Origin of the sequence: Rhodobacter flavimaris (assembly GCF_021378075.1) — a bacterium.
Lineage (GTDB): Bacteria > Pseudomonadota > Alphaproteobacteria > Rhodobacterales > Rhodobacteraceae > Rhodobacter > Rhodobacter flavimaris.
This window is the reverse complement of sequence record NZ_JAJUOS010000016.1, coordinates 1-55,184: the sequence shown is the minus strand read 5'-3', so window position 1 is coordinate 55,184 and position 55,184 is coordinate 1. Positions and strand designations below refer to the sequence as shown.

Annotated in this window: 53 protein-coding genes, 1 pseudogene and 2 riboswitches (1 of these 56 running past the window's edge); of the genes and pseudogenes, 33 read left to right on the top strand and 21 right to left on the bottom strand. The window is 67.0% G+C overall.

The features are described from left to right. From LZA78_RS16380 to LZA78_RS16355, 6 genes and pseudogenes are all read left to right on the top strand, one after another. Nucleotides 1–201, top strand: the 3' portion of a protein-coding gene (locus LZA78_RS16380) for an ABC transporter substrate-binding protein (protein ID WP_233677991.1). Its footprint begins 981 nt before the window's first position; the window shows 201 of its 1,182 coding nt (coding positions 982–1,182); the start codon falls outside the window, past its left edge; its stop codon occupies nt 199–201. 265 nt (nt 202–466) lie between these two features. After that, nucleotides 467–1,831 (top strand): CmpA/NrtA family ABC transporter substrate-binding protein, encoded by a 1,365-nt coding sequence (locus LZA78_RS16375; protein ID WP_233677990.1) that lies wholly within the window; start codon nt 467–469, stop codon nt 1,829–1,831. Between the two features lie 60 nt (nt 1,832–1,891). Then, a complete protein-coding gene (locus tag LZA78_RS16370; protein WP_233677989.1) occupies nt 1,892–2,983 on the top strand; it encodes an ABC transporter permease in 1,092 nt (363 codons plus the stop codon). Nucleotides 2,984–2,992: 9 nt separating this feature from the next. Then, nucleotides 2,993–4,660 carry an ABC transporter ATP-binding protein gene (locus tag LZA78_RS16365; RefSeq protein ID WP_233677988.1) on the top strand — a complete coding sequence of 556 codons (1,668 nt, stop codon included), beginning with the start codon at nt 2,993–2,995 and terminating at the stop codon, nt 4,658–4,660. After that, nucleotides 4,660–5,964, top strand: a pseudogene (locus LZA78_RS16360) (NAD(P)/FAD-dependent oxidoreductase); the annotation flags it as partial. The gene LZA78_RS16365 and the pseudogene LZA78_RS16360, both read left to right, overlap by 1 nt. A gap of 83 nt (nt 5,965–6,047) precedes the next feature. After that, nucleotides 6,048–8,666, top strand: a complete 2,619-nt coding sequence (locus LZA78_RS16355) for a nitrate reductase (protein WP_233677987.1) — start codon at nt 6,048–6,050, stop codon at nt 8,664–8,666. 4 nt (nt 8,667–8,670) lie between these two features. Here LZA78_RS16355 and fliP read toward each other — a convergent pair whose 3' ends face one another. From fliP to fliF, 4 genes are read right to left on the bottom strand one after another with little or no spacing between them, the layout of a single operon-like run. Beyond that, a complete protein-coding gene (gene fliP, locus LZA78_RS16350; RefSeq protein ID WP_233677986.1) occupies nt 8,671–9,381 on the bottom strand; it encodes a flagellar type III secretion system pore protein FliP in 711 nt (236 codons plus the stop codon). Nucleotides 9,382–9,383: 2 nt separating this feature from the next. Then, nucleotides 9,384–9,656 (bottom strand): FliM/FliN family flagellar motor switch protein, encoded by a 273-nt coding sequence (locus LZA78_RS16345; RefSeq protein WP_233677985.1) that lies wholly within the window; start codon nt 9,654–9,656, stop codon nt 9,384–9,386. Continuing rightward, complete coding sequence (locus tag LZA78_RS16340) at nt 9,649–10,245, bottom strand: FliH/SctL family protein (protein ID WP_233677984.1); 597 nt, start codon at nt 10,243–10,245, stop codon at nt 9,649–9,651. Before LZA78_RS16340 ends, LZA78_RS16345 begins: the two co-directional genes overlap by 8 nt. After that, nucleotides 10,242–11,891 (bottom strand): flagellar basal-body MS-ring/collar protein FliF, encoded by a 1,650-nt coding sequence (gene fliF, locus LZA78_RS16335; protein ID WP_233677983.1) that lies wholly within the window; start codon nt 11,889–11,891, stop codon nt 10,242–10,244. The genes LZA78_RS16340 and fliF overlap by 4 nt, the downstream gene beginning before the upstream one ends. 76 nt (nt 11,892–11,967) lie before the next feature. Between fliF and LZA78_RS16330 the strand changes: the two genes are divergently transcribed. The 6 genes from LZA78_RS16330 to LZA78_RS16305 all read left to right on the top strand — a co-directional run bounded on the left by LZA78_RS16330 (nt 11,968) and on the right by LZA78_RS16305 (nt 18,812). Continuing rightward, nucleotides 11,968–12,447: a flagellar basal body-associated FliL family protein gene (locus LZA78_RS16330; protein WP_233677982.1), complete on the top strand. Its 480-nt coding sequence runs from the start codon at nt 11,968–11,970 to the stop codon at nt 12,445–12,447. 10 nt (nt 12,448–12,457) lie between these two features. Next, nucleotides 12,458–12,814 carry a hypothetical protein gene (locus LZA78_RS16325; RefSeq protein ID WP_233677981.1) on the top strand — a complete coding sequence of 119 codons (357 nt, stop codon included), beginning with the start codon at nt 12,458–12,460 and terminating at the stop codon, nt 12,812–12,814. Next, the gene (locus LZA78_RS16320) at nt 12,811–13,371 is read left to right on the top strand and encodes a MotE family protein (RefSeq protein ID WP_233677980.1); all 561 of its coding nucleotides are present in this window, start codon (nt 12,811–12,813) and stop codon (nt 13,369–13,371) included. The genes LZA78_RS16325 and LZA78_RS16320 overlap by 4 nt, the downstream gene beginning before the upstream one ends. A gap of 60 nt (nt 13,372–13,431) precedes the next feature. Beyond that, nucleotides 13,432–14,301: a flagellar motor stator protein MotA gene (gene motA / locus LZA78_RS16315; RefSeq protein ID WP_233677979.1), complete on the top strand. Its 870-nt coding sequence runs from the start codon at nt 13,432–13,434 to the stop codon at nt 14,299–14,301. Then, nucleotides 14,298–16,433 (top strand): hypothetical protein, encoded by a 2,136-nt coding sequence (locus LZA78_RS16310; protein ID WP_233677978.1) that lies wholly within the window; start codon nt 14,298–14,300, stop codon nt 16,431–16,433. Before motA ends, LZA78_RS16310 begins: the two co-directional genes overlap by 4 nt. Nucleotides 16,434–16,499: 66 nt before the next feature. After that, complete coding sequence (locus LZA78_RS16305; RefSeq protein WP_233677977.1) at nt 16,500–18,812, top strand: Tex family protein; 2,313 nt, start codon at nt 16,500–16,502, stop codon at nt 18,810–18,812. On the opposite strand, the gene cobS is transcribed toward LZA78_RS16305, so the two are convergent. From cobS to cobU, 3 genes are read right to left on the bottom strand one after another with little or no spacing between them, the layout of a single operon-like run. Then, a complete protein-coding gene (gene cobS / locus LZA78_RS16300) occupies nt 18,809–19,552 on the bottom strand; it encodes an adenosylcobinamide-GDP ribazoletransferase (RefSeq protein ID WP_233677976.1) in 744 nt (247 codons plus the stop codon). The two genes, LZA78_RS16305 and cobS, sit on opposite strands and share 4 nt — an antisense overlap. Beyond that, nucleotides 19,549–20,553, bottom strand: coding sequence for a nicotinate-nucleotide--dimethylbenzimidazole phosphoribosyltransferase (gene cobT / locus LZA78_RS16295; protein ID WP_233677975.1), 1,005 nt, complete (start codon nt 20,551–20,553; stop codon nt 19,549–19,551). Before cobT ends, cobS begins: the two co-directional genes overlap by 4 nt. Next, the gene (gene cobU / locus LZA78_RS16290) at nt 20,553–21,056 is read right to left on the bottom strand and encodes a bifunctional adenosylcobinamide kinase/adenosylcobinamide-phosphate guanylyltransferase (RefSeq protein WP_233677974.1); all 504 of its coding nucleotides are present in this window, start codon (nt 21,054–21,056) and stop codon (nt 20,553–20,555) included. Before cobU ends, cobT begins: the two co-directional genes overlap by 1 nt. A gap of 67 nt (nt 21,057–21,123) precedes the next feature. Between cobU and LZA78_RS16285 the strand changes: the two genes are divergently transcribed. From LZA78_RS16285 to cobD, 4 genes are read left to right on the top strand one after another with little or no spacing between them, the layout of a single operon-like run. After that, the gene (locus tag LZA78_RS16285; RefSeq protein WP_233677973.1) at nt 21,124–21,702 is read left to right on the top strand and encodes a histidine phosphatase family protein; all 579 of its coding nucleotides are present in this window, start codon (nt 21,124–21,126) and stop codon (nt 21,700–21,702) included. Then, on the top strand, nt 21,699–22,487 hold the full coding sequence (locus LZA78_RS16280; protein WP_233677972.1) for a propanediol utilization protein: 789 nt from the start codon (nt 21,699–21,701) through the stop codon (nt 22,485–22,487). The genes LZA78_RS16285 and LZA78_RS16280 overlap by 4 nt, the downstream gene beginning before the upstream one ends. After that, a complete protein-coding gene (gene cbiB, locus LZA78_RS16275; RefSeq protein ID WP_233677971.1) occupies nt 22,484–23,422 on the top strand; it encodes an adenosylcobinamide-phosphate synthase CbiB in 939 nt (312 codons plus the stop codon). The genes LZA78_RS16280 and cbiB overlap by 4 nt, the downstream gene beginning before the upstream one ends. Continuing rightward, nucleotides 23,422–24,372, top strand: a complete 951-nt coding sequence (gene cobD / locus LZA78_RS16270; protein WP_233677970.1) for a threonine-phosphate decarboxylase CobD — start codon at nt 23,422–23,424, stop codon at nt 24,370–24,372. Before cbiB ends, cobD begins: the two co-directional genes overlap by 1 nt. Here cobD and LZA78_RS16265 read toward each other — a convergent pair. Further along, entirely contained in the window at nt 24,369–25,814 is a 1,446-nt protein-coding gene (locus LZA78_RS16265; protein WP_233677969.1) for a cobyric acid synthase, read from the bottom strand. The two genes, cobD and LZA78_RS16265, sit on opposite strands and share 4 nt — an antisense overlap. A 263-nt stretch (nt 25,815–26,077) precedes the next feature. Beyond that, a complete protein-coding gene (gene cobO, locus LZA78_RS16260; protein ID WP_233677968.1) occupies nt 26,078–26,704 on the bottom strand; it encodes a cob(I)yrinic acid a,c-diamide adenosyltransferase in 627 nt (208 codons plus the stop codon). 39 nt (nt 26,705–26,743) lie between these two features. Next, a riboswitch (cobalamin riboswitch) is annotated at nt 26,744–26,973 on the top strand. Between the two features lie 88 nt (nt 26,974–27,061). Between cobO and LZA78_RS16255 the strand changes: the two genes are divergently transcribed. From LZA78_RS16255 to cobJ, 7 genes are read left to right on the top strand one after another with little or no spacing between them, the layout of a single operon-like run. After that, a complete protein-coding gene (locus tag LZA78_RS16255) occupies nt 27,062–27,475 on the top strand; it encodes a DUF1636 family protein (RefSeq protein WP_233677967.1) in 414 nt (137 codons plus the stop codon). Nucleotides 27,476–27,478: 3 nt separating this feature from the next. Continuing rightward, entirely contained in the window at nt 27,479–28,525 is a 1,047-nt protein-coding gene (gene cobW / locus LZA78_RS16250) for a cobalamin biosynthesis protein CobW (RefSeq protein ID WP_233677966.1), read from the top strand. Continuing rightward, the gene (gene cobN / locus LZA78_RS16245; protein WP_233677965.1) at nt 28,525–31,755 is read left to right on the top strand and encodes a cobaltochelatase subunit CobN; all 3,231 of its coding nucleotides are present in this window, start codon (nt 28,525–28,527) and stop codon (nt 31,753–31,755) included. The genes cobW and cobN overlap by 1 nt, the downstream gene beginning before the upstream one ends. Continuing rightward, nucleotides 31,752–32,879 (top strand): precorrin-3B synthase, encoded by a 1,128-nt coding sequence (cobG, locus tag LZA78_RS16240; RefSeq protein WP_233677964.1) that lies wholly within the window; start codon nt 31,752–31,754, stop codon nt 32,877–32,879. Before cobN ends, cobG begins: the two co-directional genes overlap by 4 nt. Continuing rightward, nucleotides 32,879–33,508 (top strand): precorrin-8X methylmutase, encoded by a 630-nt coding sequence (locus tag LZA78_RS16235; RefSeq protein ID WP_233677963.1) that lies wholly within the window; start codon nt 32,879–32,881, stop codon nt 33,506–33,508. Before cobG ends, LZA78_RS16235 begins: the two co-directional genes overlap by 1 nt. A gap of 3 nt (nt 33,509–33,511) precedes the next feature. Next, a complete protein-coding gene (locus LZA78_RS16230) occupies nt 33,512–34,252 on the top strand; it encodes a precorrin-2 C(20)-methyltransferase (RefSeq protein WP_233677962.1) in 741 nt (246 codons plus the stop codon). Next, a complete protein-coding gene (gene cobJ, locus LZA78_RS16225; protein ID WP_233677961.1) occupies nt 34,249–34,989 on the top strand; it encodes a precorrin-3B C(17)-methyltransferase in 741 nt (246 codons plus the stop codon). Before LZA78_RS16230 ends, cobJ begins: the two co-directional genes overlap by 4 nt. Here cobJ and LZA78_RS16220 read toward each other — a convergent pair. Continuing rightward, nucleotides 34,959–35,717, bottom strand: coding sequence for a cobalt-precorrin-6A reductase (locus LZA78_RS16220; RefSeq protein ID WP_233677960.1), 759 nt, complete (start codon nt 35,715–35,717; stop codon nt 34,959–34,961). The two genes, cobJ and LZA78_RS16220, sit on opposite strands and share 31 nt — an antisense overlap. Between LZA78_RS16220 and cbiE the strand changes: the two genes are divergently transcribed. The 9 genes from cbiE to cobF all read left to right on the top strand — a co-directional run bounded on the left by cbiE (nt 35,716) and on the right by cobF (nt 42,412). After that, on the top strand, nt 35,716–36,906 hold the full coding sequence (cbiE, locus tag LZA78_RS16215; RefSeq protein ID WP_233677959.1) for a precorrin-6y C5,15-methyltransferase (decarboxylating) subunit CbiE: 1,191 nt from the start codon (nt 35,716–35,718) through the stop codon (nt 36,904–36,906). The two genes, LZA78_RS16220 and cbiE, sit on opposite strands and share 2 nt — an antisense overlap. Beyond that, a complete protein-coding gene (locus tag LZA78_RS16210) occupies nt 36,888–37,253 on the top strand; it encodes a cobalamin biosynthesis protein (protein ID WP_233677958.1) in 366 nt (121 codons plus the stop codon). Before cbiE ends, LZA78_RS16210 begins: the two co-directional genes overlap by 19 nt. After that, nucleotides 37,250–38,038: a precorrin-4 C(11)-methyltransferase gene (gene cobM, locus LZA78_RS16205; RefSeq protein ID WP_233677957.1), complete on the top strand. Its 789-nt coding sequence runs from the start codon at nt 37,250–37,252 to the stop codon at nt 38,036–38,038. The genes LZA78_RS16210 and cobM overlap by 4 nt, the downstream gene beginning before the upstream one ends. Further along, entirely contained in the window at nt 38,035–39,360 is a 1,326-nt protein-coding gene (locus tag LZA78_RS16200) for a cobyrinic acid a,c-diamide synthase CobB (protein ID WP_233677956.1), read from the top strand. Before cobM ends, LZA78_RS16200 begins: the two co-directional genes overlap by 4 nt. Beyond that, on the top strand, nt 39,357–40,082 hold the full coding sequence (cobA, locus tag LZA78_RS16195) for a uroporphyrinogen-III C-methyltransferase (protein WP_233677955.1): 726 nt from the start codon (nt 39,357–39,359) through the stop codon (nt 40,080–40,082). Before LZA78_RS16200 ends, cobA begins: the two co-directional genes overlap by 4 nt. Further along, complete coding sequence (locus LZA78_RS16190) at nt 40,079–40,396, top strand: DUF1636 family protein (protein ID WP_233677954.1); 318 nt, start codon at nt 40,079–40,081, stop codon at nt 40,394–40,396. Before cobA ends, LZA78_RS16190 begins: the two co-directional genes overlap by 4 nt. Before the next feature lie 56 nt (nt 40,397–40,452). Further along, nucleotides 40,453–40,670, top strand: a riboswitch (cobalamin riboswitch). Between the two features lie 33 nt (nt 40,671–40,703). After that, a complete protein-coding gene (locus tag LZA78_RS16185; protein WP_233677953.1) occupies nt 40,704–40,868 on the top strand; it encodes a CbtB domain-containing protein in 165 nt (54 codons plus the stop codon). 10 nt (nt 40,869–40,878) lie between these two features. Continuing rightward, on the top strand, nt 40,879–41,607 hold the full coding sequence (locus tag LZA78_RS16180; RefSeq protein WP_233677952.1) for a CbtA family protein: 729 nt from the start codon (nt 40,879–40,881) through the stop codon (nt 41,605–41,607). A 52-nt stretch (nt 41,608–41,659) separates the two neighbouring features. After that, complete coding sequence (gene cobF / locus LZA78_RS16175) at nt 41,660–42,412, top strand: precorrin-6A synthase (deacetylating) (protein WP_233677951.1); 753 nt, start codon at nt 41,660–41,662, stop codon at nt 42,410–42,412. On the opposite strand, the gene LZA78_RS16170 is transcribed toward cobF, so the two are convergent. The 9 genes from LZA78_RS16170 to LZA78_RS16130 all read right to left on the bottom strand — a co-directional run bounded on the left by LZA78_RS16170 (nt 42,396) and on the right by LZA78_RS16130 (nt 52,474). Next, nucleotides 42,396–43,004 (bottom strand): GNAT family N-acetyltransferase, encoded by a 609-nt coding sequence (locus LZA78_RS16170; protein ID WP_233677950.1) that lies wholly within the window; start codon nt 43,002–43,004, stop codon nt 42,396–42,398. The two genes, cobF and LZA78_RS16170, sit on opposite strands and share 17 nt — an antisense overlap. 137 nt (nt 43,005–43,141) lie before the next feature. Next, a complete protein-coding gene (locus LZA78_RS16165) occupies nt 43,142–44,182 on the bottom strand; it encodes a heme-dependent oxidative N-demethylase family protein (protein WP_233677949.1) in 1,041 nt (346 codons plus the stop codon). A gap of 9 nt (nt 44,183–44,191) precedes the next feature. Next, complete coding sequence (locus LZA78_RS16160; protein ID WP_233677948.1) at nt 44,192–45,139, bottom strand: PDR/VanB family oxidoreductase; 948 nt, start codon at nt 45,137–45,139, stop codon at nt 44,192–44,194. Further along, the gene (locus LZA78_RS16155) at nt 45,136–45,738 is read right to left on the bottom strand and encodes a dimethylamine monooxygenase subunit DmmA family protein (protein ID WP_233677947.1); all 603 of its coding nucleotides are present in this window, start codon (nt 45,736–45,738) and stop codon (nt 45,136–45,138) included. Before LZA78_RS16155 ends, LZA78_RS16160 begins: the two co-directional genes overlap by 4 nt. Nucleotides 45,739–45,801: 63 nt before the next feature. Next, nucleotides 45,802–46,938, bottom strand: a complete 1,137-nt coding sequence (locus LZA78_RS16150) for an aminomethyl transferase family protein (RefSeq protein WP_233677946.1) — start codon at nt 46,936–46,938, stop codon at nt 45,802–45,804. Nucleotides 46,939–46,997: 59 nt separating this feature from the next. After that, a complete protein-coding gene (locus LZA78_RS16145; protein ID WP_233677945.1) occupies nt 46,998–47,177 on the bottom strand; it encodes a hypothetical protein in 180 nt (59 codons plus the stop codon). A gap of 26 nt (nt 47,178–47,203) precedes the next feature. After that, nucleotides 47,204–48,583, bottom strand: a complete 1,380-nt coding sequence (locus LZA78_RS16140; protein ID WP_233677944.1) for an ammonium transporter — start codon at nt 48,581–48,583, stop codon at nt 47,204–47,206. 113 nt (nt 48,584–48,696) lie between these two features. Further along, nucleotides 48,697–51,069: a trimethylamine N-oxide demethylase gene (locus LZA78_RS16135; protein ID WP_233677943.1), complete on the bottom strand. Its 2,373-nt coding sequence runs from the start codon at nt 51,067–51,069 to the stop codon at nt 48,697–48,699. A gap of 61 nt (nt 51,070–51,130) precedes the next feature. Further along, a complete protein-coding gene (locus LZA78_RS16130) occupies nt 51,131–52,474 on the bottom strand; it encodes a trimethylamine monooxygenase (protein ID WP_233677942.1) in 1,344 nt (447 codons plus the stop codon). Nucleotides 52,475–52,645: 171 nt separating this feature from the next. On the opposite strand from LZA78_RS16130, the gene LZA78_RS16125 reads away from it, so the two are divergent. Beyond that, nucleotides 52,646–53,932: an ABC transporter substrate-binding protein gene (locus LZA78_RS16125; RefSeq protein WP_233677941.1), complete on the top strand. Its 1,287-nt coding sequence runs from the start codon at nt 52,646–52,648 to the stop codon at nt 53,930–53,932. On the opposite strand, the gene LZA78_RS16120 is transcribed toward LZA78_RS16125, so the two are convergent. Next, complete coding sequence (locus LZA78_RS16120; RefSeq protein WP_233677940.1) at nt 53,916–54,641, bottom strand: FadR/GntR family transcriptional regulator; 726 nt, start codon at nt 54,639–54,641, stop codon at nt 53,916–53,918. The two genes, LZA78_RS16125 and LZA78_RS16120, sit on opposite strands and share 17 nt — an antisense overlap. 169 nt (nt 54,642–54,810) lie before the next feature. Then, nucleotides 54,811–55,184 (bottom strand): formyltransferase family protein (locus tag LZA78_RS16115; RefSeq protein WP_306798987.1); only part of this gene is annotated, 374 nt, incomplete at its 5' end.

Here is a 55,184-nt window from a genome sequence, read left to right as displayed (position 1 = left end):
GCCGCGGGCGAGGTGTTCCGCGCCGATCTCTACCGCCAGCACCTGCGCGATGCGGGTGCCGATCTGCCCGGCGCTTCGGAAAAGCTGGAGGGCGCGCTGGCCATGCCAACGCCCGTCGCCTCGGAGCGCGGCAGCATGATTCTGCCCGCCGATCGCTTCTTCGACCGCCGCGTTTTTGACCCCTCGGAGCTAGCACGATGAAAAATTCAGCAGTTTCGTGCGGTGTGTCGAGAAAGTTTTGCTGCGAGGCAGCATGGCTTTGATCCGACGTTGACGCTGCGCTGCGGCAGGCGGATAGTTAGATCAAAGCAGCGGGGCAACGATGTCCCAAAGCGAACAGATCCCCGACGCCGGGGATGCCGAACAAAGCCGTTCGATCAGGTCTTCCCCTCTCCTCCCGAGAAGACCGATTGAGCGGCTTTTTTCTTTTTCACCCACGACGGGCAAACAACACGACAGGGATGACATGAAACGTTTTGCTTCGCTCTTGCTGACCACCACCCTTCTCTCGACGCCCGCATGGGCCTTCGATGTCGAGAAGGACGAACTGACGCTTGGCTTCATCAAGCTGACCGATATGGCCCCGCTGGCGATCGCCAAGGAAAAGGGCTTCTTCGAGGATGAGGGCCTATACGTGACCCTCGAGGCCCAGTCGAACTGGAAGGTTCTGCTGGACCGCGTGATCTCGGGCGAGCTTGACGGCGCGCATATGCTGGCCGGCCAGCCGATCGCCGCGACCATCGGCTACGGCACCCAGGGCGACGTGATCACCCCCTTCTCGATGGACCTCAACGGCAACGGCATCACCGTCTCGAACGAGATCTGGGAGATGATGAAGCCCTATGTCGAGATGGGCGCTGACGGCAAGCCGGTGCACCCGATCTCGGCCGCCGCGCTCAAGCCGGTGATCGAGAAGTTCCGCGCCGAGGGCAAGCCCTTCAACATGGGCATGGTGTTCCCGGTCTCGACCCATAACTACGAGCTGCGCTACTGGCTGGCCGCGGGCGGCATCAACCCCGGCCTTTACAGCCCCGAGGATGTCTCGGGCCAGATCGGCGCGCATGCCCTGCTGTCCGTCACGCCGCCGCCGCAGATGCCCGCCACGCTCGAGGCTGGCACGATCTATGGCTATAGCGTGGGCGAGCCGTGGAACCAGGCCGCCGTGTTCAAGGGCATCGGCGTGCCGGTCGTGACCGACTACGAGATCTGGAAAAACAACCCCGAGAAGGTTTTCGGCATCACCGCCAAGTTCAACGACGAGAACCCCGAGACGGTGAAGGCGCTGACCCGCGCGCTGATCCGTGCTGCCGAGTGGCTGGATGCGGGCGGCAACGCCAACCGCACCGAGGCGGTCGAGATCCTCTCGCGTCCCGAATATGTCGGCGCCGACGCCGAGGTGATCGCGAACTCGATGACCGGCACCTTCGAGTATGAAAAGGGCGACAAGCGAGACGTTCCGGATTTCAACGTGTTCTTCCGCTACAACGCGACCTTCCCCTATTACTCGGACGCGGTCTGGTATCTGACCCAGATGCGTCGCTGGGGCCAGATCGCCGAGGCCAAGCCCGACGCGTGGTATGACGAAGCCGCCAAGAAGGTCTATCGCCCGGATATCTACCAGGAAGCCGCGCAGTCGCTGATCGATGACGGCATCATTCCGGCCGACCAGTTCGACTTCGATGAAGATGGCTACCGCGAGCCGACCCCGGCCGCCGACATCATCGACGGCGTCGCCTATGACGGTAAAGCACCCAATGCCTATCTCGACAGCCTCACGATCGGCCTGAAAGGCGCCGAGACCGTCGAAGGCGGCGAGGTCGTCTCCAACTAACTCAGGCGGGTGCCCTCCGGGGCGCCCCTCCCCAGAACTTCTCTCAGTCAGGACATGAAAATGACCGCCATTGACCCCATTGCCACCAACGCCGCCGAAGAGAAAGCGCGCGAAGTCCGCCGGGCCAAACGGTTTGCCCGGATCACCAAGCTTGACGGCTGGTTCAAGGTTCTGGGCCTGCCCTGGCTGACCCCGATCCTGCGCCTGGTCGCGGGCGACAACCCGCGCAACCAAGTCAAGGATGTCTGGCGCCTTCTGGGTGTGCCGGTCGTGGCCATCGTGGCCTTCCTTGCCGCCTGGTCGGCGCTGGCGCCGATGGTGCAGACCTCGTTGGGCGCCATTCCCGGCCCCTTGCAGGTCTGGGAGCAGGTCGGCGTCCTGCATCAGGATGCCATAGCAGAAAAACAAAAAGAGGCAGATTTCTACGCCCGTCAGGACGAACGCAACGCCCAACTGGTGGCCGATGGCAAGGCCGACAAGGTCAAGGTGCGCGCCTATACCGGCAAGCCCACCTATTACCAGCAGATCTGGACCTCGATCCAGACGGTGTTCTTCGGCTTCCTGATCGGCACCGCCGTGGCCGTTCCGCTGGGGATCGTCGCGGGTCTTTCGCCCACCGCCAATGCCGCGATCAACCCGCTGGTGCAGGTGTTCAAGCCGGTCTCGCCGCTGGCGTGGCTGCCGATCGTGACCATGGTCGTCTCGGCGGTCTATGTCGGCGGTGATGGCGCCTTCTCGAAAAGCTTCATCATCTCGGCCGTTACCGTGACGCTCTGCTCGCTCTGGCCGACGCTGATCAACACCTCTCTGGGTGTGGCCTCGATCGACAAGGATCTGGTGAACGTCTCGAAGGTGCTCAAGCTCAGCGCCTGGAAGAAGATCACCCGCCTCGTGCTGCCCTCGGCCCTGCCGCTGATCTTCACCGGTCTGCGTCTGTCGCTGGGCGTGGGTTGGATGGTGCTGATCGCCGCCGAGATGCTGGCGCAGAACCCGGGCCTTGGCAAATTCGTCTGGGACGAATTCCAGAACGGCTCCTCGCAGTCGCTGGCGCGGATCATGGTTGCTGTGTTCACCATCGGCATCATCGGCTTCCTGCTCGACCGCGTGATGTATGCGCTGCAGTCGCTCTTCACCTTCACGAACAACCGCTGAGGTGGCGCCATGTCCTTCCTCGAACTGAAGAACGTCTCGAAAAGCTACGGCGAGGGCGACAACGCCACCCATGTTCTCAAGAACATCTCGCTGAGCGTCGAAGAGGGTGAGTTCCTGGTGGTGCTCGGCTTCTCGGGCACCGGCAAGACCACGCTGATCAACCTGATCGCCGGGCTGGAACTGCCCAACCGCGGTGAAGTCATCTTCAAGGGCGCCCCGGTCACCGGCCCGGGCCCTGAGCGGGGGCTGGTGTTCCAGTCCTACGCGCTGATGCCCTGGCTGACGGTTGAAGGGAACATCGCGCTGGCCGTCGAGGCGGTGCATGGCAAGAAGACCAAGGAAGAGCGCGCCGTGATCGTGGCGAACTGCATCAAGATGGTGGGGCTGAGCCACGCCGTCGATCGCCGCCCGGCGGAACTGTCGGGCGGGATGCGCCAGCGGGTCGCCGTGGCCCGTGCGCTGGCGATGCAGCCCGAGGTTCTCCTGATGGACGAGCCGCTCTCGGCGCTCGACGCACTGACCCGCGCCAATGTCGCCGCCGAGATCGAGCAGATCTGGGAAGCCGACCGCCGCACCGCGATCCTGATCACCAACGACGTGGACGAGGCGCTGGTTCTGGCCGACCGCATCGTCTGCCTCAACCCCGATGGCACCCTGGGCGAGGTGTTCAAGGTCGATCTGCCGCGTCCGCGCGACCGCTCGGCGATGAACGAAGACCCGACCTTCATGCATCTGCGCGCCGCCGTCACCAGCTACCTGATGGACGTGGGCATCCAGGGCAAGACCGAGGAAACCCGCCGCCTGCCGAACGTCACGCCGCGCCATGCGATGGTGCCCAAGGCCTATGAGGAGGCCTCGGCCGCGCAAAGCTTTGCCGAAGAGCGCTACCTGCAATACTCGCAGCTGCACAAGATCTACGCGACGCCGAAAGGCCCGCTGACCGTGGTCGAGGACTTCAACCTGACCGTCAAGAAGGGCGAGTTCATCAGCCTGATCGGTCACTCGGGCTGCGGCAAATCCACCGTGCTGACGATGACGGCGGGCCTCAACTCGATCTCGAAAGGCGCGATCAAGCTTGACGGTATCCACGTCGAGGGGGCCGACCCCGAGCGTGCCGTTGTGTTCCAGTCGCCCAACCTCTTCCCCTGGCTGACCGCCAAGGAGAACGTGGCGATCGGTGTGGACAAGGTCTATCCCAAGGCCAGTCAGGCCGAGCGTCAGGAGGTTGTCGAATACTATCTCGAGCGCGTCGGTCTGGGCGACAGCATGGACAAGCCCGCCTCGGATATGTCGAACGGGATGCGCCAGCGCGTCGGCATCGCCCGCGCCTTCGCACTCTCGCCCAAACTTCTGCTGCTTGATGAGCCCTTCGGGATGCTCGACAGCCTGACGCGTTGGGAATTGCAGGAAGTGCTGATGGAAGTGTGGTCGCGCACCAACGTCACCGCCGTCTGCGTTACCCATGACGTGGACGAGGCGATCCTGCTGGCCGACCGCGTGGTGATGATGACCAACGGCCCCCGCGCCACCATCGGCAAGATCACCGAGGTCAACCTGCCGCGCCCGCGCACCCGCAAGGCGCTGCTCGATCACCCGGATTACTACCACTACCGCCAGGAAGTGCTCGATTTCCTCGAAGAATACGAACACGGCGCGCATAAGAAGGATGCCGCGTGATGGCGCAGAGGCTTGTCGTCATCGGAGCCGGAATGGCCTCGGGGCGGATGCTCGAACATCTGTTCGACGAAGCCCCGGGCGCCTATGAGGTCACGCTGTTCAACGCCGAGCCGCGCGGCAATTACAACCGCATCATGCTCTCGCCCGTGCTTGCGGGCGAGAAGACCTACGAAGAAATCGTCACCCATGATGACGCCTGGTATGAAGCGCAGGGCGTGACCTGTCGCTTCGGCGAGAAGGTCACCGCGATCGACCGCGCCGCCAAGGTGGTGATGGGCGAAAACGGGCCGGTTTCCTACGACAAGCTGGTGATCGCCACGGGCTCGACCCCGTTCATCATCCCGATGCCGGGGCACGATCTGAAAGGCGTGATCGCCTATCGCGACCTCGAAGACACCAATGCGATGATCGGCGCGGCTGCGCGCGGCGGCAAGGCCGTGGTGATCGGCGGCGGTCTTCTGGGACTTGAGGCGGCAGCCGGCCTGAAGATGCGCGGCATGGATGTGACCGTGGTGCATATTATGGGTCACCTGATGGAACGTCAGCTTGACCCCGCCGCGGGTGCCCTGCTGCGCCACGCGCTGGAGGATCGCGGCATCGAGGTTCTGTGCGAGGCGCAATCCGAGGCCATCCTGGGTGAAGACGGCCATGTGCGCGCGCTGAAGCTGCGCGACGGGCGCGAGCTGCCCTGCGAGATCCTTGTGATGGCGGTGGGCATTCGCCCCAATATCGCACTGGCGCAACAAGCGGGGCTTGCCTGCGGGCGCGGTATCCAGGTGGACGATGCGCTTGTCACCTGCGACCCGGATATCCTCGCGCTTGGGGAATGTATCGAGCATGACGGCCACATCTTCGGCCTCGTCGCTCCGCTTTACGATCAGGCCAAGGTGCTGGCCGCGACCCTGCGCGGCGAGGCGGCCGCCTATGTCACGCGCGAGGTTTCGACCAAGCTCAAGGTCACCGGCTGCGACCTCTTCTCGGCGGGCGATTTTGCCGAAGGGCCGGGGCGCGAGGACATCGTCTTCCGCGATCCGGGCCACGGCATCTACAAGCGGCTGATCCTTGAGGGTGAGCGCCTGATCGGCGCGGTGATGTATGGCGACACCATCGACAGCAACTGGTTCTTCAGCCTGATCAAGGAGCGCGCGGATATCTCGGCCATGCGCGACACGCTGATCTTCGGCCCCGGTTTTCAGGGTGGCGATACAGCGGACCCTCGGGTGGCCGTTGCAGCCTTGCCGCGTAGCGCGGTGGGCGGCGACGGCCTTCCCCAGACACAGATCGCCACAGCCGCGCCCGGCGGCTTTGCCCAAGCGTTCCTTCGGAGTGCCCAAAGATGAATATTCGCCCCGCCCGCGTTCGCCCTGCCCGAATGGATGCCGCGTCGATGACGCGCTCGACCTGCCCCTATTGCGGGGTTGGCTGCGGCGTGCTGATCGGGCGGGACGCAAGCGGGACGGTCGTGGTCAAGGGCGACCCCGAGCATCCGGCGAATTTCGGGCGCCTGTGCTCGAAAGGGACCGCACTGGCCGAGACGATCTCGCTCGATGATCGCCTGCTGGCGCCCCGGATCGACGGGCGCGAGGCGGAATGGGACGAGGCGCTGGATCTTGTGGCCGAGCGTTTCAGCGAGGTTATCGCAGATCACGGGCCAGACGCGGTGGCCTTCTACGTCTCGGGCCAATTGCTGACCGAGGATTACTACGTCGCCAACAAGCTGATGAAAGGCTTCATCGGGTCTGCGAATATCGACACGAATTCAAGGCTTTGCATGGCGTCGTCCGTCGCGGGGCATCGCCGTGCCTTCGGCACCGATACCGTGCCGGGCCTCTATGAGGATCTGGAAGAGGCCGACCTTGTGGTGCTGACGGGTTCGAACCTCGCTTGGTGCCACCCGGTGCTTTACCAGCGGCTGGTCGCGGCCAAGACCGCCCGCCCCGAGATGAAATTCGTCGTCATCGATCCGCGCCGCACCGCGACCTGCGACATTGCCGATCTGCACTTGCCCATCGCCTCGGGCGGGGATGCGGCGCTGTTCAACGCGCTACTGGCCGAGATCGAAACGCGCGGTGCCGTGGACCGCGCCTATCTGAATCACGTGAACGGCTTCGATGAGGCGCTGGCGGCCGCGCGGGCCTCGGACCCCGCGCTGAGCGGGCTGAGCGATGAACAGATCGCGGCCTTCTGCGATCTGTGGATCGGCACCGAAAAGGTCGTCACCGTCTATAGCCAAGGGATCAACCAAAGCTCCTCGGGAAGCGACAAGGTCAATGCGATCCTCAACTGCCATCTGGCGACCGGCCGCATCGGCAAGCCAGGGATGGGGCCGTTCTCGGTGACCGGTCAGCCCAACGCCATGGGCGGGCGCGAGGTTGGCGGGCTGGCCAATATGCTCGCCTGTCACATGGATATCGAGAACCCCGCCCATCGCGCTGCGGTGCAGGGCTTCTGGCAGGCGCCGACCATCGCCGACAAGCCGGGCCTAAAGGCGGTGGACATGTTCCGCGCCGTGGCTGAGGGCAAGATCAAGGCGATCTGGATCATTCACACCAACCCGGTCGTGTCGATGCCCGATGCCGATGCGGTGCGCGCTGCGCTTGAGGGCTGCGATTTCGTCGTGGTCAGCGATGTGACCGACCGGACGGATACCGCGAAGCTGGCGCATGTCCTGCTGCCCGCCACCGCTTGGGCCGAGAAGGAAGGGACCGTCACCAATTCGGATCGCACGATCAGCCGCCAGCGCCGCGTGCTTCCGGCGCCGGGGCAGGCGCGGCACGACTGGCGCACCCTGGCAGATGTGGCGTGCCGCATGGGCTGGGACGCGGAATTCAGCTGGACTCTGACCTCTGAAGTCTTCGCCGAATATGCGGCGCTTTCGGGCGTCGCCGGTGCGCAGGGCGTGGATTTCGATATCTCGGATCACGCTGCGATCACCCCGTCGGAATACGCGGGGCTTGCTCCATTCACCTGGCCGCTGGGGCCTGCAAAGAAGGGCGGCCGGTTCTTCGCGGACGGGCAGTTCCACACCCCCGATGGCAAGGCGCGGATGCTGCCCATCGTTCCGCGTGCGCCGCAAAGCGCGCCATCGGCGGACTACCCTTATCGTCTGAATACCGGCCGCACGCGGGACCAGTGGCACACGATGACGCGCACGTCCAAATCCGCGCGTTTGAACCAGCATCTTGGCGAACCCTATCTTGAGATCCACCCGCTTGACGCCGACGCGCTCGGGCTTGGCCCGGCGGATCTTGTCGAGGTGACCTCGCCCGAGGGACGCGCGGTGCTGCGCGTGCTGCTGTCCGACGCGGTTCGCCCCGGCGAGGTTTTCGCACCCATGCACTGGACGGCCGAGACCGCCTCGGCCGCGCGGATCGACGCGCTGGTCAAGGCAGTGACCGACCCGGTCTCGGGCCAGCCCGAAAGCAAGGCCTCGGTCGTTGCGCTGAAGCGGTTTGCCGCCAGCTGGTATGGCTTTGCCGTCAGCGGTCAGGATGAGCCCGCGCCCGACGCGCCCTATTGGACTCGGCTGCGGTCTTCAAGCGGCTGGCGGATGGAGCTTGCCGGGACCGAGGCGCCCGAGGATTGGGTGGCCTATGCGCGCGCCCTGTTCAACCTGCCGCAGGCCGAGGTCGCGACGGTGCTTGACCCCGCGCGGGGCGGGGCGCGGATCGCCTTCCACGAAGACGGCCGCCTGCTGGCCGCGCTGTTTGTAGGCCGCGAACCGATCGCGCTGGCGCGCACCCATATCGTCGCGCGGGTGGGGACCGAGAACGCGGCCTCCGTTCTCGCTGGCCGCCCAGGTGCCGATGCGCCCGATCCGGGGCCGACGGTCTGCGCCTGCCTGAACGTGGGGCTGAACCAGATCCGCGAAGCGATCGAGACAGGCCGCGCGCTGACCGTTCAGGCATTGGGCGAGGCGCTTGGCGCGGGCACCTCCTGCGGATCGTGCCGCCCCGAGCTGGCGGCCCTGATCACGCGCTTTCGCTTGCCCGAAGCGGCGGAGTAAGGCGTCAAAAATAGCTGCGCACCAGCGCATCCGAGATCAGCACCCAGCCGTTCGCGACGACGAAGAAGGCCAGTTTGAAGGGTAGCGCCACGACAGCGGGCGGCACCATCATCATGCCCATCGACATCAGGATCGCCGAAACCACGAGGTCGATGATCAGGAAGGGCAGGAAGACCAGAAAGCCGATCTCAAAGGCGCGGGTGATTTCCGACAGCATGAAGGCCGGGACCAGCATCGACAGCGGTGCGGCCTGCGCCTCGCCCTCAAAAGGCGCGCCCTCGCGCAGTTGCGCCAGCGAGCCGAGCGTCTCGAGGTCGGTGCGATGCGCCATGAATCCGCGAAACGGCGCGATCCCGCGTTCAAGCGCCGGGCCAAGCTCCAGCGTGCCCGCGATCAGTGGCTCGACCCCCTGGCGCCAGCTTTCCATGAAGACAGGCTCCATGATGAACCAGGTCAGGAACAGTGCGAGACTGACGATCAGCATGTTGGGCGGCGATTGCTGCAATCCCATCGCCTGCCGCAGGATCGACAGGACCGTCACGATGAAGGGAAAGCAGGTCACCATGATCGCCAGCCCCGGCGCGAGGCTAAGCAGCGTGATCGCCGAGATCAACAGGATCGAGCGTTGCGCGAGGCTCTCGCCGCCAAGCGACAGGCTGACTTCCTGCGCCGAGGCGGGGGATGCCAGCACCAGTAGAAGCAGCATCCACCGCATGGTCAGAGCCCGTTTTGCAGGTCGATGACCTCGGTCAGGCGCACGGCAAGCTGACCGCCCTCAGCCTCTGTCAACTCGCCCCGTGCGATCAGCTTGTCGCCCACAAACAGCTCGACCGGGTCTTCGACGCGGCGGTCGAGCGGCAGCACCGTTTCCCGCTTCATCCGCAGAAGGTCGCGGATCAGCGGCCGGGCGCGACCGACCGAGATCGTGATCTCGATCGGGACCTGAGTGAAGGGGTTTCCGGGGGAGTCGGGTGTGGCCGCATTATCCATGGGGGGCGTCCTCATGCTGGGTATTCAGGTAGGTGGCGACGGCTTCGCCAATCAGGGCGATGACGCCGTCGAGGTCGATCCGCGTCTCGGTCTCGCCCATCCGCAATTGCACCTGCCCACCGCTGAGCAGCGGGTCGGGCAGGAAGGTCAGGGGCAGGCCGGCGATGGTGCCGATGGCATCGCGCACATCGGGCAGGGCGTCGGGGTTCGCGTAGATCGTGATGGGCGCGGCCGCCTGCTCGGCCGCCAGCGGCATCAACTGTTCGGCCACGATCGGGGCGAGTGTCTGGCGCACGATCGCGGGCAAGACCTTCGCGGTCATGCCGGTGAGCAGGGGTTGCAGCGCTGCAAGCAGGTGCTGGCGTGCCTCTTGAAAGCCGAAGGCCATGTCTTGAAGGCTTTGCGCGATCTCGCCCAGGAATTTCGCGTGTTCCTTGTCCTGCGCGGCCGAGGCGTCATCCCAGCCCGCGGCATAACCCTTTTCAAAGGCCGAAAGGCGCAGCTCTTCCAGTTCAACCGGGCTCAGGGCGAATTGTTCCGGCGTGTCCTCAACGGGTTCGAAGGACTGAAGTGCGAGGCGCGAGGTCATCCGGTGTGCTCCTTGTCATCCATCCAGTTGCGCAGGATCTCGACCGTCTCGGTCTGCCGCTCTTCGATCAGGCGCTTGAGACGGGCCACCGGGTCTTCGGGCACGGCGTCGGGCGGCTCGCGCGTGATCGCCAGATCACGGCGCGTGACATCCTGCACCGGGCGGGCGTCGGCACCCGAAGTATCCTCATCGGCGATCTCGCCGGTCAGGGCCTGGGGCGCGGCATTACCTGCAAGCGCGGGCGGAACCTGCGCCACGGCCCGGCGCGGCTGCATCAGGATCGGGCGCAGGACGAACATGCCAAGGCCAAGAACCACCACCGCGAGAACCGCCAGCTGAACCGTCTGCATCGTATCCAACCCGCCCGCGAAGATCCCGCTTCCGGCCTCGGTTCCGGCCTCGGTCAGCGGCTCAAACGCCATCGAGCGCAGGGTGAGGACGTCGCCGCGCGCCTCGTCGAACCCCACCGCCGAGGCGACCAGCGCGCGCAGCGCCTCCAGCTCTTCATCGGGGCGGGGTTGCCATTGCGGGGTGCCGTTGCCATCGAGGGTTTCGATGCCATCGACCAGTACCGCCACGCTCAGCCGCCGGATGGCGCCGGGGCTGCGCAGCACCTCGCGCGTGGTTTCGGACACTTCGTAATTCGTGCGCTCGCGCGTCTCGGAGGCGTTGCTTTGCGACCGCCCGCCTGCCGCCGCGTCGCCCTCGGGCAGGTTCGAGGCCACGGTCACCGCGCCGCCCTTGCTGTCATTGGCGCTATTCGCGCGTTCCTCGGTATCGGTCGAGATGGCAACGCGCCCGTCAGGATCGAAGCGGCGCTCGGTGATCGCCTCGCGTTCGGTCACGGTTTCGACCGACAGCTCGACGACCGCATTGCCGTAACCCACGCGCGCTTCAAGCAGGCGCTCGACATTTCGCTTGAGTTCGGCCGCGCGATCCTCGCCGCCCTGCGCGGCGCTGTCTTCCTCTCCCGAGGCGATCAGTCCGCCCGCGCCGTCGATGACCGAGACATCCTCGGGTCGCATCCCGGCCACCGCCGAGGCGACGAGGTAGCGCAAGGCCTTGGCGTGCTGCGCCGACAGACCGCCTGTGGCGGTCTGGATCGTCACCGAAGCGGTCGGATGCAGATCCTTGCGGAAGGATTGCGCCGGGGGCGCTGCGATATGCACGCGGGCGACACGAATCGCGGGGTTCGACACGATGGTGCGGGCAAGCTCCCCTTCCTTCGCGCGCCAGTAGGCGGCGTCGAACATCTGCGAGGTGGTCCCGAAGCCCGAAAGCGAATCGAGCAGCTCATACCCCGCGCCGCCAGTTGCGGGCAGCCCCTCGGCGGCGAGGGTCATGCGCAGCTCGTCGCGCCGCGGTGCCTCGACATAGATCGAATCGCCGCGCACCTCATAGAGCGCGCCGCGTTGCTCAAGCGCGCTGACGATCTCGCCCGCCTGGGCGCCTTCGAGCCCCGCGTACAGCAGCGCCATCGCAGGTTTCGAGGCCATGGCAGACAGGCTTAGCACAGCCACGAAGACAAGGGCTGTAGCGCCGCCCACGATGAGGCGGCGGCGCGTGTCGAGGGCCTGCCAGACGGACAAGAGCTGTTGCAAGACGCACCTCCGCTGAGTGGGCTTCTGCCCGGTCGTCCTGAGCATCCTTCGGCGATTGCCCTTAATAATCGGTTAGTTGCTGCGGGGTTATAGCCGGGGAAGACACGACACGGGGTTTGCCATGGCCGAGACCGAGACCGCCGGGGAGGAAACCCCGAAGAAGAGATCGAAACTGCCGCTTCTGATCGGGCTTGTGCTGATGCTCGGGTTGGGGGGCGGGGCGTTCTACGCGGTCTATTCCGGCCTGATTCTCGGCGCGCCGCACGCGGCCGAGCCGCACGGCGATACGCCCGAGGCCCTGCCCGAGATCGCCTTCGTGCCGCTCGATCCGATGGTGGTGTCGCTCAGCGGAACCGCCGCGCGGCATCTGCGGTTCAGCGCGCAGTTGGAGGTGCCGCTGGCCTACGAGGCGGATGTCGAGCACCTCAAGCCGCGGGTGATGGATGTTCTGAACGGCTATCTGCGCGCGGTCGATGTGGCCGAGCTGGAAGACCCGAGCGCGTTGATCCGGCTGCGCGCGCAGATGCTGCGCCGGGTCCAGATCGTCGTGGGCGAGGGGCGGGTGCGCGACCTGCTCGTCATCGAATTCGTGCTGAACTGAGGAGGCCGTGATGGAAGTGATCTCGGATATGCTGCTGGGGCTCGCGGCGCTTGGGGCGGGGATCTACTGCATCGTCCTGTCGCGGCGGCTGCAACGCTTCAACCGGCTCGAATCGGGGATGGGGGGCGCCATCGCGGTGCTCTCGGCGCAGGTCGATGACATGACGCGGGCGCTGCAAAACGCGCAGGCGACGGCCTCGGCCTCGGCCGAACAGCTTTTGGCCCTGACCCTGCGCGCCGAACAGGGGGCCGAGCGGCTGGAGCTGATGCTGGCCTCGCTGCACGATCTGCCGGGTGCCGAGGGCGAGGGGCGCCGCCACCGCGTCCTGCGCCGTCGCACGCGCGGCGATCTGGAGGGCGCGGAATGACGGCCCGGCGGCGCGGCAGGGCGGCGCGCGGGGGGATGGCCTTCATCGCGCTCCTGTTTCTTGGGTCGGCGCTGATCCGGTTCGGGGTGGGCGTCGGCGCCGCCTTCGCACGCGCCCCCGCCGAGGCTGCGGCAGAGTGCCCGGCGGATGGCGGCACCATTGCGTTGCTGGCGGATTTGCAGGCGCGCGAGCATGGACTGATCGAGCGGGAGGGGCGTCTGGCGGATCGCGAAAAGGCTCAGGAATTGGCGCAGCAGGCGATCGAGGAGCGCCTGACTGATCTGATCGCCGCCGAAGAGAAGCTCGCGCGCACTGTCGCGATCGCCGATGGCGCCGCCGAGGGAGACGTCGCGCGGCTCATCACGCTCTACGAGAACATGAAACCGAAAGAGGCCGCGCCGCTGTTCGCCGAGATGGCGCCGGAATTCGCTGCGGGCTTCTTGGCACGGATGCGCCCCGACGCGGCGGCGGCGGTGCTGGCGGGGCTGGAGCCGAAGGCCGCCTACACGATCAGCGTCGTTCTGGCGGGGCGCAATGCCAATGCGCCGAAAAACTGACCGAGTCAGGCTTTTCTTAATCCTGCCGGGGCAGGATCGCGCAAAAGATGGAGTCCGCGCATGATCGGGATAATCGGCATTGTCATCATCTTTGCCATGGTGTTCGGCGGCTATGTCGCGGCCGGCGGCACGATGGGGATCATCCTCAAATCCCTGCCCTTCGAGATGATCATGATCGGAGGGGCGGCGGCGGGCTCATTCGTGCTGTCGAACGATACCGCCGCGATCAAGCACACGCTGAAATCGGTCGGCAAGGTCTTCAAGGGGCCGAAGTGGAAACCCTCGGACTACCGCGATCTGCTGTGTCTGTTGTTCGAGCTGATCCGGCTGGCGCGGCAAAACCCTGTCGCGGTGGAGGAGCATATCGAGGCGCCCGAGGCCTCGTCGATCTTCGGCCGCTATCCCAAGATCGCGCATGACCACGAGGCGGTCGATCTGATCTGCGACACGCTGCGCTCGGCCTCGATGAATTACGACGATCCGCATCAGGTCGAAGAGGTGCTCGAGAAGCAGCTTGAGGCGAATTACCACCACGCCATGCATTCGAGCCATGCGATGCAGTCGGTGGCCGATGCGATGCCCGCGCTTGGCATCGTCGCGGCGGTGCTGGGGGTGATCAAGACCATGGGCTCGATTGATCAGCCGCCCGAGATCCTGGGCAAGATGATCGGCGGCGCCTTGGTGGGCACCTTCCTAGGCGTGTTTCTGGCCTATGGGTTCATCGCGCCCTTCGCCACAAGGATCAAGGCGGTCATTGATGAGGACAGCCATTTTTACAAGCTGATCCGCGAGGTGCTGGTGGCCAATCTGCACAACCACGCCACCAATATCTGCATCGAGGTTGGACGCCAGAACACACCGCATCACATCCGCCCGAGCTTCTCGGAACTCGAAGATGCGCTGAAGGCCGTGAAGGCGGAGGCGGCATGATCCGCGCTATACTGATCGTGCTCGGGCTGGCTCTGACATCGCCCGCCGTGGCAGAGCCGGTGGCGGTGCGCTCGGGCGAACATGACGGGTTTACCCGGCTGGTGTTTCCCCTGCCGCAGGGCGTGGGCTGGGGCCTCGATCATGCTGACGGCGTCTATACGCTGCGCCCCGATGGACCGGTCGGTGGATATGATCTGAGCGCGGTCTTCCGGTTGATCCCGCGCAATCGCGTTGCCGAAGTGGCCGCGCTTCCCGGTGGGTCGGATGTGGCGATGACCGTGGCCGAAGGTGTGGAGGCCAAGGCTTTCGAGACCACGAGCGGTGCCGTCGTGATCGACTTTCGTGAGGCACCGTTCCCCGAGATCGCGCCCTCCCCGCCCCCGGTTCTGCCGCCCTATTCCGAACGATTTCAAGCTTTTGAAGCCCGCGGCAGGTCCGAATTGCCCGAACCCGTTCTGGCTTTGCCGCAACCAGATCGCCGCATCCGCGCTGCGGAAGAGGATCTGCTGCGCCAGATCGGGCGCGCGGCTGCTCAGGGGCTGATCCATGTCGATCCCGCGGCGATTACCTTGCCCGAGATACCTGTCGCGCCGCCTCAGCCAACGGCGGAGATCAACGACCACCTCGCGGTGCATTCCGAGACCGCATTCGACCGCGAGGGCGTGGGGCCGGTCGATCAGGCCATGGTGGCGGACTATGGCGAGACCTGCCTGCCGGACCGGTTGTTCGACGCCGCTTCCTGGCTGACTGATCGCCCCCCGGCCGAGCAGATCGCCACGGCGCGCAACGGGCTTCTAGGAGAGTTCGACAAGCCGCAGCTCGATCAGGTCGTGGCCCTCGCGCGGGTCTATGTCGCGCTTGGTTTCGGGGCCGAGGCGCGATTGCTTCTGCGCTCGCTTGCCGCGCCGAGCGACACGACGCGCGCGCTCGAATTCATGGCTTCGGTTGTCGAGGATCTGCCGCGCCCGGAGGGAAGCACGATCCTGACGATGGGAAATTGCGACGGTAAGGTCGCGCTTTGGGCACTGCTTGGCGCGCGCGGCACGCCGTCGCGGTGGGATTACGATCTGGGCGCGGTTCTGCGCGCCAATGCCGCTCTGCCCCCGGGTTTGCGCACCGTGATCGCGCAGCCGCTTGCCGACCGGCTGATCGCGCTTGGGGCCGAGGATGCTGCGCAGGCGGTGTGGAAGGCGCTTGAACGCGCCCCGGCTGAAACCGCGGCCTCACTCGGCCTGATCGGTGCACAGCTGGGCGCACTGCCCGAGAGCAAGCTGGCCGAGCTAATGCGCGGCAATCAGGAAAGCGCGGTCGATGCGCTGATCCTGTTTGTCGAGGGGCGCTTCGCGAGGGGAGAGGCGATTGACGACGGCACTATCTCGCAGGCCGAGGCACTGGCGGCCGAGCTGTTGCCCTCCGCCAAGGGCGTTGCGGTGTTGCGCGCGCAGATCCTTGGGCTCGGCTCGGTCGGCCGGTTTGATCCCGCCTTTGCCGCGCTTGCCGAGTGGCCCGAAGCTGCCGAGGAGGGGTTGCGGGCCACGACAAGTGCCGACCTGATCGGACAATTGGCCGATGTGCCCGACGATGCCCTTTTCCTGCGCGCCTTCTATGCGCAGCGCGCCATGATCAAGGCCGGCGAACTGCCGAAGGCCACGCGCTTGCACCTTGCCGAGAGGTTGCTCGATCAGGGGTTTGCCCCAGCGGCGCGGACAACTCTGGGCGCGCTTGGTCAGGGCGAAGAGGGGCGCCTGCTTCTTGCGCGCGCGGCGTTGCTTGAGGGGGATGGTCCGGCGGCGCTGGCGCATCTGGGGGCGCTCGACGGTGCGCAGGCAGCCGCGTTGCGCGCTCAGGCGGCGGCGTTGATGGGGCAATATGCGCTGGCGCGCAACGCTTTCCTTCAGGCGGGCGATACGGATGGTGCGCGCGCGTCCGCCTGGCGCAGCGCCAATTGGGATGCGGTGTCGCAAGAGGGCACCGAGGCGCAGCGAGACCTGCTGGTGCTCTATTCCGCCCCACCGGGCGCCGAGCATGGGCCGCTGGCGGCATCGCGCGCGCTGCTAGAACGCAGCCGTGCCGAGCGCGCGGCCTTCGCCACGCTGATGGACAGTTTCGCGGGTTCACCGGCGCGGCCCTGATCTGCCCCCTTGGCCCGGCTGCCGCCGCCCGCTAAGAAGGCTGCCCAGCCAGCCGGGAGGACAGCCTTGGAAACCGAACAGCGCATTGCCCAGACCATCGCCAAAGACATCGGCGCGCGCCCCGAGCAGGTCCGCGCCGCGACCGCCCTGCTGGACGAAGGCGCGACGGTTCCTTTCGTCGCGCGCTATCGCAAGGAAGCGACCGGCGGCCTCGACGATACGCAACTGCGCCTGCTGGCTGAGCGCCTCGCCTATCTGCGCGAGATGGAGGCGCGGCGCGCGGCGATCCTCAAGTCGATCGCCGAGCAGGACAAGCTGACCGACGATCTCGCGCGCCAGATCCAGCAGGCCGAGACCAAGGCGGCGCTGGAAGATATCTACCTGCCCTACAAGCCCAAGCGCCGCACCAAGGCGATGATTGCGCGGGAAAACGGGCTTGGGCCGCTGGTCGAGGCGATCCTCTCTGACCGCGCGGCGGACCCCGAGGCGCTGGCGGCGGGCTATCTGTCCGAGGCGGTGCCCACGGTCAAGGACGCCCTGACCGGTGCGCGCGATATCGTGGCCGAGGGCCTGACAGAGAACGCCACCCTTCTGGGTAATCTGCGGGCCTTCCTGCAAAAAGAGGCCCTGCTGACGGCCAAGGTCATTGCCGGGCAGGAAGACAAGGGCGCCAAATTCTCGGATTATTTCGATCATCGCGAGCGGTGGGCCGATGTGCCCTCGCACCGTGCGCTGGCGATGTTGCGGGCCTCGAACGAAGGGGTCGTGACGCTGGACATCGCGCCCGACGAAGAGGGCGTCGCGCGGGCCGAGGCGATGGTGGCGGCGGCGCTTGAGGCGCGCGGCGGCGGCAAGGCCGATGTCTGGTTGCGGGCCGCGGCGGGCTGGACCTGGCGGGTCAAGCTGAGCCTGTCGATGATGCTTGATCTTCTGGGCGATCTGCGCGGCCGCGCGCAGGATGAGGCGATCCAGGTCTTCGCCCGCAACCTCAAGGATCTGCTGTTGGCGGCCCCGGCGGGGGCGCGCCCGACGCTTGGCCTAGACCCCGGAATCCGCACGGGCGTCAAGGTCGCCGTGGTCGATGCGACCGGCAAGGTGGTCGAGACGACGACGGTCTATCCGTTCCAGCCCAAGAACGATCTGCGCGGCGCACAGGCGGCGCTGATGACACTGATCGCGCGCCACGGGGTCGAGCTGATCGCCATCGGCAACGGCACAGCCAGCCGCGAGACCGAGCGCATGGTCGCCGATATGATCCGCGCGCTGCCGGCCAGCGTCAAGGCGCCGACCAAGGTGGTGGTGTCCGAGGCCGGGGCCTCGGTCTATTCGGCCTCGGAACTGGCGGCGCGCGAGTTCCCCGATCTGGACGTGAGCCTGCGCGGCGCCGTGTCGATCGCGCGACGCTTGCAAGACCCGCTGGCGGAACTGGTGAAGATCGAGCCGAAGTCGATCGGCGTCGGCCAGTATCAGCATGACGTCGATCAGCACCGGCTGGGCCGCTCGCTTGAGGCCGTGGTCGAGGACGCGGTGAACGCGGTGGGGGTTGACCTCAACACCGCCTCGGCGCCGCTTCTGGCGCATGTCTCGGGCCTTGGACCGGGGCTGGCCGAGGCCATCGTGGCGCATCGCGACGCAAACGGCGCCTTTGCCGCACGGCGCGATCTGCTGAAGGTCGCGCGCCTTGGCCCCCGCGCCTTCGAGCAATGTGCGGGCTTCCTGCGCATCCGCGACGGGGCCGAGCCGCTTGATGCCTCGGCCGTTCACCCCGAGGCCTATGACGTCGCGCGCCGCATCGTGAAGGCCTGCGGGCGCGACATCCGCGCGCTGATGGGTGACAGTGCGACGCTCAAACGCCTGCGCGCCGAGGATTTCGTCGATGCAAGCTTTGGCCTGCCGACCGTGCGTGACATTCTGTCCGAACTGGAAAAACCCGGCCGCGACCCGCGCCCGAGCTTTGTCACCGCGACCTTCACCGATGGCGTCGAAGAGATCACCGATCTCAAGCCGGGCATGGTGCTGGAAGGCACCGTGACGAATGTCGCGGCCTTCGGCGCCTTCGTCGATATCGGCGTGCATCAGGACGGGCTGGTTCATGTCAGCCAGCTGGCCGACCGTTTCATCAAGGACCCGCATGAGGTGGTGAAGGCGGGCGATGTGGTGAAGGTGCGCGTGACCGAGGTGGACGTGCCGCGCAAGCGCATCGGCCTGACCATGCGCAAGGATGGCGGCACCAGCGCCAAGGAGGACCGCGCCGCGCGCGATGCCAACAAGGGCGCGCCCAAGGGCAAGGCTCCGCGCGGGCCGATGCAGGCCGGTCCGAAGGGTGGCGATACCGGCGCGTTTGGCGCGGCGCTGCTCGATGCGTTGAAAAAGCGCTAGGCGCGGGCGGCGAGGGTCAGCAGGGCGCCGATCTCGGCGAGTTGCTGGGCGGTGCCCAGAACGTCTCCTGTCTGCCCGCCGATCTTGCGCCGGGAAAGGACGGCGAGGCCAAGGCTGAGCACGATTTGCACGGCGATGGCCGCGCCCATGCCGGGAACTGCCATCGCGGGTAGCCCCGCGATCACGGCGGCGAGGATCGCCGCGCGACCGGTCACTCCGCTGGCTGCACGGCCAAGCCCGTCACTGCGCGCGGGCGGCATCGCCGCCAACAGCGCAGCAGAGGCCACGCGGCTGGTCATCGCAACAGCGATAATCGCAAGCCAAGGGTGGGCGGTGGATGCCAGCAGGCTCAGCGCCTGCCAGCGCAGCCCGACCGACAAGATCAGGCCGAGCGTGCCATAGGAACCGATACGCGAGTCGCGCATGATCTCCAGCCGTCGGGCGGGGTCATGGCCGCCCCAGAACCCGTCGCAGACATCGGCCAGCCCGTCTTCATGCAGTGCGCCGGTCGCGGCGATCTGCGCCGCCAGCGCAAGGCCAGCGGCCAGAATGGGCGGCAGCCCAAGCGCCATCGCGCCACTTATAACAACCGCAGCAATCGCGCCCACCGCCAGGCCGGCCAGCGGAAAGGCCCAGGCACTGGCGCCCATCAAAGGCGCGGGCTCGGGCAGGCGTCCGGCGGGCAGCCGCGTGAGCAGCATCACCGCCAGTTGCACCTGTCCAAGCGCTGCACGGATCATGCCTCCGAGACCCCCGCCTCGCCGAAGGTGGCCATGCCGTTGTGGCACTCCAGCGCCGCGCGCAGGATGCCGAGCGCCAGCGCCGCGCCCGAGCCCTCGCCAAGGCGCATGTCGAACTCAACGATGGCTTTCTTGTCGATGGCGGCCAGCAGGCGGCGGTGGCCCGGCTCGGCCGAAGCGTGGCCGACCACGCAGTGATCGAGCAGGCGCGGATCGGCGGCATGCAGGGTCGCCGCGGCGGCGGTGCAGATGAAGCCGTCAAGGATCACCGGGATGCGCGCGGCGCGCGCGGCCAGCACCGCACCACAGATCGCCGCCTGCTCGCGCCCGCCAAGGGCGGCCAGCGTCGTCATCGCATCCTGACCGCCATGCAGTGCAAGGCCCTTCTCGATGGCGACGACCTTGCGGCGAAGCCCTTCGGCGTCCGAGCCGGTGCCCGGCCCGACCCATTCGGCAGGCGTTGCATCAAACAGCGCCGAGGACAGCGCCGCCGCGATGGTCGAGTTGCCGATGCCCATCTCGCCCAGGATCAGCACATCGGCGCTGATGTCCACGGCCGCCGCGCCCCGGTTCATCGCGTCGAGCGTCTCGGCCTCGGTCATCGCGGGGCCGGTGGTGAAATCGGCGGTGGGATTGTCCAGATCGAGTGCGACCACGCTCAGATCGGCGCGATTCGCCCGGCAGAGCTGGTTGATCGCCGCGCCGCCATGCTCGAAATTCGCCACCATCTGCGCGGTCACGGCCTGCGGGTAGGGGTTCACGCCCTGCGCGCAGATGCCATGGTTGCCCGCAAAGACCAGCGCCTGCGCCTTGGCGATTACCGGGCGCTCGGTGCCGCGCCATTCGGCCATGAACAGCGCCAGATCTTCCAGTCGGCCAAGCGATCCCGGGGGTTTGGTCAGGCTGTTTTGCCGTGCAAGGGCCGCGGCGCGGGCGGCGGCGTCACCGGCGGGCAGGGTGTTTGCCAGGGCGGGGATCTGGGACAGGGACTCGAAGCGCATCACTTTACTTTCAGTGGCAGGCCCGCGACGGCAAGCGTGACTTCGTCCGCCACTGCCGCGACCCATTGGTTAAGAAGACCCGCGGCATCGCGGAAGTCTCGGGCTAGCTTGTTTTCGGGCACGATCCCGGCGCCGATTTCATTGGTGACCAGAACCACGGGGCTGGCTTGTCGGGGCAGGGCCGCGATCAGTTCGCGCCCCGCCGATTGCCAGTCATGGCCCCCCAGCATCAGGTTTGTCAGCCACAGTGTCAGACAATCGACCAGTCGCGGCTGGCCCTCGGTCATGTTAAGCGCGCCGACAAGATCGAGCGGTTCGGCATGGGTCACCCATTCCGCGCCGCGCCGTTCCTGATGCGTCGCGATGCGTTTTTCCATTTCTGTATCAAAGGCTTGGGCGGTCGCAATATAGCTGGCCGGGCGCCCGAATGCGAGCGTCCGCTCCTCTGCGATACGGCTTTTGCCCGAGCGGGCGCCGCCAGTGACCAGAATGATGCGAGTCATCGTGCCTCTTGTTCCTTGCGCGCTGACAAAGCAGAAACGGCGCTAAGACGAAAGGAGAAATGCGACCATGGCCCGTGAGGAGGCGACCGAACTGCTTTTGATCCGTCATGCGCCGCAGATCAATGGCGGGCGACTGGCGGGGCGCAGGGATGTTCCGGCGGATTGCTCGGATGCGGCGGCCTTTGCCGGGATGCGCGCGGCCCTGGGTGTGCCGCCCGCGCTGGTGGTCAGCCCCGCGCTGCGCTGTCAGCAGACGGCAGGGACGCTCTGGCCCGAGCTGACCGGCCAGACCGATCCGCGTTTCTGGGAGCAGGACTTCGGCGCGTGGGAGGGGCTGCCCTTCGGCGATCTGCCCGATATCGGCGCGCTCTCGACGGCCGAGCTGGCGGTGCACCGACCGCCGCAGGGTGAGAGCTTTGCCGATCTGCACGCGCGCATCGCCCCGGCCCTGCATGATGTCGGTGGACGCGGCGGGCAGGTGGCCATCGTCGCCCATGCAGGGATCGTGCGGGTGGCGCTGGCGCTGGCGACGGGGTCGGTTCCGGGCGGTCTGGCGTTTCAGATCGCGCCATTGTCGCTGACGCGGGTGCAGTTCCATCCGCGCGGCGGCTGGTCGGTGGCCGAGGTTAATCGGGTGTTCGCGTGATCCATGTGCCGGGCCATTTCGGAGAGTTCCTTCAGGGGCGGCTGGGGCCTTCGGGTCCGGTTGCGCTGATCTCGGTGCCGTGCCCGGCGCTTGGGGTGCGCGGGCAATCCGTGCCGCGCGCGGGGCTGAACCTGCATGGTGGGCTTCTGACCCCGGCACTGGCGCGGCAGATGCTGGCGCGGTTGGGGCTGCGCCCGCGCGGGCATTTCGCGCTGCATCCGCTGGCCGAGCCCGGTTGCGGCACCGGCGTCTCGACGGCCAGCCTCGTCGCGCTGGCGCTGCTGGCAGGCTGGCGCGGGAGCCCTCAGGATCTGGCGGCGGCCTGTGTCGGGGTCGAGGGCGCCTCGGACCCGCTGATGTTCGCGCGCCCGGAGCGGATGCTCTGGGCCTCGCGTCAGGGTCGGTGCCTTGAGTCGCTGCCGCCCGTGCCGAAGTTCGAGATGATCGGCGGCCTCTGGGGGGCGCCGCGGCGCACGATTGCCACCGACAGCGACTTTCCCGATGTCGAAGACCTTGTGCAGGCTTGGCGCAGGGCAGACGATCTTGCCGGGTTCGCGGCGCTTGCCTCGGAAAGCGCCGCGCGGACGCTGGCGCTGCGTGGCCCCTCGGGCGATCCGACGGCCGAGCTTGCGCAGCGCGTCGGGGCGCTTGGGTATTGCATCGCCCATACCGGGGCGGCGCGCGGGCTAATCTTTGCGCCGGGATGCGTTCCAAGGGGTGCGGCGCAGATGCTGCGCGACGCGGGCCTGCGCGGCGTGATCCAGTTTCGCGGAGGCTCGGCATGAGTTTCGCCGCGATGATGCTGGTGGCCATCGGCTGCGATCTGGCTTTCGGCTGGCCGAATGCGCTTTACGCGCGGATCGGCCATCCGGTGACATGGATCGGCGCGCTGATCGGCTGGCTTGACCGCAGCTGGAACCGCGAGGGGCCTGCGCGTCGCCTGCGCGGGGTGGCTGCGGCCCTGCTTGTCATCGGGTTGGCCGGGGGGCTTGGCCTTGCCGTGCAATCGGCCCTGCCGCAAGGGTGGCTCGGCATTCTTTTGGGCGGCATTCTGGCCTGGCCGCTGGTGGCACTGCGCTCGATGCATGACCACGTCGTCGCGGTTGCGCGCCCCTTGGTGGCGGGCGATCTGCCCGCCGCGCGCCATGCCGTGTCAATGATCGTCGGCCGCGACCCAAGCCGCCTGGACGAGGCCGGAGTCGCCCGTGCCGCGCTGGAAAGCCTGGCCGAGAACAGCTCGGACGGGATCGTGGCGCCGCTGTTCTGGGGCGTGGTCGCCGGGTTGCCGGGGATCGCCGCCTACAAGGCGATCAATACGCTTGATTCGATGATCGGTCATCGCACCCCGCGCCATGAGGAATTCGGCTGGGCCTCGGCGCGGATCGACGATCTGGTGAACCTGATCCCGGCGCGGTTGAGCGGGCTTTTGTTCGCGCTGGCTTCGGGGGGCGCGGGCGGGGCGCTGGCCTGCATGATGCGTGATGCGCGCCACCACCGCTCGCCCAATGCGGGCTGGCCAGAGGCCGCGATGGCCGGGGCGCTTGGCGTGCGCCTGTCGGGGCCGCGCATCTATGCCGACCGCGTGGCCGAGGAGCCTTGGGTGAACGGCGCCTGCCCCGATCCGGCGGCGGTTGACCTCGACCGGGGACTTGCGCTTTACCGCCGCACGATGTTGGGTCTGACCGCGCTGATCGGGGCGCTGGCGGTGCTGGGGATGTGATGCGCGATCACGGCGGGAATATCGACTGGGCCAAGGCCCATTACGGCGGGGGTGATTGGATCGACCTCTCGACCGGCATCAATCGCGTGCCCTACCCGGTGCCCGCCCTGTCGCCCGAGGCCTGGACCATGCTGCCCACCGCCGAGGCCAAGGCGCGCCTGATGCGCACCGCCGAAGTCGCTTTCGGAACGCAGGCGCCGGGCGTGGCCCTTGCCGGGGCGCAGGCGGCGATCCAGCTGATCCCGCGCCTTATGCCGAAGGGTCAGGCCAGCGTTCTGGCCCCCACCTATAACGAACATGCGGCCTCCCTGCGCGCGGCAGGCTGGACCGTCACCGAGGTTTCTACCCTCGAGAATCTGGCGGGTGCCGATCTGGCCATCGTGGTCAATCCGAACAATCCCGATGGCCGCAGCCATGCGCCTGCGACCCTGCGCGCGCTGGCGCAGCAGGTGGGCCAACTAGTCGTCGATGAGAGCTTCGCCGACCCGACGCCCGCGCTTTCCGTGATCGCCGATCCCGGTCCGATCCTCGCCCTGCGTTCCTTTGGCAAGTTCTGGGGGCTGGCAGGGGTGCGTCTTGGGTTTGCCTTCGGCGCCGAGGGCCTTATCGCCCGCCTCTCGGACATGGCCGGTCCTTGGCCCGTCTCGGGCGCGGCGATCGAGATCGGCTGCGCAGCACTGTCGGATAGTGACTGGCGACGCGACACCATCGCACGGCTTGAAGCCGAGGTCACCCGCATCGACGCCTTGGCAGGTGCGGCGGGCTGGTCGCTTGTCGGCGGCTGCGCGCTTTTCCGCACCTACGCGACGCCTGACGCCGCAGCAGCGCAGGACCACCTTGCGCGCCAGAAAATCTGGAGCCGCATCTTTCCCTATTCGGACCGCTGGATCCGCCTGGGCCTACCGGGCGCCTCCGTCGAGTGGGAACGCCTGCATGCCGCACTGACCTAACGCGCGAGCGACAATATCCCCGTAACGTCGAGATGCGTCTCGACGTGATCGGCCAGCGCGTCCAGCGCCGCCTCGACCCCCGCCGAATGGCTGAGGCCCGAGGCAGCAATACCGAGCTGCCCAAGGAAGGCCGCGCGGAAGGCATCGGCGGCGAAGAGCCCGTGCAGATAGCTGCCGGTCACCCGCCCGCAGGCCGAGATCGCGCCCTCGGGCTGGCCATCGACCTGCGCGAAGGGGCGCGCGCGGTCTGGGCCTTCGGTGCGGCCGATGTGGATCTCATAGCCCTCGACCTCCAGCCCCGAGGCCGCGTGAACCGCCCGCGTGCGCGTCAGCCGCTTGTCAGGCGTCATCTCGGTCTCGACGTCGAGCAACCCGAGGCCCGCCGTTTCCCCCGGAGCGCCCTCGATCCCGCCGGGGTCGCGGACCACGCGGCCGAGCATCTGATAACCGCCACAAATCCCCAGCACATGCCCGCCGCGCCGGTAATGCGCCATGAGGTCAATGTCCCATCCTTGCGCGCGCAGAAACTCCAGATCGCCCCGTGTCGATTTAGAGCCCGGAATGATCACGAGCTGCGCATCACAAGGGATCGTCTCGCCCGCGCGCACCATGACCAGATCGACGCCTGGCTCGGCCTTCAGCGGATCGAGATCGTCAAAATTCGCGATGCGTGAAAGCGCGAGGCAGGCAATCTTTATCCCACCCGAAGACGGCCCGGATCGCAGGTCGAGCGCATCCTCGGCTGGCAGTCTGTGTGCCTGCGAAAACCAGGGCAGCACCCCGAAGCCACGCCAACCCGTGCGCGCCTCGATCAGCCGGTAGCCATCGTCGAACAGGCTCGGGTCGCCACGGAACTTGTTGATCAGGAAGCCCGCGATCATCGCGGCATCCTCGGGGTCGAGCACGGCCTGCGTCCCAACGATTTGCGCGATCACCCCTCCCCGATCAATGTCACCTGCAAGGATCACCGGAACATCTGCTGCGCGCGCAAACCCCATATTCGCGATGTCGCCTGCGCGCAGATTGACCTCGGCGGGCGAGCCGGCACCCTCGACGATCACCAGATCATGCGACGCCTTGAGGCGGTTGAAACTCTCCAGCACCGCACCCATCAGCCGCGGTTTGAGCGCGGCATAGTCGCGCGACTTGACCGTCGCGATGCGCTTGCCTTGAACCACGACCTGCGCCCCCACGTCGGTCTCGGGCTTGAGCAGGATCGGGTTCATGTCGGTGATCGGCTCCAGCCGCGAAGCCAGCGCCTGCAATGCCTGCGCGCGCCCGATCTCGCCGCCATCTGTCGTCACCGCCGCGTTGTTGGACATATTCTGCGGCTTGAACGGCGCAACGCTCAGCCCGCGCCGCACTGCCGCGCGGCACAAGCCAGCCACCAGCATCGACTTGCCGACATTCGAGCCCGCGCCCTGGATCATGATTGCGGTCATCAACCCCTCCCGATGTCGCGAGGTTTGAAGGTGCGGATGCCTCCGGCGGAGGTATTTTCAGCCAAGAAGAAAGGGGGAGGGCATGGGCGCCGCACCTCGGGCCGCCGAGGCGGGGGAGGCGCGGCGCTTTCTCCTTGGGCGGTCATCGGGACCTCTCCCTGTACCGCAAAACCATTCTGGCCGATCACGGTTAAGAAACCCTTTCCATTCTTCTTGGCCGAAATACCTCGGGGGTCCGGGGGCTGGCCCCCGGCCTTAGACGCTTAGAACTCGACGCCGGGTTGGCCCTTTACGCCTGACCGGAACGGATGCTTTACAAGCGTCATCTCCGTCACCAGATCCGCCGCCTCGATCAGGCCCTCGGCGGCGTTGCGGCCGGTCAGGACGACATGGGTCAAGGCGGGTTTCTCGGTGCGCAGGAACTCGAGCACTTCGTTCAGGTCAAGGTAATCGTAGCGCAGCGCAATGTTGATCTCATCGAGCAAGACCATACGGATTTCCGGGTTGCGGATCAGCTCCTTGGCTTTTTCCCAGCCTGCGCGGGCAGCGGCGATGTCACGCTCGCGGTCCTGGGTTTCCCAGGTGAAGCCCTCGCCCATGGCGTGGAACTGGCACAGATCACCGAAATTCTCTGTCAGCAGGCGGCGCTCGCCGGTGTCCCAGGCGCCCTTGATGAACTGAACGACAGCGCAGGGCATCCCGTGCGCGATGCAACGCAGAATCATCCCGAAGCCCGAGGAGGACTTGCCCTTGCCCGCCCCGGTATGGACGATGATCAGGCCTTTCTCGCCTGATTTCGTCGCCATGATCTTGTCCCGCGCGGCCTTCTTCTTTGCCATCTTGGTGGCGTGGCGGTCGGAATCCTTGCGGTCGTCGCTTTCGGTGGTCATTGCGGCGGTCCTCGTTCTTGACAAAGGGGGGCGCCTGTCTCAGGGAAAGGGCGCGCTGGTCCTGTCCTATGACAGGTGAAGAGGGAATGCGACAGGGTTTGCGACCGAGAGGCGTCCAAACCCGAAGCGCAGCCGCCCCCGCGACCGTGACCGGAGAGGTCGGCCCGACCACTGGCAGATGCCGGGAAGGTGGGCCAACCGATGGGCCTACCCACCTCGGGGGCCCGGGATCCGCAAGCCGGGAGACCTGCCCGCGCGAGGAAATGAACGGGCGGACGGGGTGTTCCGCAACCGGCAGGCGGCTCTTATGGGCGCGCCTCTGGACAGCGCCCCGGTCGCCGCAGGAAAGGGGCCTCGATGAGCGCCGTTTTACACGTCTGCACCACCTGCCGCGCCTCGGAGTCGGTTTGCGATGGCTGCCCGAACGACCGGGTTATGAACGGGGGCTGCGCCGGTTGCCCGCTTAACGTCGCGAGTGACGAGCGCGCCGGAACCATGCTTCATCGCGCGCTTGAGCGCCACGGTGCCCCCGAGGGCGTCGAAATCCGCCCTGTCGAATGCCTCTCGGCATGCACAAACGGCTGCTCGGTGGCGCTTAGTTCGCCGGGTAAGTGGACCTATGTCTATGGCCGGATGACCTCGGCCGATGCCGCCGAGATCCTTCAGGGCGCCGCCGCCTATGCCGCCAGCGAAGACGGCCTTGTTCCCTGGCGCGAGCGCCCCGTGATTTTCCGCAAGCAAAGCCTTGCCCGTATTCCCCCGCAGGAGTGAGCGATGACCGACCTGACCAAAATCCCCGTGACCGTGATCACCGGCTTTCTCGGCGCGGGCAAGACCACGCTGATCCGCCACCTGATGGCCAATCCGCAGGGCAAGAAGCTGGCCGTGCTGGTCAACGAATTCGGCACCGTCGGCGTGGACGGCGAGATCCTGCGCCAATGCGCCGATGAGAACTGCCCCGACGAGAACATCGTCGAACTGGCCAACGGCTGCATCTGCTGCACTGTCGCCGATGATTTCATCCCGACCATCGAGGCGCTGATGGCGCGCCCGACCCGCCCCGATCACATCCTGATCGAGACTTCGGGCCTTGCGCTGCCCAAGCCCTTGCTCAAGGCCTTCGACTGGCCCGCGATCCGCTCGCGCATCACGGTCGATGGCGTGATCGCGCTGGCCGATGCCGAGGCCGTGGCCGCGGGCCGTTTCGCCCCCGATGTCGAGGCGGTGAATGCGCAGCGCGAGGCCGACGACTCCATCGACCATGAAACGCCGCTGTCGGAAGTGTTCGAGGACCAGATCGCCTGCGCCGATATCGTGCTGCTGTCCAAGGCCGACCTGGCCGGTGAAGCGGGCCTGAGCGCTGCGCGCTCTGTGATCGAGGCCGAGGCGCCGCGGAAGCTTCCGATCCTGCCGCTGACCGAAGGCGTGATCGATCCCAAGGTGATCCTGGGTCTTGGCGCTGCCGCCGAGGACGATCTGGCCGCGCGCCCCTCGCATCACGATGACCATGGCGATCACGAGCATGACGATTTCGACACGGTCGTGATCGAGCTTCCCGAGGTGGCCGATCCCGCGCGCCTCGTCGCCGCGATTGAACGCCTTGCGCGTGAGCAGAACATCCTGCGCGTCAAGGGCCATGTTGCCGTGTCGGGCAAGCCGATGCGCCTGCTGGTGCAGGCCGTGGGCGAGCGCGTGCGCCACCAGTTCGACCGACCCTGGGGCACTGACACCCGCCGCACCGCGCTGGTGGTCATCGCCGAGCATGACGATGTGAACGAGGACGCGATCCGCGCCGTGCTGATGGAAGGTGTCGCCGCCTGATGCATGTCGTCTTCCGCGAAAGCCACGGGCTCGAGGAAACCGAGACGCCGACCGATCTGGGGCAGACGCCCGCAGAGATGGTCGTGCTGTCCTTCTCGGATTCCGATCTCGGCGCTTTCGCGGCAGGCTGGCATCGCGCCTCGGGCGGGCTGCCGACGCTGCGGCTGGCCAATATCGTGGCGCTCAAGCATCCGATCTCGGTCGATACTTACATTGAGCAGACGCTGGAGGGCACGAAAGCGATCCTGATCCGCCTGATCGGGGGTGAGCCTTACTGGCCCTACGGCATCGCCTCGATTCAGGATCTGGCACGGCGACGCGGGATCGCGCTGGCAGTGCTGCCTGCCGACGGGCGCGAGGATGCGCAGCTCGATGAGGTCTCGACCCTGCCGGTGTCGGTGCTACGGCGGCTCAAGGATCTGTGCGACGCGGGCGGGGCGGTGGCTGCGCAGGCCGCGCTGGCAACGCTTGCCGAGGCCGCCGGGCTGAGCGCCGCGCCGGTCGAGGGCGCGACCGAGGTTCCCGCGATGGGGTTCTACGACCCGCAGGCGGGCGTGATTGCAACGCCGCCCAAGCGAACGCTGGTTCTGGTCAGCTTCTACCGCTCCTATCTGACCGCCGCCGATACCGACCCGGTCGATGCGCTGATCGCGGCGCTACGCCGCGCGGGCTTTGCCGCCTGCGGGGTGTTTGCGGCGTCGCTCAAGGCGCCTGGCTTTGCCGATTGGCTGGCGGGGCAGGGGCTTGCGCCGATTGCCGTGGTCAATGCCACGGCGTTTTCGGCGCAGGGGGCGGACGGGCGCACGCCGTTCGATGCCTTCGGTTGCCCGGTCTTTCAGGTGGCGCTGTCCACCGCCCGCCGCCGCGATTGGGCTGAGGCCGAGCGCGGCCTCTCGCCCGCCGATCTTGCCATGCATGTGGTGCTGCCCGAGGTGGACGGGCGGTTGTTTGCCGGCGTTGTCTCATTCAAGCAGCCCGGTCGCAAGGACGCCGATCTTCAGTATTCCCGCTTTGCCCACCGGGCGGATGCCGAGCGAATCGAGGCCGTGGTGGCCCGCGTCGCGGCGTGGCACCGGCTGGGCCAACTGCCGCCTGCGCAGCGCAAGCTGGCCGTGGTGCTCTCGACCTATCCGGGGCGGGCCTGGCAGATGGCCCATGCGGTGGGCCTCGACGCGCTGGCCTCAACCGAGGGGTTGCTGACCGCGCTGACCGAGGGCGGCCATGACATTGCGCCCCCGGCCGATCTGGGAGCCCTGGCCGAGGCGCGCATTTCCTGGCCGATGGACGATTACCTTGCCGCGCTGGCGACCCTGCCGCAGGCGTTGCGCGACGATCTGACCGCCGCTTGGGGCGCGCCGGGCGATGACCCTTCGGTGGGGGATGGCGCCTTCCACTTCGCGGCCCTGCGCTGCGGCTCGGCCCTCGTCGCGCTGCAACCCGAGCGCGGCGATGCGACCACCCGCGATGACGATTACCACGACCTGACGCGCACCCCGCGCCATGGCTATGTGGCCTTCTACCTGTGGCTGCGCGCGCAGGGGATCGACGCGCTGGTGCATATGGGCGCGCATGGCACGCTGGAGTGGCTGCCGGGCAAAGCCGTGGCGCTTTCGGGCGCTTGCTGGCCCGAGGCGCTGATCGGCGCGACGCCGGTGATCTACCCCTTCATCGTCAACGACCCCGGCGAGGCCGCACAGGCCAAGCGCCGCATCGGCGCGGTCACCGTGGGTCATGTCCCGCCGCCGCAGGTCGCGGCCTCGGTGCCCGAAGGGATGACGCATCTTGAGCGCCTGCTTGATGAATATTCGACCGCCGATGGCCTTGATCCCGCGCGCCGGGATCGCCTGATCGCCGACATTCGTGCCGAGGCCCGCGCCTCTGGGGTTGAGGACGACCTTGGCATTCCCGCGCAGGCCAGCGCCGCCGAGGCGATCACCCGCATCGACCGCTTCGTCTGCGACATCAAGGAAAGCCAGTTCGGCGAGGGGCTGCATGTCTTCGGCACCGGCATTTGCGGCGCACAGGAGAGCGCGGGCGTGATGGATGCGCTGGCCGGGCGTCGCATCGCGCCGGGGCCGTCGGGCTCGCCCTCGCGCGGGCGCTCAGACGTGCTGCCGACGGGGCGGAACCTGTTCTCCGTCGATCCGCGCGCGGTTCCAAGCCGCGCGGCGCATGGTCAGGGTGTCAAGCTGGCCGAGGAACTCCTGCGCCGCCATTTGCAGGATCAGGGTGACTGGCCCAAGGGGCTGGTGATCGACCTCTGGGGTTCGGCCACGATGCGCACGGCGGGCGAGGAGTTCGCCATGGCCCTGCATCTTGCGGGGTTGCAGCCGGTCTGGGATGCCAGCTCGGGCCGCGTGAGCGGGGTCGAGGTGATCCCGCTGGCGCTGCTTGGGCGACCGCGTATCGACGTGACGTTGCGGGTCTCGGGGCTGTTCCGCGATGTCTTCCCGGGCCTTGCGCAGCTCTTCGAGACCGGGGCCGCAGCCTTGGCCGCTCGCGATGAGGCACCCGAGGATAACCCCTATTGGGCCCGCGCCGCCCGCGTCTTCGGCCCCCGCCCCGGCCAGTATGGCCTTGGCATGGGCACCGCGATGGACGCCTTCACCCCCGAGGCCCGCGCCGCGGCGGGCGAGGCCTGGATCGCGGCGTCGTCCTTCGCCATTGGCGCGGATGGGCAAAGCCGCGATGACCGCGCCGGGCTTGAGGCGCGGTTGAAGGGCGCCGACAGTTTCGTTCATGCGCAGGATCTGCCCGAAAGCGACGTGCTGCTGGCGGCCGATTACGCGGCGCATGAGGCGGGCTTTGCCGCGGCGCTCGCGCGGCTTGGCGCCGCCAAACCCGCGCTTTACCACCTTGATGCGACGCAACCCGACCGCCCCCGCGCTCGCACCCTGACCGAAGAGATCGCCCGCGTCGTGCGCGCCCGTGCCGCGAACCCGGCCTGGTCGGATGGCATGACGGCCCATGGCTATCGCGGCGCGGCCGAGATCGCGGCGACGCTCGATCACATGGCAGCCTTCGCGCATCTCGCGCAGGTGGTGCCGCCGCATCTGTTCGACCTTTACCACGAGGCGACGCTTGGCCGCGACGAAATCGTGGATTTCATGGAACAGGCCAACCCCGAGGCGCTGGCCGCCATGCGCGATCTCTTCCAGCGGCTGGCCGAGGCCGGGCTCTGGGCGACGCGCCGCAACTCGATCGCCGCAACGCTGGAGGGCACGCCATGAGCTTCAAGGTGCAAGGCTGGTGCCCCGGTGCGCTGCGCCCGATGGCCTCGGGCGACGGGCTGGTGGTGCGGGTGCGCCCGCGCGGCGGGCGGATCGCGCCCGAGCAAGCGGCGGGGATCGCGACGGCTTCGCGCGCCCACGGAAACGGGCTGATCGACCTGTCGGGCCGCGCCAATGTGCAGCTGCGCGGCGTAAGCGCTGAAACCCATCCCGCGCTGATCGCCGATCTGACCGCGCTTGGCCTGATCGACGCCGACATCGCCGCCGAGACCCGGCGCAATGTCATCGTCACCCCCTTCGCCGATGCGCAGACCGATGCGCTGGCGGCTGAGCTGGTTGCGGCGCTGGCCGATGCGCCGGAACTGCCCGGCAAGTTCGGCTTTGCCCTCGATACCGGGCCTGCTCCGCTGATGGCCGACACGCCCGCCGATATCCGGCTGGAACGCGCGGTAGACGGCAGTCTGGTCCTGCGCGCGGCGGGGATGGACCTGGGCGCGCCTGTCGCGCCCGAGGCTGCCGTACAGGCGGCGGTCGATCTGGCGCGCTGGTTCGTCGATCAGGGCGGGGTCGTGAACGGGCGGGGCCGGATGGCCTCGCTGATCGCGCGCGGCGTGCGTCCCGAGGGCGCGACGCTGGCCCCCGCACCAACCCTTGCGCCACCCGGTCCCGGGCTGGTTGCGCAAGGCGCGCTCGTGGCCTTCGAATTCGGCCAGATGCAGGCCGAGACCTTCTGGGCGCTTGGCCGCCTTGGCCCGCTGCGCATAACGCCCTGGCGCATGGTGCTGATTGAGGGGCTGCGCGCGATGCCCGAACTGCCGGGCCTGATCACCGATGCCGCCGACCCGCTTTTGCGCGTCTATGCCTGCACCGGCGCGCCCGGCTGCCTTCAGGCCGAGGGGCCAACCCGCGATCTGGCACGCGCCCTTGCGCCGCGCGTTCCCAAGGGGCGGATCCTGCATGTCTCGGGCTGCGCCAAGGGGTGCGGCTGGCCCGCGCGCGCCGATCTGACGCTCGTCGCCACCGCGCGCGGCTATGACCTTGTCACCGATGGCACGGCGGCGGATACGCCCCTCCGCGTGGCCCTCGACCCCACCGAAATTCCCGATCTTCCGGAGTTCTCCTGATGCCTTACGAATACGAAAAGGACGGCGCGACGATCTATGTGCAGTCCTTCGCCACCATCCGGGCCGAGGCCGATCTGGCCCGCTTCACCCCCGAGGAGGAGGTCGTGGTGGTCCGCATGATCCATGCGGCGGGCATGGTCGGGCTTGAGGAACACGTCCGCTTCACCCCCGGCATGGCGATCGCCGCCCGCGCGGCGCTTGAGGCTGGTGCGCCGATCCTGTGCGACGCGCGCATGGTCAGCGAGGGCATCACCCGCGCGCGCCTGCCCGCGAACAACGAGATCATCTGCACCCTGCAAGATCCGCGCGTCCCCGAGATGGCGCGCGAGATGGGCAATACCCGCTCGGCCGCCGCGCTGGAGCTGTGGCGCCCGAAGCTTGAAGGTGCGGTGGTGGCCATCGGCAATGCGCCGACGGCGCTGTTTCACCTGCTGAACATGCTTGAAGACCCGGCCTGCCCGCGCCCCGCCGCGATCATCGGCTGCCCCGTCGGTTTCATCGGCGCGGCGGAATCGAAAGCGGCGTTGATGGAGGCGGCCCCCGTGCCCGCGATGGCGGTCGAGGGACGACTGGGTGGCTCGGCAATCACCGTGGCGGCGGTCAACGCGCTCGCCTCTCGGAAGGAGTGAGATATGGGCAGGATCATTTGCGCGGGCCTTGGCCCCGGTGACCCGGAACTGATGTCAGTGCGCTCGGATCGTGCGATCCGGGGCGCGGCCCATGTCGCCTATTTCCGCAAGAAGGGCCGCAAGGGTCAGGCGCGCCAGATCGTCGAGGGGATGCTGGCCGAGGGCGCGCTGGAATACCCGATGGAATATCCGGTCACGACCGAGATCCCCTTCGACAGCCCCGAGTATATCCGCCTGCTGGCCGAGTTCTACGACGACTGGGCGAACCGCCTGGCCGATCTGGCCGCCACGCAAGAGGTCGTCGTGCTGTGCGAGGGCGACCCCTTCTTCTACGGCTCGTTCATGCATCTTTACATCCGGCTCAAGGACCGGGTGCAGGTGGACGTGATCCCCGGCATCACCGGCATGACCGGCTGCTGGAACGTGACCGGCCAGCCGATCACCTGGGGCGACGATGTGCTGACCATCCTGATGGGCACTCTGCCCGAGGATGAGCTGGCCGCCCATGCCGCAGGTTCGGATGCGCTCGTGATCATGAAGACCGGCCGCAACCTGCCGCGCGTCAAACGCGCGCTGGCGCGCGCGGGCCGGTTGGGCGAGGCCTGGCTGGTCGAGCGCGGCACCATGAAGGGGCAGCGCGTCGATCGTCTGGCCGATGTCGAGGATCACGACTGTCCCTATTTCGCCATCGTCCTTGTCCATGGACAGGGCCGCCGCCCCGAAATCGCGGAGGCCGCGGAATGAGCGGCTGGATCGCCGTTGCGGGGCTTGGGCCGGGGGCCGAGGATCTGGTGACGCCCGCGGTCTCGGCGGCGTTGGCCGAGGCCACCGATGTGGTGGGTTACATCCCCTATGTCGCCCGCGTCGCCGCGCGCGAAGGGCTGACGCTGCACCCCTCCGACAACCGGGTGGAGTTAGACCGCGCACGCCACGCGCTCGAGATGGCGGCCGCGGGCAAGCGGGTCGTCGTGGTCTCCTCCGGCGATCCGGGGGTTTTCGCCATGGCCTCTGCGCTCTTCGAGGCGCTGGAAGTGGCGCCTGAGTTCGCGCAGACCGACATCCGCATTCTGCCCGGCATCACCGCCATGCTGGCCGCCGCCGCCCATGCCGGGGCACCGCTTGGGCACGATTTCTGCGCCATCAACCTCAGCGACAACCTCAAGCCTTTCGAGATGGTCGAGCATCGTCTGCGCCATGCCGCGCGGGGTGATTTCGCGATGGCCTTCTACAACCCGCGCTCCAAATCCCGCCCGCATCAGTTCGAGCGGGTGCTGGAGGTGCTGCGCGAAGAATGCGAGCCGGAGCGGCTGATCCTGTTCGCGCGCGCGGTCTCGACCCCGGAAGAGCGGATCGTGACCGTGTCGCTGGCCGAGGCGACGCCCGAGATGGCCGATATGCGCACGGTCGTGATCGTTGGCAATTCGGCGACGCAGCGGGTGGGCAAATGGGTTTACACGCCGCGCTCGGCAGGGGGGCGTTGATGGGCGATCCACGCCAGGGCCTGGTCCACGCTGGCCACCGTTTCGCGCGGCGGCAGGGCGGGGCGGTCGATCAGGATCACTGGCAGGTGCAGGGCGCGCGCGGCGATCAGCTTCGCCTCGGCCCCGGCACCGCCGGCATTCTTGGCGACGATATGGGTGATGGCGTGGGCGCGCAGCAGGGCCTCGTCACCCTCGGGCGAGAAGGGGCCGCGGGCGATCACGGCCTGAGCGTCGGGCAGGGGCAGGGCGCCCTCGGGCGGATCGACGAGGCGCAGCAGGTAATGGTGCTGGGGCTTGGCGGCAAAGGCCGTCAGATTCTGCTTGCCGATGGCGAGAAAGACGCGCGCCGAGGCATCGGGCAGGGATGCGATGGCGCCCGCAATGTCAGGCACATGGGTCCAGCTGTCACCGGGTTGCGCGGCCCATGCCGGGCGTTCCAACGCCAGCAGCGGCGTGCCGCTGGCCGCGCAGGCGGTGATCGCATTTCGGCTCATTTGCGCGGCGAACGGGTGGGTTGCGTCGATCACATGGGTGATCGCCTCGGCGCGGATGTATTCGGCCAGCCCCTCCGGCCCGCCAAAACCGCCGACCCGCGTGGGGATCGGCTGGGCCACGGGCGCCTCGGTCCGGCCGGCATAGGAAAAGACTGCGGGCAGGCCTGCCTCGGCCAGCGCGCGGGCCATGCGGCTGGCCTCGGTGGTGCCGCCCAGAAGAAGGATGCGCGTCATGGCTGATCCGTGGCTGACAATCGTCGGTCTGGGCGAAGATGGCCTTGAAGGGCTGTCGGATGCAAGCCGTGCCGCGATTGCGGGCGCCGAGGCGATCTTTGGCGGCCCGCGTCACCTTGATCTGGTGGCGGCGGACGCGCGCGGGCGTGCCTGGCCTGTTCCCTTCGATATCGCCCCGGTGCTGGAGTGGCGCGGTCGCGCGACCGTGGTGCTGGCCTCGGGCGATCCCTTCTGGTTCGGTGCGGGCAGCTCCCTTGCCCGCCATCTGGAGCCGGGCGAGTGGCGCGCGATCCCGCTGGCGGGGGTGTTCTCGTTGGCCTGCGCGCGGATGGGCTGGAAGATCGAGGAAACGGTCTGCATGGGTCTGCACGCGGCGCATTTCGCGCGGCTGCGCCCGGTTCTGGCGCGGGGTGTGCGCGCGGTGGTAACGCTGCGCGATGGCACCGCCCCGGCGATGCTGGCCGAATGGCTGGTTGCGGCGGGCTTCGGTGCGGCACGGCTGACGGTGCTTGAACGCCTTGGCGGCCCGCAGGAGCGGCTGCGGCAGGCGACCGCCGAAGGTTTCAATGTTACCGAGATTGCGGCGCCCGTGGCGGTGGCCATCGACGGCGCGGACCTGCCCAAAGACGCGGGGCTATCGCGCGCCTCGGGCCTGCAGGATGACGAATTTCAAAGCGACGGCCAGATCACCAAGCGGCCCGTGCGTGCGCTCACTCTCTCGGCGCTCGCACCGCGTCCGGGCGAGTTGCTGTGGGATATCGGCGGCGGGTCGGGCTCGATCTCGGTCGAGTGGTGTCTTGCGGGCGGTCGCGCGATCGCGGTAGAGACCCGCGCGGATCGCGTGACCAACATTCGCGCAAATATCGCTGGCTTCGGTCTGGAAGGCCGGATGGAGGCTGTCGAGGGCCGTGCGCCTGAGGCTCTGGCGGCGCTTCCCCTGCCGGATGCGGTCTTCGTGGGTGGCGGCGGCAATGCGGCGCTTTACGCGGCGTTGTGGCCGATGCTGCCCGCAGGCACGCGGCTTGTGGCCAATGGTGTGACGCTGGAAACCGAGGCGCTTTTGGCGCAGATGCAGGCCGATCATGGCGGCGATCTGCTGCGGATTGACCTTGCGCAGGCCGCACCCCTTGGCGGAATGCGCGGTTGGAGCGCGGCGCGCCCCGTGGTGCAATGGAGCGTGGTGAAATGAGGGTTGCGGGGGTCGGGTTCAACAGCGCCGCTACACCTGAGGGCATCACTGCAGCCCTGCGCGCAGCCGAGGCCATCACGGGGCCGGTTGCCGTGCTCGCGACCATCAGGCACAAGGCGGATCAGTTGGCCCATCTGGCATCGGCACTTGGCCTGCCGGTCAGCGGCCATGATGTGGCGGGGGTGGCGACGCCCTCGCAGTCCGACCGGGTGCAGGCGCTCTTTGGCACCGGCTCGGTCGCCGAGGCGGCGGCACTTGTGGCGGCGGGGCCCGGCGCGCGGTTGATTATGGGGCGCGTGGCCCAAGGCGGTGTGAGCGTGGCAGTAGCGGAAGGAAAGACGCAATGACGGTGCATTTCATCGGGGCGGGTCCGGGGGCGGCCGATCTGATCACCCTGCGCGGGCGCGATCTGATCGCCTCCTGCCCGATCTGCCTTTATGCGGGCAGCCTTGTTCCCGAGGCGCTTCTGGCGCATTGCCCGCCGGGCGCCAAGATCGTTAACACCGCGCCACTGTCGCTTGACCAGATCATTGAAGAGATCGCCGCCGCCCATGCCGAGGGCAAGGACGTCGCGCGGCTGCACTCGGGCGATCTGTCGGTCTGGTCGGCCATGGGCGAGCAGCTGCGCCGTCTGCGCGCGCTCGACATTCCCTATGACGTGACGCCGGGCGTGCCCTCCTTCGCAGCTGCCGCCGCGACGCTGTGCGCCGAGCTTACGCTGCCCGGCGTGGTGCAATCGGTCGTGCTGACGCGGACCTCGGGGCGGGCGACCTCGATGCCCGAGGGTGAAACGCTGGAGAATTTCGCGCGCACCGGCGCGGTGCTGGCCATTCACCTCTCGGTTCATGTGCTGCCGCAGGTGGTCGAGGAGCTGACCCCGCATTACGGTGCCGATTGCCCCGTAGCCGTCGTTTGGCGCGCAAGCTGGCCCGATGAGCGCGTGGTGCGCGCCACGCTCGGCACACTGGAAACCGCGATTGGCGAGGAGATGGAGCGCACGGCACTGATCCTTGTAGGTCGTTCGATCGGCGCCGAGGAATTCGACGAGAGCCGCCTTTACGCGGGCGATTACGACCGCCGCTATCGGCCCGTGGGCACAGAGCCGCGCTTTCCCGGAACGGGGCCTGAATGACGCCCGGGCTGATCATATCGGCACCGGCCTCGGGGTCAGGCAAGACCACGCTGACGCTGGGGGTGCTGGCGGCGCTGCGCGCGCGTGGGCTGGATGTGCAGCCGTTCAAATGCGGGCCGGATTACATCGACCCGGCGTTTCACGCGGCGGCGGCGGGGCGGGCCTCGCTCAACCTTGATGCCTGGGCGATGGGGCGCGGGCAGTTGGAGGCTCTGGCCGCAGTCGATGCCGATCTGATCCTGGCTGAGGGCGCGATGGGCCTGTTCGATGGCGTTGCCACGCCCGGCGAAACCGGAACGGGGGCGAGCGCCGATATCGCCGCGCTGATGGGCTGGCCGGTGGTGCTGGTGCTTGATGTTTCTGGACAGGCGCAATCGGCGGCGGCGGTGGCCAAGGGCTTCGCGTCGCTGCGTCCGGGTGTGCAGGTGGCGGGTGTCGTGCTGAACAAGGTGGCCTCGCCCCGGCACGAGGCATTGGTGCGCGCGGGCATGGACGAGGCCGGGATCGAGGTTCTGGGTGTCTTACCGCGCGCGGCGGGGATCGCCCTGCCCGAGCGGCACCTGGGCCTAGTGCAGGCCGAGGAAACCGATGCGCTGGATCACCTGCTGGCGGAAGCCGGGCGGATCGTGGCCGAGCATTGCGACCTCGATCGGATGATCTCGGTCGCCGCGGGGCGGGGGCGCGGGCCGGTGCCCGGCCCGCGCCCCCACCTGGCCCCCCCCGGTGCGCGGATCGCACTGGCGCGGGACGCGGCATTTTCTTTTGTCTATCCGCATCTGATCGCGGAGTGGCGCGCCGAGGGGGCGACGATCCTGCCTTTCTCGCCGCTGGCCGACGACGCGCCCGACCCGAGCGCCGATGCATGTTGGCTGCCGGGTGGCTACCCGGAACTGCATGCGGGCCGTCTGGCCGCGGCCGAGACCTTCCGCGCGGGCTTGCGTGCTTTCGCGCAGACCCGTCCCGTTCACGGCGAATGCGGCGGCTACATGGCGCTTGGTTCGGGGCTGGTTGCGGCGGATGGCACGCGCCACGCGATGGCAGGGCTTTTGGGCTTGGAGACGTCCTTTGCCAAGCGGCGGATGCATCTGGGCTACCGGCTGGCGCGGCTGGCCGCCCCCGTCGGACCGCTGGCCGCTGGCACCGCGCTGCGGGGCCATGAGTTTCACTATGCGACGATCCTGTCGCAACCCGATGCGCCGCTGGCGCAGGTCGTCGATGCCACCGGTGCCGCCGTCCCCGAGACCGGATCGTTCCGGCAGATGCCGGGCGGCGGCTGCGTCAGCGGCACTTTCTTTCACCTGATAGCTGAGGCCAGTTCATGAGCGGTTTCGTATCCTTCGTTTCCTCGGGGCCGGGCGATCCCGAGCTGATCACGCTCAAGGCAGTGGATCGGCTGGCGCGCGCCGATGTGGTGCTGTTCGACGACCTCGCCTCGGGGCCGGTTCTGGGCCATGCCGGTCCGCAGGCCGAGCTGATCGCGGTGGGCAAGCGGGCGGGCAAGCCCTCGGCCAAGCAGGAATACGTCAATGCGCTGCTGGTTGAGCACGCCTCGGCGGGCAAGCGCGTGGTGCGGCTCAAGTCTGGCGACTCCGGGCTGTTCGGGCGGCTTGAAGAAGAGCTGGTCGCCCTGCGCGATGCCGGAATCGGCAGTGAGATCATCCCCGGCGTGCCCTCGGCCTGTGCTGCTGCTGCGGCGGCGGGCATTCCGCTGACCCGGAGGCTGACCGCGCGGCGGGTGCAATTCGTGACTGGCGCCGATGTGACCGGCGGCCTGCCCGAATCGATCAACTGGGCGGCGCTGGCCGATCCGGGGGCGACGACGGTTGTGTTCATGGGCAAGCGCACTTTCCCGCGCCTGGCCGAGGGGCTGATGGCGCATGGGCTTGCGCCGGAAACCCCCGCGATGCTGGCCGAGGCCGTGGGCCACCCGGAACAGGCGATCCATCGCACGACCGTCGCGGCTCTGGCGCGGCAACTGGGCGATGCGCGCTCGGACCACCCGGCGCTGATCCTTTACGGGCCGCTCGCGGATGTGACCGCGTGAGGATCTCGGTCTGCACCAGCTGCGCGCTTGGCCGCGCGGGCTTCGGCGCAACGCTGGAGGCCGCGCTGCGCGGGGCCGGCATCAGCGGCGAGGTGCAGGGGATCGAGTGCATGTCGGGCTGCACACGCCCTTCGAGTCTGGCCTTCCGCGCAGAGGGCAAGACCGCCTATCTCTTTGGCGATCTGACGCCCGAGGATCTGCCCGACCTGCTCACCTTCGCGCGGCTGTATGCGGCCTCGCCCGACGGGAACTTCGCCGATGCGCGCCCGCTTGGCGCGCTGCGCACCAAGGCGCTGGCGCGAATCCCGGGCTGAGGGTCGCATTCGGCGCCAAAGCGCCGCGATTGTCCTTGACCGCTCAAGGCGCCGCTGAGTAGATGGAAGGGCAAGGTGTCCCATCAGGTGCAAAGCATCGGGACTGAAACGGGAATGGGGAACGGGCGGACCAATCGAGGCGCCCCGAGCCCCAGCCGCCCCCGCGACTGTAAGCGGCGAGCGGTCCTCGGAATGCCACTGCCCGCAAGGGTGGGAAGGCGAGGACCGACTGTGACCCGCGAGCCAGGAGACCGGCCCTGCAAGGTGTAACTTAACGCCGTCGGGTGTGACGGCTGGGAGATATGACATGACGACTCTTTCCTCGGTGAAAACCACCTCGGGTCTGGCTTCGGTTCTGGCGATGGTTGTGATGGGCTTGGCCCTGATGTTCGTGGCTGGCCACGCGCAATCGGCGACCCTGCACGATGCCGCTCACGATATGCGCCACGCGACTGGCTTCCCCTGCCACTGATCCGCTACGCATGTTCCAACGAATGTTGACCGGCGCGTTGTTCGCCGGTTGTGCAGCAGGGCTGATTGCCGCTCTGCTGCACTTCGCTTTCGTGCAGGAGGTTATCCTGCTCGGGGAACGTTACGAAACGGGTGAACTGTCGCATTTCCAGGGCTCGGCGCCGGAGGCTCCGGCCGATCATGCGCATGAGGCCGGGACGGCTAACGATCACGCAAATGGTGCCGAGGCTGCCGATCCGAACGCGCTGACGCGCAACGGTTTGACGGTTCTCTTCACCATCCTGATTTACGTCTCCTATACGGGGCTTCTGGTGGCGGGCTTCGGTCTGGCCGAGACCCTTGGCAAACGGATCGGAGCGGTCGAGGGGATACTGTGGGGCATCGCGGGCTTCGTGAGCTTCCAGCTTGCCCCCGCGCTTGGGCTGCCGCCCGAACTGCCGGGCACGGTGGCCGCCGATCTCGGCGATCGCCAGGTCTGGTGGTGGGGCACGGTGGCGCTGACCGGCACGGCGCTTGCGCTCTTGGCCTATGGGCACCATGCGTGGAAATATCCGCTGGCCGTGGGCATGCTTGCGCTGCCGCATATCATTGGCGCGCCATCGATCGACGAGTATTACGGCGTTGCCCCGCCCGAGGTCGGCGCCATGTTCTCGGCGCGCGTGCTTGGGGTCGGGCTTGTGGTCTGGGCGGTGCTTGGCTGGTTTGCCGGGCAGCTCTGGGAGCGCAGCAGGACGGCGTAACGAAACATTGGGAGGAGCGCGCCGCGCTCTTCCCGCCATCAAGGAAGACGAAATGATCGAACTGACGCTGATCGGAATTGGCACCGGTAACCCGGGGCATCTGACGCTTCAGGCGATTGCCGCGATGAACGCGGCCGAGCTGATCCTGATTCCGCTCAAGGGCGCGGACAGATCCGATCTGGCCGGGCTGCGACGGACGATGTGCGAAACGCATATCACCAATCCCGAGACGAAAGTGGTCGAGTTCGCTCTGCCGGTGCGCGATGCGGCGAACCCCTCCTATCGGCAAGGCGTGGACGACTGGCACGATGCCATCGCCGCTGCGTGGCAGGATGAGATCCGCGCCCATGTCGGCGACAGCGGCAAGGTCGCGCTTCTGGTCTGGGGCGATCCGTCGCTTTACGACAGCACGCTGCGGCTGGCCGAACGGCTCGCGCGCGTGATGCCGGTCATGACCCGCGTCATTCCGGGCATCACCGCCATTCAGGCGCTCTGCGCGGCGCATGCCATCCCGCTCAATGAGATCGGCGCGCCGGTGCAGATCACCACAGGCCGCCAGTTGCGCGACCACGGCTGGCCCGAGGGCGTCGATACCATCGTCGTCATGCTTGACGGTGAATGCTCGTTCACCCATCTCGCGCCGGAAGGTATCGAGATCTGGTGGGGCGCTTTCGTCGGCATGTCCGAGCAGATCCTGCGCGCGGGCCCGCTGTCCGAGGTCGGCCCGCAGATCGTCCGGACCCGCGCCGTGGCGCGGGCCGAACATGGCTGGATCATGGACATCTACCTTATGCGGCGGCGCTGAGACCCGGTTCCGGCGCGAAGACAAAGCGGTAGTCGTGGCCAAGCAGGGTGCCCTCCGCGCCGAACCGCCGTGCCAGCGCCACCATCGCCCGGTTCTCGACTGATGTGAACAATACCAGCGGCACGCCCTCGTCGCGGGTGGCCAGCCGGATCGCCTGCAGCAGCATTCGCGCGCCGACGCCACGGCCCTGCCAGCGTTCGAGCACCGACAGGCCAAGCTCCAGCGCGGGCTGGCCATCGACCATCGTGGGCGCAAGCTCGGCCACCGCGATCAGCCGCTGCCCGACCCTTGCGCCAAGCAGGCGATGGGTCTGCCAGTCAAGCTGGCGATAGTGCCTTTCGATCGTGTCATAGCCCGTTCGGGCATTGAACCGCGCACTGCGCCCCGAGGCCGAAAGCGCGATCGTGTGCAGGATCAGCGCCACGGTATCCGTGGGGCCGAGCGCATCGATCCGGCCTTTCCAACCCTTGCGCGCGGGATGGCTCAGCGCCCCAAAAAGCGCGCTCAGCCAATGCCGGACACCGGTCAGCGATACCGGGTTGCCGGGTCGTTCGTAAGTCAGGGTCGGTTTGAAATTTGCGATCTGCGGCATGGATAGTCTCCCACCATTCATGCCTCCCCACGCAACGAGATAATGCTGCAGTGCAGAAATCCAAGATGAAAATGCGCAAGGCCGCTATGCCGGACGATGGCAAAGCGGCCTTGCAGGGATGGAATGACGAGCCGGGCTCAGTCCGGGAAGATGCCCGGCGAGGTGGGTTCACCGTCGTCAAACTGCGCCAGATACGCGACGATCGTCGGGCGGTTGACCGCGAAACCCTTGTATTCGGCCAGCTCGTCGGGCAGGTCGCGCAGCACCCGGTGCAGTCGGCGGCCCCATTTCGGCACGCTCACCAGATCCTCGAGCGAGAGCAGGTAGCAGCGGATCGGGAAGGCAATCGCGTTCGAGCGCGGCAGCCGCCACAGGGTCTGCAACTCGACCCGCAGGTATTGCTTGGAACCGACGGTCTCGGGGGTGATGGTGCGCTTTTCCGGGCCCCATTTGTGGTAGTTCTCGGGGCTGGTGTCGAGGCGCGGGTTGACCGTCATCGTCCAGTTCAGCCGCCGCACCGGGGCGCCCTGCTGCAGATTGAGCAGGAACTTCAGCGCGCGCTGGAACACGCCCATCTCATGCGCCTTGGGCACCGGGGCGTGCCATTCGAAGAAGTTCATCCCGATGTCGAAATCGAGCGACCAGTCCGCTTGGCTGGTGATCATGCCCGCATCCATCCACAGGTTGCCCTCGCGCTGATCCAGCAGCGCATGGTCGCCCTGGGTCTGGCGGGTGATGTATTCGAGCGGCCCGCAGGGCAGGGTGGTGGTGTCGAGGAAGGTGAAGCGTTGCTCGATCCCCATTGGCTTGTTGATCCAGTGCCAACGGTCGCCGTCGCGGTGCAGCTCGAACAGCTCGGGGTAATCCTCGGCCTTCGAGGTCATGACCAGTTCAAGGAAATCCCACCCCGCCAGGTCCATATGCGGCAGCGACTGGCAGCGCATCGGGTCTTCGGCCAGGGTGATGGCGCGGTCCTTCATTTCCGAGACGTAATGCTCGTCCACGTCGAAACGCTTCTCGAAGGGCGAACCCGCGCGCCCGCCCGCATGCGGCTCGATATTGACCGAGTACATGTAGCTGTCCTGGTCGAACGGGAAGGGGAAGCGGCGGATGGCCTCGGGCGAATTGTGATAGGTGTAGTCGCCGCGGAAAGTCTCGTCGTTGAAGCGGATGGTCATGGCTGGCTCCTAGAGGTCGAGGGCGAGTTTCGCGCCCTGAAAGCGCGAGACGCAGGGCATGATCTTGGTCTGGCTGGCTTTTTCGTCGTCCGACAGCCAGTGGTCGTGATGCTCGATATGGCCGTCGCAGGCCGAGACGCCTGTTTCGCACCGTCCGCAGGCGCCGCCGCGACAGCTCCATTCGATCTCGACGTCGCTCGCCTCAAGCGCCTCAAGCAGGCTTTGGTGCGGGGCGACCGAGATGGTGCGGCCGGTTTTTTCCAGGGTCACCTCGAAGGGCGCGCCGGGGGGCGGCGACATGAAGACCTCGGAATGCAGCACGGCCTTGGGCCAGCCCAGGCGGCGCCCGGTTTCGGCTACGGCGTCGATCAACCCCTCGGGGCCGCAGGTATAGACATGGGTGCCAAGCGGCTGTGCCCCGAGGATCGCGCCCAGATCCATCCTGTTGCCTTCGTCCGAGATATGGACATGGATCTGAGGCACGTCGGGAAGCAGCTTCAGCCCCGCCGCCTCGTCGCGGCTGCGGGCGGCGTAATGCAGCTCGAACGGAACCTGAAGGCGCGCGATCTGGCGCAGTTGCGCGATGAAGGGGGTGATCCCGATGCCGCCCGCGATCAGCACATGCTTTTTCGCGCGCAGATCGAGCGAGAAGAGGTTGAGCGGCACGGAAAGGCGCAGCAGGTCGCCCACGGCCACCTTGGTATGCATGAAGCGCGAGCCGCCGCGCCCTGTATCCTCGCGGCGCACGGCGATCTCATAGCACGATCCGTCAAGCGGGTCCGAGATCAGCGAATAGGCGTTGCGGCGCAGGATCTCGCCGTCGGGCATCTCGACCACGATATGGGCGCCGCCGGAAAACAGCGGAAGCGCCGCGCCTTCGGGATGTTCGAAACGGAAGCGGGACACGAGGGGCGAGAGCGGCTCAATCGCGGTGACGCGCAGAAGCTGGCTTTTCATGGTTTGATCTCCTGGGCAGGCGGGACGATGCCGGGAGTTTCGGCATCGACGCAGACCCCCTGGAAGGCGCCGAGGCGGCGCGAGAAGTGGTCGCGCACGAAAAGGGTCAGGCCGCAATGCGCGCAGATGAAAGGGTCGGTGGTGACGTTCTCGGTCACGCCCTTGCAATGCACGCATTGCATCCGGCGCGCGACCGAGCCGCGGTGCTCGGTATGAATGGCATCGGCGGGCAGACCGGCGGCCAGCGCCTCGGCCGTCGCCTGACCGATCAGGCCTTCGGTTCCGGCAAGGTAAAGCTGGGAGCCCATATGCGCCTCGGCCAAGGCCTGGCGATAACGCTCAAGGCAGGCGGCGAAGCTCGGGGCCTCGTGATAAAGGCGCGCGCCAAGGGCGGCGAGGCGCGGGCCATGGGGGGCGCCCGCGGGGATATAGATCAGATGGGCGCGATCCATGACCGAGGCATCCTGCCCGGCAAGGTCGATCAGCGCCTCGGCACCTTCGGCATCGGCCAGCATGATGGCGGGCGTGGCGCCCTGCGAGGTCAGGCCCGCATAGACGGGGCGGCTGGCAATCGAGGGGGAGAACTCGGTTCGTGGCATGGTCGGCGTATTCCCTGTTAGAGAGGGGCGGGGCGATCTGACGCCGCCCCTGCCCGGTTGACGTCAGCCCTTGGCGGTGCGGCGCTTCTTGTCGGGGTCGTAGAAGGGCATCGGGCTGGAGACGGCGGCGATCTCGCCATGCGTGGCGCAGTTCACCGCCAGCTTGGTGCTGTCATTGGCGCAATCGACCGGGATGCGGGCGATGGCGACAGTGTGGTTGTTCAGCGGCGAGTACATCGCCTGCGTGACTACGCCAACCTGCTTGCCGTCCCTGAACACCGGCGCGCCGTTGCCCGGCACATTGGTGCCTTCAAGCTTGAGGCCCCAGATCTTGAAGCGTTCGCGGCCCTTGAGGCGGTAATGCTCTTCGGCGCCGCGGAACCCGGTCTTGCCCGGCGAGACGGTGAAGTCGAGGCCAAGTTCCCACAGCGTGTCGCCGGGGCCTTCGTTCTCGAAGGGATACATCTCGCTGTTGTCATAGGGGAAGAAGAGCAGGTAGCTCTCGGTGCGCAGCAGATCGAGCGTGGTGAAGCGGCAGGGGATGATCCCCATCTCGGCGCCTTCCTCGAGGATGCGATCCCAGATCATAGGCGCATCCTGACCGCGCACGAAAAGTTCATAGCCGCGCTCGCCGGTGTAGCCGGTGCGCGAGATCATCGCGGGCTTGCCAAAGAGCGAGGTCTGCATCTGGCTGAAATAGGCCAGGTCGCGGATGCCGGGGACGTATTTCTCAAGGTAGTCCACTGCCAGCGGGCCTTGCAGCGACAGGTCGTGCAGGTTGTCGTCGAAGCGGATCGAGACATCGCGGCCGGTGGCGGCCATGGTCAGCTGCTCATGCGCCTGGCCCGAGCCATGCACCACCATGAAGGCGTTCGGCCCGGTGCGGTAGATCACGCAGTCATCGACGAACTTGCCCGCGTCATTGAGCATGGTCGCATAGACCGAGCGGCCGGGCATCAGTTTCTCCACATTGCGCGTGGTGGCGCGGTCGATCACGTGGCTCGCGGCGGGGCCGGTGATATGCACCTTCTTCAGCCCCGAGACATCCATCAGGCCCGCCTTGGTGCGGATCGCCATGTATTCGGCCATCGGATCGCCGTCATAGGACCATGCGGTGCCCATGCCGCTCCAGTCCTCCAGGTCCGAACCCAGTGCCCGGTGCCGATCGGCCAGCGTCGAAAATCTCCAAGATGCGGTCATGATCTTTTCCTGTTCATTGAGGGGGGCGGGCGGCGGCAGGGCCGCCCGCGCCGTTTGGCTCAGTGTTTGCCGTTCTTGGCGGCGTCGTAGGCGTGCTTTTCGTGGCGCCAGCCGAGGATCACGGCGATCAGCACGCACAGGTAGCAAAGCCCGATCCAGAGGGGCTCGGAGCCCCCGAAACCGGCAAAGATCGCCCCGGTGATGCCGTCCCAGGTGTGGGTGTCAAAAGGTGCTTCCATGATGATATCCTTTCGAGATCAGCGGCTTATTCGGCCGGGGTGACGGTGGGGTGCAGGGCTTCGGGATAGGCCGAGGCCGGAACCTTGGTCTTGTCGAGGCCAAGAACCTCGGCTTCAGCAGGAACACGCAGCTGGCCGATAGCCTTGAGCACCCACGAAATGCCGTAGCCCGGCACGAAGCCCAGGGCTGCCATCACGACAGCGCCGACCAGCTGACCCATGAACGAGGTGTCGATGACATTCTCGCCCGCCAGCGCCGGATAGCCCTGCGCCGCGATGCCAACCACGACCACGCCCCAGAAGCCGAGGTACATGTGAACCGCAACGGCCCCCACGGCGTCGTCGATCTTCATCTTCTCGACGAAGGACGACACGAAGGGCATGGTCGCCGCGCCGAAGAAGCCGATCACGAAGGCCATCGGCGGGTACCACAGGTCCAGACCCGCCGCGCAGGAGATGATCCCGCCAAGCGCGCCCGACATCATCCAGAACGGATCGCGGGTGACCATCCAGGCACCGATGATGCCACCGGCCATGCCCATGAGGGTGTTGAAGGTCATTCCCGACAGCGTCATCGGCGTGCCGTAGATCGTCGTGGTGATCGCGCCAGACCAGCTCCAGGCCTCGCCGGGAACGATCACGCAGCCCATCAGGAAGCCCCAGAAGCCCGCGATGATCAGCATCAGCCCGATCAGCGTCATCGGCATCGAGTGGCCGGGGATCGCGTTGGCGGTGCCGTCCGGGTTGAACTTGCCGATACGCGGCCCGAGGTTGATGACAACGCCAAGCGTGAAGGCGCCCGCGATCAGGTGCACGACACCGGCGGCGCCGAAGTCATGATAGCCGAACTTGGTGACCAGCCAGCCATCGGCGTGCCAGCCCCAGGCGGCGCCCAGGATCCAGACGAACGCGCCCAGAGCCGTTGCCAGTACGACGAAGCCGGTCAGGCGGATACGCTCGATCAGCGCACCCGAGAGGATCGAGGCGGTCGTGGCGGCGAACATCACGAAAGCGCCCCAGAAGACGCCCGAGGAACGGTCGTCGAGGTTCGGACCCATGTATTCAGACCAGGGCGCGGCGATCGAGTTGGCATATTCCAGCCCCGAGATGGCCATCGGCCCCTCGGACAGGTCCAGCCCCGTCGGGAAGGCCCAGTAGATCCACCACCCCACGAGGTAGAAGAACGGCACGATCATCGCGAAGGCGAGGATGTTCTTGATGCCCGAGGCCAGCGCGTTCTTGGAACGCGAGGCACCCATTTCATAGGCAAGGAACCCGACATGGATCAGCACCATGATCGGGATCGTCAGAAAATAGAAAGTCTCGGCGAACATCGTGCCGGTCGAGCCGGCCTTCGCCTGAAGTTCGGCGACTGTCGCCGCCAGTGTTGCAAGGTCCTGTTCCACGTCCAAAGCTCCCTGTTTCGGTGGAAGGGGCGATTTTGCCCCGGTTTCTTGCCTCCCTTGGTCCGGTTGCCCGGTATGGCCGGGCTCCCACCCCCGGCCACGCACCCGATCCGTCAGGAGCGGGGACGTTCCTTCTTCGGGTCGTAATGCGGGAAGGAGGTGACCCGCGCCGCGATCCGTTTGATATGTCCGTCGAGGCGCCCGACCTCGACCGCCGTGCCCGGCTCGGCATGGGCCACGTCGATGCGGGCCAGCGCGATCAGGGTGTTGGTGCGCGGGCTGCGCATGGCCGAGCAGATCTCGCCCACCTGCGCGCGGCCGATGCGGATGCAATCGCCGTGCCCAACCGGGTCCTGCCCCTCGATCTCGAGGCCGACGAATTTGCGTGCGGGCGTTTCCTTGCGCCGGATCAGCGCCTCGCGCCCGACGAAATCGGCGGTTTTCGACTTGAGCGGCACGGTGAAGCCGACGCCCGCCTCGAACGGGTCGGTCTGGTCGGAAAAGTCGTAACCCGCGAAGACCAGCCCCGCCTCGATCCGCACGAGGTCAAGCCCGGCCAAGCCCATCGGCTTGATGCCAAGCGGCTGGCCCGCGGCCCAGATCGCCTCGAACACCTGCGCGCCGTCTTTAGGATGACAGAAGATCTCGTAGCCCAACTCGCCCGTATAGCCGGTTCGCGACACGACGATGGGCGCGCCCTCGGGGCCGCCGAGGCGCCCGACGGTAAAGCGGAACCAGCCCAGATCGGGGATGGCGGGCTGATGCCGCGGGGTCCAGACGATCTGGCCCATCAGCTCGCGCGATTTCGGCCCCTGAACGGCCAGATTGTGCATCTGGTCGGTCGATGAGCGGATCATCACGTTCAGGCCAAGGCGCTCGGCCTCTTCGCGCATCCACACGCCGCCCTCATCCGAGCCGCCGATCCAGCGGAAGTTCTGCGGCCCGAGGCGGAACAGCGTGCCGTCGTCGATCATCCCGCCATGCGGGTAGCACATCGCCGAATAGACGATCTGACCGTGGCCAAGCTTGGTCACGTCGCGCGTCAGCACCCAGTTCATCAGCGCCTCGGCGTCCGGGCCGGTGACCTCGAACTTGCGCAGCGCGCTCAGGTCCATCACCACGACGCCCTCGCGGCAGGCGAAATAGCTTTCGACCGGATCGGTCTGGGCGAAGGAGTTCGGCAGCCAGAACCCCTTGTATTCAACAAAGTCCTGGGTCAGCGCGGCGAAGTTTTCGTAAAAGGCGCTCTGGCGCGTCATAATCGGCTCCGCGTCGGGGGTGGCGCGCCAGGCCGATGCGCGCTGGAAACGCTCGGTCGCGGCATAGCTGCGCACATGGATGTCGGTGAGATGCCAGCCATTGGCGGCAGAGGTGTCGTCGGGGCAGGCCGACGAGACGCAGACCAGATCGGTCAGCGCGCGCATCAGCACATAATCGCCCGGGCGCGACCAGGGCTCGTCGGCATAGACCACGCCATGGGCGTCGATGCCGGTGTTGAAGAAGAAATTGGCGGCCATCCATCCTGCGCGTCCCGGAATGCCATAGGGATCGAGCGCGCGGTTGAAATTGTCCGAGCAGTTCGCGTGACCCGGATAGCCGATGTCGTCGTAGTATTTCGACGCGCAGGCCAGCCCGAAGGTGTCGTGCCGTCCGCAGGTATCCTGGATCACCTCGACCAGAGCGGTGAAATCCTGATCGTAGTATTTCGCGTGCAGGCCGGGCATCGGGTAGTTGTGGCCCATCAGCGTGCGCGTGGTGGTCACGTCGAGCGGGTTGAAGATGCCACGATCCACCTTGCGCGCGTCGAAGCACTGGAAGTCGGTGCATTGGCGGCCATCGACATCGAGGATCTGGATGTATTCGCCCGCGCGCACGACGTAGGCCTCGGCGGTGGCGGATTTCACACGCAGCTCCAGAACTGGGTCGGCCAGCGGATCGGGCAGGGCGAAACCGCCCGTAACGCGCGGAGTGGCGCGGGTGATGCGCAGGGTCAGGGGCGTTGCCGTGTCCTGCGCCTCGAAATCCATCGGCGTGCCGGGGGCTGCGACGATGATCCAGCCCTCGCCCTGCGCGGTGAAGCCCACGGCCTCGCCTGCGCGCGAGGTCGCGCCGAAAAGCCCGATCGCGCGGGCGTCGGCCAGCGCGATCCCAAGCGCGGCAAGGCGCGCGCGCAGAGCGTCCAGGCTCGGTTCGCGCGAGGTCAGCAGCGCGCGCAGGCCGGCGGCGGGACCGTCCGCCTGCCAGCCCAGAAGGCCCGCATCCAGCCGTCCATCAGGATGGGCGGCCAGCACTTCGCAGCGCTGCCCGCCCTCGTCGTTTGCAATCTCGATCCGGTCGCCCGGCTTGATCTGGACCACGACCGCGCCCGCGCCCGGAACGCTGTAGCGTTCGAGCGCGTTGGCACGGCCAAAGGCCTCGGCGCGGCGTGCCCGTGTGGGCTGCGGCGGACCGGGGCGGAACAAGGTGTCGGGCGGCAAGGGCAGCATCCGGTTGTCCTTGAAAAAGCGGGGGAGGCCGACGACGCGCCTCCCCCAGGAGGGACGAGGGTCAGTTCTGCAGGTAGGCTTCCATCGAGTCGTCCAGCGCATCCTTCCAGGGGGTGTGATGCGTGGGCGCCATCGTGCCGGTGATGACCGATTTGTAGCTGTGGTTGCGGAAGGCCATGATGTCCTCGGCCTTGTGGTGCTTCCACTCGAAGAAGGCCTCGCAGGCGCCATCCACGTCAAAGCTCGGGTAATCGGTGTCGGCGATCAGTTCCTTGACGTAGGCGCCCTGATACTTGATCGCGTATTTCACCTCGTCCGAGGCTTCCTCGCGGGCCTCGCGCTCCGACACGTCGGCCATCAGAAGCTGCTTGTCGGCGGGCACCTCGATGCGACCCAGGATGATGTCGCGCACATACCAGGCCTGGGCGTCGAACATGTTGAAGGTGAACCACTGGTCCTGCATGCCCAGGTAGAACATCTTGGGGTTATGCACATAGACCACGCCCTTGTAGAGGTCGGCGGTCGCCAGGCGGTTCTTGGTCTTCAGACGCAGCTCGTCGGGCAGGAAGGGGAAGTAGTGCTTGTAGCCGGTGCACAGGATGATCGCGTCGATATCCTTGGTGGAGCCGTCGGCGAAGAAGGCGGTCTTGCCCTCGACCTTTTCCAGCGCGGGCTTTTCTTCCCAGTTCGCAGGCCATTTGAAGCCCATCGGCGCCGAGCGATACGAGGTGGTGACGGTCTTGGCGCCATATTTCCAGCACTGCGAGCCGATGTCCTCGGCCGAGTAGCTCGAACCGACGAGGAGCACGTCCTTGCCGGCGAATTCGCGGGCGTCGCGGAAGTCGTGGGCATGGACGATGCGGCCATTGAACTGCTCGAAGCCCGGATATTCCGGCACGTTGGGCGAGGAGAAGTGGCCCGAGGCGCAGATCACGTGATCGAAGCGTTCCTTGTAGACGTGGTCCGTCTCCATGTCATGGACGGTGACGGTGAAGTCGTCTGCGGCCTGATCGTATTCGACCCAACGGATGACCGAGTTGAAGCGAATCCAGTCGCGCACGCCGGCCTTGAGCACGCGACCCTCGATATAGTCCACCATCACGGCACGCGGCGGGTAGGAGGCGATCTGCTTGCCGAAATGCTCCTCGAAGGAATAGTCGGCGAATTCGAGACCCTCCTTCGGGCCATTGGTCCAGAGGTAGCGATACATCGAGCAATGCACCGGCTCTCCGTTCTCATCGACGCCGGTGCGCCAGGTGTAATTCCACAACCCGCCCCAGTTGGACTGTTTCTCGAAGCAGACGATCTCGGGGATCTCGGCCCCCTTCTGGGCCGCCGACTGGAAGGCCCGGAGTTGCGCAAGCCCCGAAGGACCCGCGCCGATGATGGCAACGCGCTTGGTCATTTTAGTCTCCCTGTTTTCCGGTCTGAACCAATGTTTGCAACTGGTTCATTCGGCATGGACCAATATGGCGGCCATATATGACTTTTGGTCAATTAAGTTTCTTCGTGGGAATATGGACTTTTTGATTTTTTCAGCGTTTCAGGCCAATAAAAACGGGGTATAGATGAAATTATGAGCAGTTCATCATTCGCGCAGCGCCTTGCCGTAACTGGTTCCCTGCCCCGACTCGGTGGGCGGACTCGCGCACCGGTTCGGATTGGCTTCCTGACGCCGCTCTCTGGACCCGAGGAATATTGGGGTCGGCCGGGGCTTGAGGGGTGCCAGATCTGGGTCGACTGGATCAACGAATCGGGCGGGCTGATGGTGGCGGGCAAGCGCCACCTGGTCGAAATCGTCGCCCATGACAGTGCGCTGAGCTCCAAAGCGACGCTGGAGGCCGCGCAGGACATGGTCGAGCGGCAGCGCGTTCGCCTGATCCTGACGCTTGGCGGGGACAGTTTTGCGCCCGCGCTGCCCTATCTGATGGGCCGCCGCGCGCTGGTGGCGACGCTACTGCCTTCGGACCTGTCGCCCGACACGCCCTACCTTATCGCCCCGGCCGAGGTGCACCCGCTGTTCAACGTGACCGGAGTAGACTGGCTCGCACGCACGCAACCAGCCGCGCGCAGGGTGGCGTTGTGCAGCCAGACAGACAGCCTCGGGCTGCCGTCATTGGCGGTCTATCGCGCGGCCTTCGAGGCTGCCGGGCGTGATCGGGTCAAGGAGGTGCGCTATGCGCCCGACCATGCCGACGCCGGGCAGATCGTTGCCGCGATGCTGGCGGAGCAACCCGACATCCTGTGCTGGTGCTCCTCGGCGCCGCCGATGATGCAGGCCCTGACCGAGGCCGCCCATGCCCAGGGCTTCACCGGCCAGATACTTGCCTGCACGGCCGATGATTACCCTCGCCTGATCGCGCGCACCTCGCCCGAATTCATGGAGCGCTACACCTTCCAGTTCCCCGATTTCGACGATCCGGCACTGGCCGACACGGCGTTTTTCTTCCGCCAGCCGCAGGCGTTTTTCGAGGCCTATAACGCGCGTTTCCCGGGCGAGTGGAGCGCGGTGAGCTGGGAATATGCCTCGATCCTCGATCTGTGGCACAACGCGGTGGAACTGGCCGACACGACCGAGCCGGTCTCGGTTCTGGCAGCGATGAAGCGCGGCCAGCAGATGCCGCATGCCTTCGGCCCCGCACGCTGGTGGGGCGAGGAGATCTTCGGCATCGACAATGCGCTGGTGGGCGACTGGCCAGTCGTCGCGATCCACGACGGGCGCGCGCGGATTCAGGAGTTCGGCTCGGTTCTGAACTGGCTGGGGCAGAACGGAAAATTGCTGGCCCGTCACCTGGGCGAGTTGGAGCAGCTCTGGGATCAGCGCCTGCTGCGCCGGTTGCCGGTGCTCAGTCCTCTTGCATGAGTAGTTTCTGATCCTCGATCAGGCTGAGCTTCATGAACTCGGTGGCCTCTTCGATGTCGCGGGCGGCAATCGCGTTGAACAGCGCGTTGTAGCCGCGCTGGTAGGCGGCGATCCGGGCGGGTGTGAGGTGGCGGCGATACATGGCGGCGCGGAAGCTCTGGCGGCGGGCGTCGATCACCAGATTGTAGCATGCGATGAGCAGCGGGTTGCCCGTGCCGGTGGCGATCTGGCGGTGGAATTCTTCCTCGAGCCGGACGAAGGCGCCCGCGTCGGTCTGCACCGCCTCCATCTGCGAGAGCGTCTCGCCCAAAGCCTCGATCTGGCGCGGGGGCATGTTGATGATGGCCAGACGCACCATCTCGGGTTCAAGGATGCCGCGCACAACCTGGAGTTGCAGCGGCCCGGTTTCGGCGGCGACGGGCGCTGCGGATTCGCTTGCGCCATTGGGATCGTAGGTCACGAAGGAACCCGACCCCGCCCGGCGCCGGATCATCCCGCGCTCCTCGATCTGGTCGAGCGCCTCGCGCACGGTGTTGCGCGCCACCCCCAGATCCTGCGCCAGTTGCCGTTCCGAGGGGAGGCGCTCATCCACGCCATATTCCTGCGAGACGATGCGCATCGTCAGGGTGTCGATGACATATTGGACGGTGGTGCCGACGACGGGTTCGGACTGGCCGGCCGGTGTGTTGCGGCGGGGGGAAACGGGCACGATGAAATCCTTCGAACTGCCCCCTTGGGGGCGGTTGAAGGATAGCGCGGGGTGTCGGCGGGAATCCAGCCGGAAAAGGAAAAGGGGGCGTTGCCCCCTCGGGCCGAGTCGGCCCTCACCCCCAAGGTATTTCGACAAGGAGAATGGGGTCTCCTTGCCGAAAGTGGGGTCAGCCCATGCGCTCTGAAGCGTAGGAGCCGGGCGATGCGGGGAAGACGACGGTCTTGTTTCCGTTGAGGAAGACGCGGCGGTGAATATGAGCGTGGATCGCGCGGGCCAGAACCTGGCTTTCTACGTCGCGGCCGAGCGAGACATAGTCGTCGGGCGATTGGGCATGGGTGACGCGGATCGTGTCCTGCTCGATGATCGGGCCCTCGTCGAGGTCGGCGGTGACATAGTGCGAGGTCGCGCCGATTAGTTTGACGCCGCGCTCGAACGCCTGCTTGTAGGGGTTGGCGCCCTTGAACGAGGGCAGGAACGAATGGTGGATGTTGATGATCCGGCCCGACATCTTCTTGCACATCTCGTCCGAAAGGATCTGCA

Excerpts from the sequence above, each read along its gene's own strand:
- cobG (WP_233677964.1), top strand. The coding sequence starts at position 31,752 with ATGAGCTTCAAGGTGCAAGGCTGGTGCCCCGGTGCGCTGCGCCCGATG.
- LZA78_RS16150 (WP_233677946.1), bottom strand. The coding sequence starts at position 46,938 with ATGACCGCATCTTGGAGATTTTCGACGCTGGCCGATCGGCACCGGGCA.
- LZA78_RS16135 (WP_233677943.1), bottom strand. The coding sequence starts at position 51,069 with ATGCTGCCCTTGCCGCCCGACACCTTGTTCCGCCCCGGTCCGCCGCAG.
- cobW (WP_233677966.1), top strand. The coding sequence starts at position 27,479 with ATGACCGACCTGACCAAAATCCCCGTGACCGTGATCACCGGCTTTCTC.
- LZA78_RS16170 (WP_233677950.1), bottom strand. The coding sequence starts at position 43,004 with ATGCCGCAGATCGCAAATTTCAAACCGACCCTGACTTACGAACGACCC.
- LZA78_RS16285 (WP_233677973.1), top strand. The coding sequence starts at position 21,124 with ATGGCCCGTGAGGAGGCGACCGAACTGCTTTTGATCCGTCATGCGCCG.
- LZA78_RS16230 (WP_233677962.1), top strand. The coding sequence starts at position 33,512 with ATGGGCAGGATCATTTGCGCGGGCCTTGGCCCCGGTGACCCGGAACTG.
- cbiE (WP_233677959.1), top strand. The coding sequence starts at position 35,716 with ATGGCTGATCCGTGGCTGACAATCGTCGGTCTGGGCGAAGATGGCCTT.
- cobF (WP_233677951.1), top strand. The coding sequence starts at position 41,660 with ATGATCGAACTGACGCTGATCGGAATTGGCACCGGTAACCCGGGGCAT.
- LZA78_RS16210 (WP_233677958.1), top strand. The coding sequence starts at position 36,888 with ATGGAGCGTGGTGAAATGAGGGTTGCGGGGGTCGGGTTCAACAGCGCC.
- LZA78_RS16310 (WP_233677978.1), top strand. The coding sequence starts at position 14,298 with ATGATCCGCGCTATACTGATCGTGCTCGGGCTGGCTCTGACATCGCCC.
- LZA78_RS16130 (WP_233677942.1), bottom strand. The coding sequence starts at position 52,474 with ATGACCAAGCGCGTTGCCATCATCGGCGCGGGTCCTTCGGGGCTTGCG.
- LZA78_RS16200 (WP_233677956.1), top strand. The coding sequence starts at position 38,035 with ATGACGCCCGGGCTGATCATATCGGCACCGGCCTCGGGGTCAGGCAAG.
- LZA78_RS16155 (WP_233677947.1), bottom strand. The coding sequence starts at position 45,738 with ATGCCACGAACCGAGTTCTCCCCCTCGATTGCCAGCCGCCCCGTCTAT.
- cobD (WP_233677970.1), top strand. The coding sequence starts at position 23,422 with ATGCGCGATCACGGCGGGAATATCGACTGGGCCAAGGCCCATTACGGC.
- LZA78_RS16370 (WP_233677989.1), top strand. The coding sequence starts at position 1,892 with ATGACCGCCATTGACCCCATTGCCACCAACGCCGCCGAAGAGAAAGCG.
- LZA78_RS16355 (WP_233677987.1), top strand. The coding sequence starts at position 6,048 with ATGACGCGCTCGACCTGCCCCTATTGCGGGGTTGGCTGCGGCGTGCTG.
- cobU (WP_233677974.1), bottom strand. The coding sequence starts at position 21,056 with ATGACTCGCATCATTCTGGTCACTGGCGGCGCCCGCTCGGGCAAAAGC.
- LZA78_RS16345 (WP_233677985.1), bottom strand. The coding sequence starts at position 9,656 with ATGGATAATGCGGCCACACCCGACTCCCCCGGAAACCCCTTCACTCAG.
- cobA (WP_233677955.1), top strand. The coding sequence starts at position 39,357 with ATGAGCGGTTTCGTATCCTTCGTTTCCTCGGGGCCGGGCGATCCCGAG.
- cobS (WP_233677976.1), bottom strand. The coding sequence starts at position 19,552 with ATGATCCGTGCAGCGCTTGGACAGGTGCAACTGGCGGTGATGCTGCTC.
- LZA78_RS16235 (WP_233677963.1), top strand. The coding sequence starts at position 32,879 with ATGCCTTACGAATACGAAAAGGACGGCGCGACGATCTATGTGCAGTCC.
- LZA78_RS16145 (WP_233677945.1), bottom strand. The coding sequence starts at position 47,177 with ATGGAAGCACCTTTTGACACCCACACCTGGGACGGCATCACCGGGGCG.
- motA (WP_233677979.1), top strand. The coding sequence starts at position 13,432 with ATGATCGGGATAATCGGCATTGTCATCATCTTTGCCATGGTGTTCGGC.
- cbiB (WP_233677971.1), top strand. The coding sequence starts at position 22,484 with ATGAGTTTCGCCGCGATGATGCTGGTGGCCATCGGCTGCGATCTGGCT.
- cobN (WP_233677965.1), top strand. The coding sequence starts at position 28,525 with ATGCATGTCGTCTTCCGCGAAAGCCACGGGCTCGAGGAAACCGAGACG.
- cobJ (WP_233677961.1), top strand. The coding sequence starts at position 34,249 with ATGAGCGGCTGGATCGCCGTTGCGGGGCTTGGGCCGGGGGCCGAGGAT.
- LZA78_RS16220 (WP_233677960.1), bottom strand. The coding sequence starts at position 35,717 with ATGACGCGCATCCTTCTTCTGGGCGGCACCACCGAGGCCAGCCGCATG.
- LZA78_RS16320 (WP_233677980.1), top strand. The coding sequence starts at position 12,811 with ATGACGGCCCGGCGGCGCGGCAGGGCGGCGCGCGGGGGGATGGCCTTC.
- LZA78_RS16325 (WP_233677981.1), top strand. The coding sequence starts at position 12,458 with ATGGAAGTGATCTCGGATATGCTGCTGGGGCTCGCGGCGCTTGGGGCG.
- LZA78_RS16265 (WP_233677969.1), bottom strand. The coding sequence starts at position 25,814 with ATGACCGCAATCATGATCCAGGGCGCGGGCTCGAATGTCGGCAAGTCG.
- LZA78_RS16125 (WP_233677941.1), top strand. The coding sequence starts at position 52,646 with ATGAGCAGTTCATCATTCGCGCAGCGCCTTGCCGTAACTGGTTCCCTG.
- LZA78_RS16375 (WP_233677990.1), top strand. The coding sequence starts at position 467 with ATGAAACGTTTTGCTTCGCTCTTGCTGACCACCACCCTTCTCTCGACG.
- LZA78_RS16330 (WP_233677982.1), top strand. The coding sequence starts at position 11,968 with ATGGCCGAGACCGAGACCGCCGGGGAGGAAACCCCGAAGAAGAGATCG.
- LZA78_RS16365 (WP_233677988.1), top strand. The coding sequence starts at position 2,993 with ATGTCCTTCCTCGAACTGAAGAACGTCTCGAAAAGCTACGGCGAGGGC.
- fliP (WP_233677986.1), bottom strand. The coding sequence starts at position 9,381 with ATGCGGTGGATGCTGCTTCTACTGGTGCTGGCATCCCCCGCCTCGGCG.
- LZA78_RS16185 (WP_233677953.1), top strand. The coding sequence starts at position 40,704 with ATGACGACTCTTTCCTCGGTGAAAACCACCTCGGGTCTGGCTTCGGTT.
- LZA78_RS16340 (WP_233677984.1), bottom strand. The coding sequence starts at position 10,245 with ATGACCTCGCGCCTCGCACTTCAGTCCTTCGAACCCGTTGAGGACACG.
- LZA78_RS16165 (WP_233677949.1), bottom strand. The coding sequence starts at position 44,182 with ATGACCATCCGCTTCAACGACGAGACTTTCCGCGGCGACTACACCTAT.
- LZA78_RS16180 (WP_233677952.1), top strand. The coding sequence starts at position 40,879 with ATGTTCCAACGAATGTTGACCGGCGCGTTGTTCGCCGGTTGTGCAGCA.
- cobO (WP_233677968.1), bottom strand. The coding sequence starts at position 26,704 with ATGACCACCGAAAGCGACGACCGCAAGGATTCCGACCGCCACGCCACC.
- LZA78_RS16160 (WP_233677948.1), bottom strand. The coding sequence starts at position 45,139 with ATGAAAAGCCAGCTTCTGCGCGTCACCGCGATTGAGCCGCTCTCGCCC.
- LZA78_RS16255 (WP_233677967.1), top strand. The coding sequence starts at position 27,062 with ATGAGCGCCGTTTTACACGTCTGCACCACCTGCCGCGCCTCGGAGTCG.
- cobM (WP_233677957.1), top strand. The coding sequence starts at position 37,250 with ATGACGGTGCATTTCATCGGGGCGGGTCCGGGGGCGGCCGATCTGATC.
- fliF (WP_233677983.1), bottom strand. The coding sequence starts at position 11,891 with ATGCTCAGGACGACCGGGCAGAAGCCCACTCAGCGGAGGTGCGTCTTG.
- cobT (WP_233677975.1), bottom strand. The coding sequence starts at position 20,553 with ATGCGCTTCGAGTCCCTGTCCCAGATCCCCGCCCTGGCAAACACCCTG.